Annotated in this window: 58 protein-coding genes (2 of these 58 cut by a window edge); 32 read left to right on the top strand and 26 right to left on the bottom strand. The window is 67.3% G+C overall.

Features of this window, described 5'->3' with window-relative positions:
- The 3 genes from cydB to ACWGCN_RS05580 form a co-directional block, all read right to left on the bottom strand.
- Positions 1-813, bottom strand: the 5' portion of a protein-coding gene (cydB, locus tag ACWGCN_RS05590; RefSeq protein WP_452458875.1) for a cytochrome d ubiquinol oxidase subunit II. 210 nt of this gene lie to the left of the window's left edge; only the first 813 of its 1,023 coding nucleotides appear in the window; it begins with the start codon at positions 811-813; its stop codon lies off the left edge, out of view.
- Positions 814-822: 9 nt separating this feature from the next.
- Positions 823-2,316, bottom strand: a complete 1,494-nt coding sequence (locus ACWGCN_RS05585; protein ID WP_452458888.1) for a cytochrome ubiquinol oxidase subunit I — start codon at positions 2,314-2,316, stop codon at positions 823-825.
- A gap of 171 nt (positions 2,317-2,487) precedes the next feature.
- Positions 2,488-3,231: a uracil-DNA glycosylase gene (locus ACWGCN_RS05580; protein ID WP_379313785.1), complete on the bottom strand. Its 744-nt coding sequence runs from the start codon at positions 3,229-3,231 to the stop codon at positions 2,488-2,490.
- A 95-nt stretch (positions 3,232-3,326) separates the two neighbouring features.
- Here ACWGCN_RS05580 and ACWGCN_RS05575 point away from each other — a divergent pair, with 95 nt between their 5' ends.
- Together ACWGCN_RS05575 and car are read left to right on the top strand one after the other, a co-directional pair.
- Complete coding sequence (locus ACWGCN_RS05575) at positions 3,327-4,826, top strand: carboxylesterase/lipase family protein (protein WP_378990046.1); 1,500 nt, start codon at positions 3,327-3,329, stop codon at positions 4,824-4,826.
- Positions 4,823-8,278 (top strand): carboxylic acid reductase, encoded by a 3,456-nt coding sequence (gene car, locus ACWGCN_RS05570; RefSeq protein WP_452458874.1) that lies wholly within the window; start codon positions 4,823-4,825, stop codon positions 8,276-8,278. Before ACWGCN_RS05575 ends, car begins: the two co-directional genes overlap by 4 nt.
- Here car and ACWGCN_RS05565 read toward each other — a convergent pair.
- Positions 8,216-8,890, bottom strand: coding sequence for a GDSL-type esterase/lipase family protein (locus ACWGCN_RS05565; RefSeq protein WP_387444907.1), 675 nt, complete (start codon positions 8,888-8,890; stop codon positions 8,216-8,218). The two genes, car and ACWGCN_RS05565, sit on opposite strands and share 63 nt — an antisense overlap.
- A gap of 306 nt (positions 8,891-9,196) precedes the next feature.
- Positions 9,197-9,754: a TetR family transcriptional regulator gene (locus ACWGCN_RS05560; RefSeq protein WP_378990043.1), complete on the bottom strand. Its 558-nt coding sequence runs from the start codon at positions 9,752-9,754 to the stop codon at positions 9,197-9,199.
- 92 nt (positions 9,755-9,846) lie between these two features.
- On the opposite strand from ACWGCN_RS05560, the gene ACWGCN_RS05555 reads away from it, so the two are divergent.
- Genes ACWGCN_RS05555 through ACWGCN_RS05545 form a run of 3 tightly spaced genes read left to right on the top strand, consistent with a single transcriptional unit; the run spans position 9,847 to position 12,057 of the window.
- The gene (locus ACWGCN_RS05555) at positions 9,847-10,317 is read left to right on the top strand and encodes a DUF4334 domain-containing protein (RefSeq protein ID WP_378990041.1); all 471 of its coding nucleotides are present in this window, start codon (positions 9,847-9,849) and stop codon (positions 10,315-10,317) included.
- The gene (locus ACWGCN_RS05550; protein ID WP_452458873.1) at positions 10,317-11,405 is read left to right on the top strand and encodes an NAD(P)-dependent alcohol dehydrogenase; all 1,089 of its coding nucleotides are present in this window, start codon (positions 10,317-10,319) and stop codon (positions 11,403-11,405) included. Before ACWGCN_RS05555 ends, ACWGCN_RS05550 begins: the two co-directional genes overlap by 1 nt.
- Positions 11,406-11,430: 25 nt before the next feature.
- On the top strand, positions 11,431-12,057 hold the full coding sequence (locus ACWGCN_RS05545) for a TetR/AcrR family transcriptional regulator (RefSeq protein ID WP_452458872.1): 627 nt from the start codon (positions 11,431-11,433) through the stop codon (positions 12,055-12,057).
- A gap of 40 nt (positions 12,058-12,097) precedes the next feature.
- On the opposite strand, the gene ACWGCN_RS05540 is transcribed toward ACWGCN_RS05545, so the two are convergent.
- Positions 12,098-12,757, bottom strand: a complete 660-nt coding sequence (locus ACWGCN_RS05540; protein WP_378990037.1) for a TetR/AcrR family transcriptional regulator — start codon at positions 12,755-12,757, stop codon at positions 12,098-12,100.
- 138 nt (positions 12,758-12,895) lie between these two features.
- On the opposite strand from ACWGCN_RS05540, the gene ACWGCN_RS05535 reads away from it, so the two are divergent.
- The 8 genes from ACWGCN_RS05535 to ACWGCN_RS05500 all read left to right on the top strand — a co-directional run bounded on the left by ACWGCN_RS05535 (position 12,896) and on the right by ACWGCN_RS05500 (position 19,650).
- Positions 12,896-13,690: an alpha/beta fold hydrolase gene (locus ACWGCN_RS05535; protein ID WP_452458871.1), complete on the top strand. Its 795-nt coding sequence runs from the start codon at positions 12,896-12,898 to the stop codon at positions 13,688-13,690.
- Positions 13,687-15,135, top strand: a complete 1,449-nt coding sequence (locus ACWGCN_RS05530) for a flavin-containing monooxygenase (protein ID WP_452458870.1) — start codon at positions 13,687-13,689, stop codon at positions 15,133-15,135. The genes ACWGCN_RS05535 and ACWGCN_RS05530 overlap by 4 nt, the downstream gene beginning before the upstream one ends.
- Entirely contained in the window at positions 15,132-16,796 is a 1,665-nt protein-coding gene (locus ACWGCN_RS05525; protein WP_378990034.1) for a GMC oxidoreductase, read from the top strand. The genes ACWGCN_RS05530 and ACWGCN_RS05525 overlap by 4 nt, the downstream gene beginning before the upstream one ends.
- Before the next feature lie 15 nt (positions 16,797-16,811).
- Positions 16,812-17,372, top strand: a complete 561-nt coding sequence (locus ACWGCN_RS05520; protein WP_452458869.1) for a DUF4334 domain-containing protein — start codon at positions 16,812-16,814, stop codon at positions 17,370-17,372.
- Positions 17,373-17,424: 52 nt separating this feature from the next.
- Positions 17,425-17,727, top strand: a complete 303-nt coding sequence (locus ACWGCN_RS05515) for a hypothetical protein (RefSeq protein ID WP_378990032.1) — start codon at positions 17,425-17,427, stop codon at positions 17,725-17,727.
- Between the two features lie 24 nt (positions 17,728-17,751).
- Entirely contained in the window at positions 17,752-18,039 is a 288-nt protein-coding gene (locus tag ACWGCN_RS05510) for a hypothetical protein (protein ID WP_378990031.1), read from the top strand.
- Positions 18,040-18,133: 94 nt separating this feature from the next.
- A complete protein-coding gene (locus ACWGCN_RS05505; RefSeq protein ID WP_387444920.1) occupies positions 18,134-19,372 on the top strand; it encodes an MFS transporter in 1,239 nt (412 codons plus the stop codon).
- Positions 19,373-19,428: 56 nt separating this feature from the next.
- Entirely contained in the window at positions 19,429-19,650 is a 222-nt protein-coding gene (locus ACWGCN_RS05500) for a hypothetical protein (protein WP_452459982.1), read from the top strand.
- Here ACWGCN_RS05500 and ACWGCN_RS05495 read toward each other — a convergent pair.
- Entirely contained in the window at positions 19,630-20,013 is a 384-nt protein-coding gene (locus tag ACWGCN_RS05495; RefSeq protein WP_452528972.1) for a hypothetical protein, read from the bottom strand. The two genes, ACWGCN_RS05500 and ACWGCN_RS05495, sit on opposite strands and share 21 nt — an antisense overlap.
- Positions 20,014-20,046: 33 nt before the next feature.
- Complete coding sequence (gene proC / locus ACWGCN_RS05490) at positions 20,047-20,955, bottom strand: pyrroline-5-carboxylate reductase (RefSeq protein ID WP_452459980.1); 909 nt, start codon at positions 20,953-20,955, stop codon at positions 20,047-20,049.
- An 823-nt stretch (positions 20,956-21,778) separates the two neighbouring features.
- Between proC and ACWGCN_RS05485 the strand changes: the two genes are divergently transcribed.
- The 3 genes from ACWGCN_RS05485 to ACWGCN_RS05475 are packed head-to-tail and all read left to right on the top strand — an operon-like array spanning position 21,779 to position 23,452.
- Positions 21,779-22,108, top strand: coding sequence for a hypothetical protein (locus ACWGCN_RS05485; RefSeq protein WP_449962181.1), 330 nt, complete (start codon positions 21,779-21,781; stop codon positions 22,106-22,108).
- Positions 22,089-22,619, top strand: a complete 531-nt coding sequence (locus ACWGCN_RS05480) for a DUF6879 family protein (protein ID WP_452459979.1) — start codon at positions 22,089-22,091, stop codon at positions 22,617-22,619. The genes ACWGCN_RS05485 and ACWGCN_RS05480 overlap by 20 nt, the downstream gene beginning before the upstream one ends.
- Complete coding sequence (locus ACWGCN_RS05475; protein WP_452459978.1) at positions 22,616-23,452, top strand: DUF5753 domain-containing protein; 837 nt, start codon at positions 22,616-22,618, stop codon at positions 23,450-23,452. The genes ACWGCN_RS05480 and ACWGCN_RS05475 overlap by 4 nt, the downstream gene beginning before the upstream one ends.
- Here the strand turns inward: ACWGCN_RS05475 and ACWGCN_RS05470 are convergent.
- On the bottom strand, positions 23,449-24,249 hold the full coding sequence (locus ACWGCN_RS05470; protein ID WP_452459977.1) for a class I SAM-dependent methyltransferase: 801 nt from the start codon (positions 24,247-24,249) through the stop codon (positions 23,449-23,451). The two genes, ACWGCN_RS05475 and ACWGCN_RS05470, sit on opposite strands and share 4 nt — an antisense overlap.
- Positions 24,250-24,360: 111 nt before the next feature.
- Positions 24,361-24,858 (bottom strand): MarR family winged helix-turn-helix transcriptional regulator, encoded by a 498-nt coding sequence (locus tag ACWGCN_RS05465; protein WP_452459976.1) that lies wholly within the window; start codon positions 24,856-24,858, stop codon positions 24,361-24,363.
- Between the two features lie 69 nt (positions 24,859-24,927).
- Here ACWGCN_RS05465 and ACWGCN_RS05460 point away from each other — a divergent pair, with 69 nt between their 5' ends.
- Together ACWGCN_RS05460 and ACWGCN_RS05455 are read left to right on the top strand one after the other, a co-directional pair.
- The gene (locus tag ACWGCN_RS05460; protein ID WP_452459975.1) at positions 24,928-25,869 is read left to right on the top strand and encodes an NAD(P)/FAD-dependent oxidoreductase; all 942 of its coding nucleotides are present in this window, start codon (positions 24,928-24,930) and stop codon (positions 25,867-25,869) included.
- Positions 25,870-25,993: 124 nt separating this feature from the next.
- Positions 25,994-26,692, top strand: a complete 699-nt coding sequence (locus ACWGCN_RS05455) for a GNAT family N-acetyltransferase (RefSeq protein ID WP_452459974.1) — start codon at positions 25,994-25,996, stop codon at positions 26,690-26,692.
- Between the two features lies 1 nt (position 26,693).
- Here ACWGCN_RS05455 and ACWGCN_RS05450 read toward each other — a convergent pair whose 3' ends face one another.
- From ACWGCN_RS05450 to ACWGCN_RS05440, 3 genes are all read right to left on the bottom strand, one after another.
- Positions 26,694-27,797: a glycosyltransferase gene (locus ACWGCN_RS05450; RefSeq protein ID WP_452459973.1), complete on the bottom strand. Its 1,104-nt coding sequence runs from the start codon at positions 27,795-27,797 to the stop codon at positions 26,694-26,696.
- 103 nt (positions 27,798-27,900) lie between these two features.
- Positions 27,901-28,548 carry a CPBP family intramembrane glutamic endopeptidase gene (locus ACWGCN_RS05445; RefSeq protein WP_449962202.1) on the bottom strand — a complete coding sequence of 216 codons (648 nt, stop codon included), beginning with the start codon at positions 28,546-28,548 and terminating at the stop codon, positions 27,901-27,903.
- A gap of 9 nt (positions 28,549-28,557) precedes the next feature.
- On the bottom strand, positions 28,558-28,752 hold the full coding sequence (locus tag ACWGCN_RS05440) for a hypothetical protein (RefSeq protein ID WP_452459972.1): 195 nt from the start codon (positions 28,750-28,752) through the stop codon (positions 28,558-28,560).
- 133 nt (positions 28,753-28,885) lie between these two features.
- Between ACWGCN_RS05440 and ACWGCN_RS05435 the strand changes: the two genes are divergently transcribed.
- A complete protein-coding gene (locus ACWGCN_RS05435; RefSeq protein ID WP_378991871.1) occupies positions 28,886-29,623 on the top strand; it encodes an SCO6745 family protein in 738 nt (245 codons plus the stop codon).
- Between the two features lie 5 nt (positions 29,624-29,628).
- On the opposite strand, the gene ppk2 is transcribed toward ACWGCN_RS05435, so the two are convergent.
- The gene (ppk2, locus tag ACWGCN_RS05430; protein ID WP_378629995.1) at positions 29,629-30,564 is read right to left on the bottom strand and encodes a polyphosphate kinase 2; all 936 of its coding nucleotides are present in this window, start codon (positions 30,562-30,564) and stop codon (positions 29,629-29,631) included.
- 205 nt (positions 30,565-30,769) lie between these two features.
- On the opposite strand from ppk2, the gene ACWGCN_RS05425 reads away from it, so the two are divergent.
- From ACWGCN_RS05425 to ACWGCN_RS05405, 5 genes are all read left to right on the top strand, one after another.
- Positions 30,770-32,248, top strand: coding sequence for a sugar porter family MFS transporter (locus tag ACWGCN_RS05425; protein ID WP_378991869.1), 1,479 nt, complete (start codon positions 30,770-30,772; stop codon positions 32,246-32,248).
- An 85-nt stretch (positions 32,249-32,333) separates the two neighbouring features.
- Entirely contained in the window at positions 32,334-34,736 is a 2,403-nt protein-coding gene (locus ACWGCN_RS05420) for a glycoside hydrolase family 65 protein (protein ID WP_452459983.1), read from the top strand.
- Positions 34,733-35,491: an HAD family hydrolase gene (locus ACWGCN_RS05415; protein WP_452459971.1), complete on the top strand. Its 759-nt coding sequence runs from the start codon at positions 34,733-34,735 to the stop codon at positions 35,489-35,491. Before ACWGCN_RS05420 ends, ACWGCN_RS05415 begins: the two co-directional genes overlap by 4 nt.
- A 178-nt stretch (positions 35,492-35,669) precedes the next feature.
- Positions 35,670-36,746 carry a metallophosphoesterase gene (locus ACWGCN_RS05410; RefSeq protein ID WP_378991866.1) on the top strand — a complete coding sequence of 359 codons (1,077 nt, stop codon included), beginning with the start codon at positions 35,670-35,672 and terminating at the stop codon, positions 36,744-36,746.
- A gap of 46 nt (positions 36,747-36,792) precedes the next feature.
- The gene (locus tag ACWGCN_RS05405; RefSeq protein WP_452459970.1) at positions 36,793-37,410 is read left to right on the top strand and encodes a methyltransferase domain-containing protein; all 618 of its coding nucleotides are present in this window, start codon (positions 36,793-36,795) and stop codon (positions 37,408-37,410) included.
- A gap of 10 nt (positions 37,411-37,420) precedes the next feature.
- Here ACWGCN_RS05405 and ACWGCN_RS05400 read toward each other — a convergent pair whose 3' ends face one another.
- The 3 genes from ACWGCN_RS05400 to ACWGCN_RS05390 form a co-directional block, all read right to left on the bottom strand.
- Positions 37,421-38,359, bottom strand: coding sequence for a sigma-70 family RNA polymerase sigma factor (locus ACWGCN_RS05400; RefSeq protein WP_449962218.1), 939 nt, complete (start codon positions 38,357-38,359; stop codon positions 37,421-37,423).
- A gap of 10 nt (positions 38,360-38,369) precedes the next feature.
- Positions 38,370-39,554 (bottom strand): NAD(P)/FAD-dependent oxidoreductase, encoded by a 1,185-nt coding sequence (locus tag ACWGCN_RS05395; RefSeq protein ID WP_452460344.1) that lies wholly within the window; start codon positions 39,552-39,554, stop codon positions 38,370-38,372.
- A 66-nt stretch (positions 39,555-39,620) separates the two neighbouring features.
- Complete coding sequence (locus ACWGCN_RS05390) at positions 39,621-40,481, bottom strand: alpha/beta fold hydrolase (RefSeq protein ID WP_452460343.1); 861 nt, start codon at positions 40,479-40,481, stop codon at positions 39,621-39,623.
- 65 nt (positions 40,482-40,546) lie between these two features.
- Between ACWGCN_RS05390 and ACWGCN_RS05385 the strand changes: the two genes are divergently transcribed.
- Complete coding sequence (locus tag ACWGCN_RS05385) at positions 40,547-41,158, top strand: TetR/AcrR family transcriptional regulator (RefSeq protein WP_452460342.1); 612 nt, start codon at positions 40,547-40,549, stop codon at positions 41,156-41,158.
- Positions 41,159-41,230: 72 nt separating this feature from the next.
- Here the strand turns inward: ACWGCN_RS05385 and ACWGCN_RS05380 are convergent, their stop codons facing one another.
- Positions 41,231-41,638, bottom strand: coding sequence for a hypothetical protein (locus ACWGCN_RS05380; protein WP_378991858.1), 408 nt, complete (start codon positions 41,636-41,638; stop codon positions 41,231-41,233).
- A gap of 50 nt (positions 41,639-41,688) precedes the next feature.
- Complete coding sequence (locus ACWGCN_RS05375; protein WP_378991857.1) at positions 41,689-42,501, bottom strand: alpha/beta fold hydrolase; 813 nt, start codon at positions 42,499-42,501, stop codon at positions 41,689-41,691.
- A 254-nt stretch (positions 42,502-42,755) separates the two neighbouring features.
- On the opposite strand from ACWGCN_RS05375, the gene ACWGCN_RS05370 reads away from it, so the two are divergent.
- Entirely contained in the window at positions 42,756-43,481 is a 726-nt protein-coding gene (locus ACWGCN_RS05370; protein WP_378991856.1) for a GbsR/MarR family transcriptional regulator, read from the top strand.
- A gap of 87 nt (positions 43,482-43,568) precedes the next feature.
- On the opposite strand, the gene ACWGCN_RS05365 is transcribed toward ACWGCN_RS05370, so the two are convergent.
- The gene (locus tag ACWGCN_RS05365) at positions 43,569-44,525 is read right to left on the bottom strand and encodes an endonuclease/exonuclease/phosphatase family protein (RefSeq protein WP_378991855.1); all 957 of its coding nucleotides are present in this window, start codon (positions 44,523-44,525) and stop codon (positions 43,569-43,571) included.
- 141 nt (positions 44,526-44,666) lie between these two features.
- Here ACWGCN_RS05365 and ACWGCN_RS05360 point away from each other — a divergent pair, with 141 nt between their 5' ends.
- Entirely contained in the window at positions 44,667-46,028 is a 1,362-nt protein-coding gene (locus tag ACWGCN_RS05360; RefSeq protein WP_378991853.1) for a M20/M25/M40 family metallo-hydrolase, read from the top strand.
- 21 nt (positions 46,029-46,049) lie between these two features.
- Positions 46,050-46,577 (top strand): YbhB/YbcL family Raf kinase inhibitor-like protein, encoded by a 528-nt coding sequence (locus ACWGCN_RS05355; RefSeq protein WP_378991852.1) that lies wholly within the window; start codon positions 46,050-46,052, stop codon positions 46,575-46,577.
- 54 nt (positions 46,578-46,631) lie between these two features.
- Here the strand turns inward: ACWGCN_RS05355 and ACWGCN_RS05350 are convergent, their stop codons facing one another.
- The 3 genes from ACWGCN_RS05350 to ACWGCN_RS05340 all read right to left on the bottom strand — a co-directional run bounded on the left by ACWGCN_RS05350 (position 46,632) and on the right by ACWGCN_RS05340 (position 50,832).
- Entirely contained in the window at positions 46,632-48,455 is a 1,824-nt protein-coding gene (locus ACWGCN_RS05350; protein ID WP_452460406.1) for an AMP-dependent synthetase/ligase, read from the bottom strand.
- A 131-nt stretch (positions 48,456-48,586) separates the two neighbouring features.
- Positions 48,587-49,273, bottom strand: coding sequence for a GTP cyclohydrolase II RibA (ribA, locus tag ACWGCN_RS05345; RefSeq protein WP_378991850.1), 687 nt, complete (start codon positions 49,271-49,273; stop codon positions 48,587-48,589).
- 80 nt (positions 49,274-49,353) lie between these two features.
- Entirely contained in the window at positions 49,354-50,832 is a 1,479-nt protein-coding gene (locus ACWGCN_RS05340) for a PfkB family carbohydrate kinase (RefSeq protein WP_452460407.1), read from the bottom strand.
- 227 nt (positions 50,833-51,059) lie between these two features.
- On the opposite strand from ACWGCN_RS05340, the gene ACWGCN_RS05335 reads away from it, so the two are divergent.
- A complete protein-coding gene (locus ACWGCN_RS05335) occupies positions 51,060-51,455 on the top strand; it encodes a hypothetical protein (RefSeq protein ID WP_378991848.1) in 396 nt (131 codons plus the stop codon).
- A gap of 4 nt (positions 51,456-51,459) precedes the next feature.
- On the opposite strand, the gene ACWGCN_RS05330 is transcribed toward ACWGCN_RS05335, so the two are convergent.
- Genes ACWGCN_RS05330 through ACWGCN_RS05320 form a run of 3 tightly spaced genes read right to left on the bottom strand, consistent with a single transcriptional unit; the run spans position 51,460 to position 53,805 of the window.
- Positions 51,460-52,539 (bottom strand): quinone-dependent dihydroorotate dehydrogenase, encoded by a 1,080-nt coding sequence (locus ACWGCN_RS05330; RefSeq protein WP_378991846.1) that lies wholly within the window; start codon positions 52,537-52,539, stop codon positions 51,460-51,462.
- Positions 52,540-52,546: 7 nt separating this feature from the next.
- A complete protein-coding gene (locus tag ACWGCN_RS05325) occupies positions 52,547-52,798 on the bottom strand; it encodes a DUF5703 family protein (protein WP_378652767.1) in 252 nt (83 codons plus the stop codon).
- Complete coding sequence (locus ACWGCN_RS05320) at positions 52,798-53,805, bottom strand: YncE family protein (RefSeq protein ID WP_452528970.1); 1,008 nt, start codon at positions 53,803-53,805, stop codon at positions 52,798-52,800. Before ACWGCN_RS05320 ends, ACWGCN_RS05325 begins: the two co-directional genes overlap by 1 nt.
- 168 nt (positions 53,806-53,973) lie before the next feature.
- Here ACWGCN_RS05320 and ACWGCN_RS05315 point away from each other — a divergent pair, with 168 nt between their 5' ends.
- The 3 genes in view from ACWGCN_RS05315 to ACWGCN_RS05305 are tightly spaced (at most 19 nt apart) and all read left to right on the top strand, a layout consistent with a single transcriptional unit that may run on beyond the window.
- Positions 53,974-54,330, top strand: coding sequence for a hypothetical protein (locus ACWGCN_RS05315; RefSeq protein ID WP_378629053.1), 357 nt, complete (start codon positions 53,974-53,976; stop codon positions 54,328-54,330).
- 6 nt (positions 54,331-54,336) lie between these two features.
- Positions 54,337-54,870 carry a hypothetical protein gene (locus tag ACWGCN_RS05310; protein WP_378991844.1) on the top strand — a complete coding sequence of 178 codons (534 nt, stop codon included), beginning with the start codon at positions 54,337-54,339 and terminating at the stop codon, positions 54,868-54,870.
- A gap of 19 nt (positions 54,871-54,889) precedes the next feature.
- On the top strand, positions 54,890-55,061 hold the 5' portion of the coding sequence (locus ACWGCN_RS05305; RefSeq protein WP_378991843.1) for an MMPL family transporter. Its footprint extends 1,907 nt past the window's final position; only the first 172 of its 2,079 coding nucleotides appear in the window; it begins with the start codon at positions 54,890-54,892; the stop codon falls past the right edge of the window.

Raw genomic sequence — 55,061 nt, 5'->3', positions numbered from 1 at the left:
CGGGTAGAGCGAGCCGACCAGCAGGATGGTGGCCGCGGCGATCGTGACGGTGGTGCCGATGAACGCCCAGCCGTCACGGGCCGCGCCGGTGGCCCCACCGGCGACGACCAGGCCGAGCACGGCCGCGCCGAGCGCGGCCCAGGTCCAGCCGGAGCCGTAGGCGAGCTGAGTCCACAGCCCGAACCCGCCGACGATCACCACGGTGGGCACGAACAGGATCCGCACGCATACGCGGGCATCGTCGCGGACTTCACCACCGGTCTTGAGCGCGAGGAAGATCGCGCCGTGCAGGGCGAACAGGATGGCCGTGGTCGCCGCGCCGAGCAGCGCGTAGGGGCTGAGCAGATCCCACACCGAGCCGCCGACCTGTCGCTTCTCGTTCAGCGGTACCCCGCGCACGAGGTTGGCGAACACCCAGCCCCACGCCAGTGCCGGAATCCACGAGCCGATGCCGATGCCGATGTCGCACCAGGCCCGCCACTTCGGCGAGTTGATCTTCGATCGCCACTCGATCGCACAGATTCGCAGGATCAACGCGACCAGCAACAACAGCAGGGCCAGATAGAACCCGGAGAACAAGCTCGCGTACCACTCGGGAAACGCCGCGAACATCGCACCGCCCGCGGTGATCAGCCAGACCTCGTTGCCGTCCCACACCGGGCCGATGGTGTTGAGCACGACGCGCCTGCGCACATCGGAACCCTTACCGAGGATCGGCATCAGCATGCCGACGCCGAAGTCGAAGCCCTCGAGGATGAAGTAGCCGGTGAACAGCACGGCGACCAACACGAACCAGAATTGCTGCAGACTCATCGTCGTCTCCTAGTACGCGAAGGACAGCGGCTCGACGGGTTCGGCGCGGTGCCTGCCGCCACCGCCGTCGTCATCGGGACCGAACTCGTCATCGGAAGCCGTCGGCCCTGGTTCGGGCCCGACCACGGTGTAGCGATGCATCAGGTAGTACCAGACCACCGCCAGCGCGCCGTAGAGCAGCGTGAAGACAGCGAGGGAGAAGATGACCGTTGCCGGTGCGTGATCGGAGACGCCTTGCGCCACCGTCATGCGAATGGTCTTGTCGCCGGTCAGGTTCGGCACCACCACCCACGGCTGACGTCCCATCTCGGTGAAGACCCAGCCCGCGCTGTTGGCCAGGAACGGGGTCGGGATGGCGATCAGGCACAGCCAGGAGAACCAGCGTGTGTCGGGAACTCGGCCGCCGCGGGTCATCCAGAGTCCGGCCAGCAGCAAGAGCGCCGGTCCGGCCAGCAGACCGATCATGCCGCGGAAGCCCCAGTAGGTGACGAAGAGGTTGGGCCGGTAGTTACCGGGCCCGTAGTCCTCGACGTAGGACTTCTGCAGATCCTCCACGCCCTGCAACGTGACGCCGGTGAACTTGCCCTCGGCCAGGAACGGCAGGACATAGGGAACCTCCAGCAGATGCGTAACGCTGTCGCAGTTGTTGTGCGTGCCGACGGTGAGGATCGAGAACTTCGGATCGGTCTCGGTGTGGCACAGCGATTCCGCCGACGCCATCTTCATCGGCTGCTGTTCGAACATGATCTTGCCCTGGATATCGCCGGTCAGACCCACCACGACGATCGACGCGGCGATCACCCACATGCCCGCCCGCGCCGCCGGGCGCCACATGGTCTTGGCTTCGTCGAGTTTCGTGGCATCACCACTGCGTATGTTGCGCACCATGAACCAGCCCGCGATGCCGACCACGAAGGTCGCCGCGGTCAAGAACGCGCCGGCGACCACATGGGGAAACGCCGCGAGAGTGGTGTTGTTGGTGAGCAGCGCCCAGATGCTGTCCAGCTCGGCGCGTCCGGTCTCGGGATTGTATTCCGCACCGACCGGGTGCTGCATGAACGAGTTGGCGGCGACGATGAAGTAGGCCGACGCGTTGACACCGATCGCGACGATCCAGATCGTGGCGAGGTGAACGAGTTTGGGCAGGCGAGTCCAGCCGAAGATCCACAATCCGAGGAATGTCGACTCCAGGAAGAACGCGACCAGCGCTTCGAAAGCCAGTGGCGCTCCGAAGACGTCGCCGACGAACCGGGAGTACTCACTCCAGTTCATCCCGAACTGGAACTCCTGCACGATGCCGGTGGCGACACCGATGGCGAAGTTGATCAGAAACAGTTTTCCGAAGAACTTCGTGAGTCGGTACCAGTGTTCTTTTCCGGTGATCACCCACGCCGTCTGCATTCCCGCGACGAGCGGTGCCAGTCCGATGGTGAGCGGGACGAAGATGAAATGGTAGACCGTGGTGATACCGAACTGCCATCTGGAGACATCCAGTGTGCTCATTGCCAGCGAACTCATCGTCGGATCTCCTGCCATCGCAGTGAACTGGTGCCGAACGGTGTCGAGGGGAAATGGATGAATATCAATGAATTCGTCCGCGGGTCCGCGTGGAATGGCCGATCGTGTACACAGTCAGCACTGTTCGATCCTAGGTGACCAGGTCGCGAATTCCGGTCAGGACTCGGCGATCGTCTTCGCGTGCAGCAGGACGTCCTCGATCATCGCGGGAGTCACCCGACCGGTAGCGGTATTGCGCTGACTCACGTGGTAACTGCCGAGCACGGTGACCGATCGGCCGTCGGGATGGGTGATGACGACTTGTGCGCCGTGGGTGAAACGGGGACGTGGGCGTGGCACGTTCCAGCCACCTGCCAGCAGGACGGTAAAGAGAGCCTGCCAGCCGAAGGCGCCGAGAACGACGATCACCCGCAGCGTCGGGCGCAGCAGCTCCAGTTCCCGGCTGAGGAAAGGCGCGCAGCGCTGCCGCTCTGCGGGTGTCGGTTTGTTCTCCGGCGGGGCGCAGTGCACCGGTGCGGTGAGCCGGGTATCGAGCAGTTCGATCCCGTCGTCGCGGCTGACCGGGTGCGCGCCGGTGGCCAGACCGACCGCGTGCAGTGCGCCGAACAGGACGTTGCCGCTGGGGTCGCCGGTGAACATGCGCCCGGTCCGATTGCCGCCGTGGGCGGCGGGAGCGAGGCCGACTACGAGAATTCGCGCGTCGGCGGGCCCGAAGCCCGGTACCGGTCGACCCCAATACTGTTCGTGGCGGAAGGCCGCGCGTTTGACGACGGCGACCTCCTCGCGCCAGGCGACAAGCCTGGGACAGGCGCGACAGGTGGAAACCAGGCGGTCGAGCGCGGCGATATCGGGGGTGTGGGCCGCCGCTGCCGGGGCTGCTTCCGGATCCACGCCGGTCATCGGCCCAGTCTAGTCGGCGGCCCCGATGCGGTTTCGAGACAGTTCGCCGACGGAACCATCTGCGCGGTACCGTCGGTACCAGGTACATTCGGGGGATGTTGTCCACCGAGATCGTGAGCGCCGACGGAGTCGTGCGCGGTCGTGCGGGTCGTCGAATCGCCCGCTGGCGTGCCCTGCCCTACGCGGCCCCACCCATCGGAGCGTTGCGGTTGCGTGCTCCCCAGCCCGTTCGACCGTGGACGGGGGTGCGATCGGCGACCGAGTTCGGCTTCGCCGCGGTGCAGAACCCCAACGGTGCCCGCGTGGGGCCGCGAACCTGGCAACCCACCGGGGAGGATTGCCTGACGCTCAATGTGACCGCTCCGGTGACGCCCTCGTCGACACCGCGCCCGGTCATGGTGTTCTTCCACGGTGGCGGCTACCTGATCGGCACATCGAGCATGTACTCCGGCGCACGGTTGGCCGCGCGGGGAGACGTGATCGTGGTGTCGGTGAACTACCGGCTCGGTGCGCTCGGGTATGTCGATTTCAGCGAATTCTCCACATCGGAGAGACCTTTCGAGTCGAACCTCGGATTGCGCGATCAGGTCGCGGCACTCGAATGGGTGCGCCGCAATATCGCCGCGTTCGGCGGTGACCCGGACAACGTCACCATCTTCGGTGAATCGGCGGGTGCACACGCGGTGGTCAGCCTGCTGGCGACCCCCGCCGCCCGCGGCCTGTTCCATCGGGCGATCGCGCAGAGCGCCCCGGCAGACTGGACCTCGACTCCGGACGAGGCGCGCGCCTTCGCCCGCCGTTGCCTGGACCGGCTCGGCGCCGCACCGGCCGACGCCGCGACCGTCCTGAGCACCGTGTCAGCGAAGGAACTGGGCCGGGCGGGTGACCGCGCGCTGGGCCGGGCGCTGCACGAGAATCCGGGCAGCTTTCCCTACGCCCCGGTCGCGGACGGCGACTTCCTGCCGGAAATGCCCGTGGACGCGATCGCGGCGGGCCGGGCGCATCCGGTGCCGTTGATCATCGGCACCAACCGCGACGAGGCGACGCTGTTCCAGCGCTTCGCCAAGGCGGTGCCGCACACCCCCGAGCAGCTGACGACCATCTTCGGACGCTACGAACCGGGCGCCGAACAAGCGGTGACCAGCCGATACCCCGGCTACCCGGCCGCGCGGACCGCGGTGCGCGTCGGCGGGGACCACCTGTTCCTGCGTCCGACGCTGGCCGTCCTCGAAGGCCACAGCCGCTATGCCCCCACCTACGCCTACCGGTACGACTACGCCCCGCGCGCACTGCATCTGGCGGGTTTCGGCGCCACCCACGCGCTCGAACTCGTCCCTGTTTTCGGCTGGGTCGACGGACCGGTCGGCCGCGCGATGACAGCGGCGGGCGGCAGGCGGGCGTTCCTGGCGGTCCAGGACCATATCCAGGACAACTGGCTCAGCTTCGCCCGCACCGGCCGGCCGCTGCCGCCCTGGAGCCCCTACACCGCCGAACGCCGGACGACCTCCATCATCGACCATCCACCGCGCGTGCTGGTCGACCCCGAGTCCGCGCGACGCGAAGCGTGGCAAGGCATCCGGAAGTGCGAAGCATGACCGTCGAGCTCGCCGCGGGGCAGCCGGCCGATCGCATCAAGGCGCTCTACGCCGAAGACGGGCAGATCCGTGCGGCGCGTCCCGCCGAGGACGTACACGCCATCGTGACGACCCCCGGGCTCGCGACGGCGCGCATCGTCGAGACCGTCATGACCGCCTACGCCGAGCGCCCGGCGCTCGGCTCGCGCCGGACCGAATTGGTCGAGTCGGGCGGACGGCGGACTCGAAAGCTGTTGCCGGAGTTCGATGTACTGACCTACGGGCAGGTGTGGGAGCGCACCCGCGCGCTCGCCGCCGCCTGGCACAGTGACGGTGTCGTCGCGGGGGATTTCATCGCGGTGCTCGGGTTCACCAGCGCCGACTACACCGTGCTCGATCTGGCCACGATCCATGTCGGCGGGGTCGCGGTGCCGTTGCAGGCGGGCGCGGGCCTCGAACAGTTGTATTCGATCCTCGACGAGACCGAGCCGACGGTGTTCGCGGTCGACACTGCCCACCTGGCCATCGCCGTCGACGCGATACTCGCCGGCGCAACACCACGTTCGCTGATCGTGTTCGACCATCACGCCGACGACGACGATCACCGCGATGCGCTCGACGCGGCCCGTGCCCGTCTGCGTGCGGGGGGATCGGCCCTGGTGCCGAGCACGCTCGCCGACATCGTCGCACAGGGTCGGCTCGCCGATGCGGCTGCGCTGAGCGTGCCCGCCGACGGCGAAGACCCCCTCGCCCTGCTGATCTACACCTCGGGCAGCACCGGTACGCCCAAGGGCGCGATGTACACCCAGCGCTTGGTCGCGGTCGGCTGGCAGCCCGCGCGGCCGTTGGCCGCGATCAATGTCAACTTCCTGCCGATGAGCCATATCGCGGCCCGCCTCACCCTCAACAGCGTGCTCGCCCGTGGCGGCACCGCGTTCTTCGCGGCGGCGCCGGACCTGTCCACGTTGTTCACCGACATCACGCTCGTGCGGCCTACCGAGATCTTCCTGGTGCCGCGGGTGTGCGACATGATCATGCAGCGCTTCCGCCATGAGGTCGCCGAACGCGGCGAGGCGGCGACCGAGACGGTGAGAACCGAACTGCGTGAACAGTTCCTGGGTGGCAGGTTGATGTCGGCGCTGTGCGGCAGCGCGCCGATCGCCCCCGAGCTGCGCACTTTCGTCGAATCAGTGCTGCAATTGCGCCTGCACGACGGGTACGGCTCCACCGAGACCGGCGGTGGGGTGATCTTCGATACGAAGGTGATGCGCCCGCCGGTGCTGGACTACAAACTCGTCGACGTGCCCGAACTCGGCTATTTCGCTACCGACAAGCCGTATCCGCGTGGGGAATTGCTGCTCAAGACCACCACGATGATCGCCGGGTACTACCGCCGCCCGGAGGTGACCGCCGAGGTCTTCGACGCCGACGGCTTCTGCCGCACCGGCGACGTGGTCGCGGAGCTGGCGCCGGACCGGCTGGCCTACGTCGACCGCCGCAACAATGTCCTCAAGCTGTCCCAGGGCGAGTTCGTGACGGTATCGCGGCTGGAAGCGGTGTTCGCGGGCGCCGATCTGGTGCGCCAGATCTATGTGTACGGCAGCAGCGAACGGTCCTATCTGCTGGCGGTCGTGGTGCCCACCGACGCCGCGTTCGCGGGACCTGCCGACGGGTTGCGCGCCGCGGTGAGTTCGTCGCTGCACCGCGCCGCCGTGTCGGCTGGGCTCGAGCCGTACGAGATTCCGCGCGACTTCATCATCGAGACCGAGCCGTTCTCATCGACCGACGGGACCTTGTCCGGAGTCGGGAAACTGTTGCGCCCGAAGCTGAAACAGCGGTACGGCGAGCGTCTCGAGAAGCTCTACGCGGACCTGGCACGGGGTCAGGAAGACGAACTGCAGCGGTTGCGTCGCGATGCGCCCGGCCTACCGGTGTACGAGACCGTCGTTCGCGCCGCCGGCGCGGTGCTCGGCGGCGATTCGGCAGATCTGCGACCCGATGCGCGATTCGGTGATCTCGGCGGCGATTCGCTGGCAGCACTGTCGTATTCGTCTCTGCTGCGGGAATTGCTCGCGGTGGATGTGCCGGTGAATGTGCTGCTCGGGCCGGACAGCGACCTGGCGCGCATCGCCGACTACGTGCGCCGTGAACGCGAACCAGGCACGCACAGAACCGATTCCGATGCGGTACACGGTATCGATGCGGCCGAGATTCGCGCTGCGGATCTGACACTCGAGAAGTTCTTGGATGTCACCGCGACGGCACAGGTGCCTGCCGCGGCACCCGCGCGGACGGTGCTGATCACCGGCGCCAACGGCTATCTCGGCCGGTTCCTCCTCCTGACCTGGCTGGAACGGCTCGCCCCTCGGGGCGGCAAGGTGATCTGCGTGGTCCGCGGCGGCGATGTGATCGCCGCTCGCGAGCGCCTCGACGCGGCGTTCACCAGTGACAGCGAGCTCGACACCCATTTCCAGCTCCTCGCGAAGGACACGCTGGAAGTGTTGCCCGGCGACATCGGCGAACCGAATCTCGGTCTGCCACAGCCGACATGGGACCGGTTGGCCGCCGAGGTCGATCTGATCGTGCACTCCGCGGCACTGGTGAACCATGTGCTCCCGTATGCGCAGCTGTTCGGCCCGAACGTGGTGGGCACCGCCGAGATCATCCGGCTGGCGCTGACAACGACGCGCAAGCCGGTGAGTTACCTGTCGACGGTGGCCGTCGCGGCGCAGGGGGAGTCCTTCGCTGAAGACGGTGACGTGCGAACCATGAGCCAGGTCCGCCGGCTGGACGATTCCTATGCCAACGGCTACGGCAACAGCAAGTGGGCGGGTGAGGTGCTGCTGCGGGAGGCGGCTGAGCGGTTCGGACTGCCCGTCGCGGTGTTCCGCTCGGACATGATCCTGGCGCACAGTCACTTCCGTGGCCAGCTCAATGTGCCCGACGTCTTCACCCGGCTCTTGCTGAGCGTGCTCGTGACCGGTCTCGCGCCGATGTCGTTCTACCGCACCGATTCTGCCGGGCAACGACAGCGCGCCCACTACGACGGACTACCAGCCGACTTCGTTGCCACGGCCGTCACCGCACTCGGCGCCGCTGCTACGAGCGGTTACCGCACCTACGACGTGGTGAATCCGCACGACGACGGCATCTCCCTCGACGTCTTCGTCGACTGGCTGATCGACGCGGACTGCCACATCGATCGCATCGACAGCTACGACGAGTGGTTCGCCCGGTTCGAAACAGCCTTGCGGGCCCTCCCCGAATCTCAGCGCAAACACACCCTGCTCCCGCTGCTCGACGCCTATCGCCGGCCTGGTCGTCCGCTGCCCGGCTCGGCTCTTCCCGCCGAGGGATTCCGTGCCGCCGTCCGTGCCGCGCAGCTCGGTCCCGACAACGACATTCCGCACCTACCGGCGGATCTCATCGCCAAATATGTCCGCGACCTGACCGGTCTCGGCCTGCTGGAGTAGACCGTACGGGGTGGGCCGGGCGATCCAGGACTGCCAGCGGCTGTCGAGGACGAGCTCGGCCAGGCGCTGGTAGCCGCCGCTGCCGGGGTGGGCACCGTCGCCCGCCCTGGCTTCGCGAGTCCAGACGGGGTCGTCGGCCAAGTGTTGTGTGGTGGCGACGAACGGCACCTTGCGTGATTCGCACAGCTCCGCCATGTCGTCGGCGAGCTCTGCGGTGCGCCGCAGGTGCTCCGCGCCGCCGTCGATGACAGGTGGTGGGCCGATTACCAGCGGATGGATCGCACGCTCCCTGCTTTCGGTCAGCAGGGTCGCGAGGTTGTCGAGGCATTGTGCCCTGCCCACCCGGACGTTGCCGTCCTCCACGACCGCGTCGTTGCTGCCGAACGAGATCACCAGACGATTGTCGGCCCCGGGCAGGACGCGCGGCTCGATCTCTCCCCAGCAGCGGCGCAGGACATCAGCGGAGGTATTGCGCCGGATGCCGAGGTTGAACGCGGTGATACCGGGCCCGCTCGCGGCGAGTACGCGGCCGACCCAGCCGCGGTACTCCGGGTCGCCGATTCCCTGGACGAAGGAGTCGCCGATGAAGCAGATGCGCAGATCCTCATTCATTCGGGCAACTGTACGAGGTGGGGGAGTGGGCTTCGAGGATGGCCTGATCGGCAGCGGGGGAGCGCACAAGCAAAGGGGCAGAGGGTATTTGAAACGGGTGACGATCACGGCAGCCGTAGGTGGAGCTACCGGCGACCTTCTGCGAGGGGTCTCCTGGCTAGATAATTAATCGCGATATTGCGATATGCGCATCTAAACATGTTATTTCGTCACCCATCATGGTCGACTCCATGCACCTGAATACCCTTCAAAAACACAAGGAGGGGAGGGGGCAGGGGCTGCCGTAGTGGGGGAGCGTGCCGGTTGCTACGGCGGGGCGACCATTCGCGCCACGGCCGCCACCACCGCCGCGCGCTGCGCCGCCAGGCGACCGTCGTCGGTGGATCCCGTTCTCGCATGGGTGGCTGAGGTGCGGGTCAGATCGGTGAGCATGCGAAGCATGATCGGGGCGGGGATATCGGTGGTGACGAGGCCTTCGTGCTGACCGCGGCGGAGCTCGGTGATCTTCGCGTCGATGGTGCGACGCAGAGCTTGCGGCATGTCGCCGGATGGTTCGAGTTCGGCCCAGGCTTGTAGGCGGGCGTTGTCGGGGTGGGCGACGAAGTGGTCGAACAGTCGGCCGGCGTAGGCCGGTAGGTCGTCGGCGGACATGGCCGCTTCGCTGCTGGTTTCGGTGGTCCAGCGTTCGGTGACGGCCGCGTAGAGCTCGTTTTTGCCGGGAAAGTAGGCGTAGAGCCGGTCTTTGCTGGCGTGGGCGACGTCCGCGATGCGGTTGATCCGAGCGCCGGCGATGCCGAATTCGGCGAACTCCGCTTTCGCCGCGGTGAGTATTCGCTCCCTGGTTGCCTGACCTGCCGCACGCATGCGCCGAATCCTACCTCTTGCCGAACCATCTGGTTCGGAACTATGGTCCACTGTGAACCGAATGGTTCTGAACTCTGTGAGACGAGGGCTTGATGAGCGCGGACAAACCACGGTGGCAGCAGCTCAAGGAGCAGTCGGACGGTGTGACGACCGCCGAGCTGGATCAGCTGTGGACCCGGCTACGCCCGGCGCGGGCCGAGGACATCCTCGGCGAGTGGCGCGGTGACGCCTTTCAGACCGGTCACCCCCTGTGCCGCGCACTGCCCGCGAGCCGCTGGTATGGAAAGAACTTCCACGCTCTCGACGACGCGAAGCCGCTGATCTGCCGGGCCGAGGACGGGACCCTGTTCTCCAATGTCGAACTGGGACAGGGCGAAGCGACCCTGTGGAACATCGAGTTCCGCGGTGAGGTCACCGCGACCATGGTCTACGACGGTCGCGCGGTGTTCGACCACTTCAAGTGGCTCGACGACACCACACTGATGGGCATCATGAACGGGCGACCCGAACTGGTTCTCGCGCACGGCGAATACTTCTACTTCCTGCTGGAACGGGTCTCTTGATGCGCACGACGGCGGTGCTGTCGCGCGATCCGGGCGCGGAGTTCTCGATCGAACCGATCGAGGTCGACGAGCCGCGCGCGGGCGAGATCCTGGTGCGGATCGTCGCTGCCGGTATCTGCCACACCGACCTGGTGAGCCGTCGCGCGGGCGCCGCGGATCGGCCGATCCTGCTGGGCCACGAGGGCGCGGGTGTCGTCGCGGCGGTCGGCTCCGATGTGCGCACAGTGCGGCCCGGCGATCATGTCGTGCTGACCTTTCGGCACTGCGGTGCCTGTCGCAACTGTGTGGCCGGCCGGCCTGCGTACTGCCACCGGGCGACCGCGCTCAACCAGTTCGGCCGACGCGCGCACGCCACGCCCCGGGCACTCGTCGACGGGTCCCCGATTCTCGACGGGTTCTTCGGTCAGTCGAGTTTCGCCGGTTACGCGCTGAGCACCGAGGACAACACGGTCGTGGTCGACCCCGCGATCGACCTCGCCGTGGCGGCGCCGTTCGGCTGCGGTTTCCAGACCGGTGCGGGTGCGGTGCTCAACGCTTTGCGGCCGGAGCCGGGTGCGTGGGTTGCCGTGTACGGGGCGGGCGCGGTCGGGATGGCGGGTCTACTCGCAGCCCGGACAGTTCCGGACGTGCGCGTGGTCGTCGTCGAAACATCGGCTGCGCGGCGGGAACTGGCCGTTGAACTGGGAGCTGACGCCGCACTGGATCCTGCCGACGGGCCGACGGCAGCGCGCATCCGGGAACTCACCGATGGTGGTGCGACGCATGCGCTCGACACGACCGGCATCGCCACCGTGCTCGCCGATGCCGTCGCCGCGCTCGCGGTGGGGGCGACGGTGGTGGCGGTGGGTCTTGGTCGCGGTACGCCGCCGATCGATGTCGGTGATCTCGTGCTGCACGGCAAGGTGATTCGCGGCTGCCTCGAAGGCGACAGCGTGCCCGCCACCTTCATTCCCCATCTGCTCGATCTGTACGCGGCCGGTCGTTTCCCGGCCGATCGACTCATCGCCCGGTATCCGCATGCCGAGGTCGGCGCCGCGCTGGCCGATCAGCGTGCGGGCACTGTGGTCAAGCCGGTGCTCACATGGTGAACACCCTCGAATCCCCGGACGCGCCATGACACTTCTCTTCCATGACATCCAGACCGACGAGAGCGCCGAGACGGCCCGCACCCAGCGTCGGCTCACGGTGCTCAACGCCGCGCGTGCGGTCTTCGTGGCCCACGGGTATCACGGTGCGAGCATGGACGACATCGGCGTTCGGGCCGGGATGAGCAAGCCGGTGCTGTACACGCACTACGCGAGCAAGCTCGATCTGTATCTGTCGGTGTTGCAGGGGTATCTGGACCGGATGGTCGACGGCATTCGCGATGCGCTGGCCGACGCGAACGGTCAGGAGGACAAGGTGCGTCGCGCGGTGCTGGCCTATTTCGACTTCGTCGACGAGGACGCAGGCGGGCACACGTTGGTCTTCGAGTCGCCGGTGCCGAGTGAGCCGTGTGTGCGGTGGCGGGTGCGCAATGCCATGGGCGAGTGCGCGGTGCTGGTGAGCGCTGAGCTGCGCGCGGCGGGGATGGACGATGTCCGTGCCTACGCGTGTGCGTTCGGCGTGGTCGGTGCCAGCCATCTCGCGGCGCGGCAGTGGCTGGACACGGGTCGTCCGATTCCGAAGGGCGATGCGGTCGATACCGTTGTCTCGCTGTGCTGGAACGGGTTGTCCGGGGTCGAGACGACGGCGGACTAGGGCCTGTCGCGCCCTGGTTGGGGAGCGACGTCGAGCGCGGTCAGTGCAACGCGGCCGGCAGTGGACTTCCGTCGAGCAGTTCCTCGCTGGGTAGCTGTCCGATGAGTACGGCGAGCGCGCGCTTCCATCGGCGCAGTACCGCCTCGCGTTCGCCGAGTGTGCCGGTGAGCATGGCGGTCATCGAGAGCCCGGTGAGCAGGTCGATGGTGAATTCGACGAGGACTTCGGCTCGTGGATCCGAGGCGTACGGTTCGCCGAGCACTTCCAGGTAGAGCCTGCGCATTTCGGTGAATACGCGACGTTCTTCGATGACGAGCTGGTCGCGGAGTTCGGTGTCGGTGCGTGCGGCGACCCACAGGTCGAGTGCGGTGAAGAAGGCGGGGCTGTTGAGGTCGCGCCAGGCGAGGTCGACGACCGATTGCAGGCGGTCGCGGCCGGGCGCGAGGAGTTCGGCTTCGCGCCGGAATTTCTCGAGCCGGGTGTCGACGACCTGGGTGGTGGCGGCGATGAGCAGTTCGGCTCTGGTGGGGAAGTGGTGCTGGACGGTGCCGCGGGCGAGTCCGGCGCGTTCCTGGACCGCGCTCACGGTGGTTGCCGCGTAGCCGCGTTCGAGCAGGCATTCGGCGGTGCACGCCAGGATTCTGGCGCGGGTGGATGTCCGACGTTCGGCCTGGGTGCGGCGTGGAGGTTGCACGGTCACCTGAGAAATCGTACGTGCTGCCGACAAGATTCGGTAGATTCAGTGAAAAGTGTCGGCCGTCACCTCTTGACGACGGCCGATGGAGCTGGTGCAATCAAGAAACCGTACGCAGTAACTGTTTATTGACGAAGGGCTGCGATGACGCAGATCTCTCACCTCCGCCGGGGCAGTGGTACGCCGATCGTGCTGGTGCACGGTCTCGGCAGCCGCTGGCAGGTTTTCGCACCGATCATCGATCTGCTCGCCGAGCAGCACGAGGTCATCGCGATCGATCTACCGGGCTTCGGTGACTCACCCGCGCTGGACACTGTGCGACCGGGTCCGCGTGGCTACGCCACCTGGCTCACACAGTGGTTGGCGGACAACGACATTCGGCGCCCCCATGTGGTCGGAAGTTCGATGGGCGGTGGCATCGCCCTCGAACTGGGCCGGGCCGGGGTCGCGTCCGGGGTCACCGCGTTCTCCCCGGTCGGCTTCTACGGGCCGGTGGGACGGCGGTGGACGCAGGGCCTGCTCACCAGCATGCGTGGCGCCGCTCGGATCGCCGGACCGGCACTGGACCGGCTGGTCGAGCATCCCGCCGGCCGCGTGGTCCTGCTCTCGTCCATGTTCGGCCGCCCGGTTCGCGTCGATCCCGATGCCGCTCGCACCGATTTGGCCGGGCTGGCGGGGGCCACGTCCTTCGCCGCCGCTCGCGACGACTTCGGCAACTATGTGCTCGACCCCGGCGACGACCGTGGCTCGCTGGGCGAGATCCCGGTGACGATCGCGTGGGGCACCCGCGACATCGTGCTCGTACACCGCACCCAGAGCGCCCGCGCGCGGGTGGTGTTGCCGTTCGCGCAGCACGTCGACCTTCCCGGCTGCGGGCACCTCCCGTTCAGCGACGACCCCGAAACCTGTGCTCGCCTCGTTCTCGAAGGGACCTCATGACCCCGTCCATCGCAGTGATCGGTAGCGGGTTCGGTGGCCTGGCAGCTGTCATCGCACTGAAGAAGCGCGGCTTCGACGACATCGTCGTGTTCGAGAAGGCCGACGATGTCGGCGGCGTCTGGCGGGAGAACACCTACCCCGGTGCGGCCTGCGATGTGCCGTCCCCGTTCTACTCGTACTCCTTCGAGCCGAATCCACGGTGGCCGCACCGATTCTCGCGGCAACCGGCGATCCTCGACTACATCCGGCACGTCGCCGAGAAATACGATGTGCGCCGCCATATCCGGTTCGGCACCGAAGTGCTCGGTGCGGCGTTCGACGACGCGACCGGGAAGTGGACGGTCCGGCTCGGCGGCGGAGAGACCGTGGTAGTCGATGTGCTGGTGTCGGCCGTGGGCCAGCTCTCCCGGCCTTCGGTACCTGCCATCGAGGGCCGTGACAGCTTCGGTGGCACCAGTTTCCATTCCGCCGAGTGGGATCACGACGTGGATCTGACGGGTAAGCGCGTCGCCGTGATCGGTACCGGGGCGAGTGCGATCCAGTTCGTTCCCGAGGTCCAGCGGCAGGTCGAGAAGCTGACGCTGTTCCAGCGAACCGCGCCCTACATCATCCCGCGCCCCGATCGCGAGTTCTCGACGCGCCATCATCGGGTGTTCGAGAAGTTGCCGGTGACCGAGCTCGCCGAACGTGGCACCTGGTACGGCGTCGTCGAAGGACTCAGCGTCGCCTGGGTGTACTCCAAAGCGTTGTCCGCCGCGATCAAGGCGGTGTCGAAGTGGCACATGCGCAGGCAGACCAAGGTCAAGCCGGGCCTGTTCGAGAAGGTGTGGCCGGACTATCCGGTCGGATGTAAGCGAATTCTGTTCTCCGACAACTATCTTCCGGCGCTCACCGAACCGAATGTGGAGGTGACCACCGAGCGGATCGCCGAGATCACACCCTCGGGTGTGCGCACCGCGGACGGGCGGGATCACGAGGTGGATGTGATCATCTGGGGGACCGGCTTCACCAGCACCGAGTTCCTGGCGCCGATGACGATCACGGGCGCGCAGGGCCGGGAGCTGACGCAGGAGTGGGACAGCGGCGCGCACGCCTACTACGGCATGACCGTGCCGCGGTTTCCGAACCTGTTCATCATGTACGGGCCCAACACCAATACCGGTGGCGGCTCGATCATCTACTTCCTCGAGGCGCAGGCGAAGTACCTCGGCGACTATGTCGCCCATCTCGCGGCGTCCGGTCGCGCGCTGACGGTGCGTCCGGAGGTGGAGCAGGCTTATGACGAGCGGATCCAGGCGCAGCTCGGCGGCAGCGTGTGGAGTCGCTGCTCGTCGTGGTACCGCCAGGCCGACGGCCGGATCACGACCAACTGGCCACTACTGGGAATCCAATACAAGAAACAGGCGCGGTTCGATCCCGCCGACTATGAGGTGGTGTCGCGATGAGTGACTACGACTACGACGTGATCGTCGTCGGTTCCGGCTTCGGTGGCAGCGTCACAGCGCTGCGGCTGACCGAAAAGGGTTACCGGGTGGGAGTTCTGGAATCCGGCAGGCGCTGGGATGCCGAGGACTTTCCGAAGACGAACTGGAACATTCCCAAGGCCATCTGGGCGCCGCGCCTCGGCCTGACAGGGCCGCAGCGGATCAGCGCGCTGGGCAAATGCTTGGTCTTCAGCGGTTCGGGCGTGGGCGGCGGGTCGCTGATCTACGGCAATACGCTCTACGAACCGCTGCCGGAGTTCTATCGCGATCGTGCGTGGGCGCACATCACCGACTGGAAGTCCGAGCTCGCGCCGTACTACGACCAGGCCTCGCGGATGCTGGGCGTGGTCGAGAATCCGCGGGTCGGTCCGAAGGACGACGTGCTGTTGCAGGTCGCGCGGGATCTGAAGGTCGCCGATACCTTCCATCGCACCCATGTGGGTGTGTTCTTCAACGAGGGTTCTGAAGGTGTCGAGGTCGATGACCCGTACTTCGGTGGTGCGGGTCCGCGCCGGGCGGGCTGTATCCACTGCTCGGAGTGCTTCACCGGTTGCAAGCACAATGCCAAGAACACCACCACGCTCAATTACCTGCACCTGGCCGAGAGCAACGGCGCGCAGGTGCATCCGTTGACGACGGTGACGTCGGTGGCACCCGACGGTGCGGGCGGTTATCGCGTCGAAACGGTGCAGTCCAACGGTTGGGTGCGCAAGCAGCGTCGCACGTTCACCGCCCAGCAGGTGGTGTTCGCGGCGGCGGCGCTGGGCACCCAGAAGTTGCTGCACACGTTGCGCAGCGACGGCACGTTGCCGGAGTTGTCCTCGCGGGTCGGCGAGCTGACCCGCAGTAATTCCGAGGCGATCATCGGGGTCACCAGTAAGTCCCGGCGTGATTTCGCCCAGGGCGTGGCGATCACCTCCTCCATTCACCCGGAACCGCAGACGCATGTGGAGGTGTGCACCTACGGCAAGGGACAGAACGCGCTGTTCTTGCAGACCGTGCCGATGATCGACGGTGGCGCTTTCCGGTTCCTGCGGTTGTTGCTGTCGATGGTGTTGCATCCGGTGCAGTTCCTGCGTTCGCAGAACGCTCACGGTGCTTCGGAGCGGTCGGTGATCCTGCTGGTGATGCAGTCGCTGGACAATTCGCTGACCTCCTACCTGAAGGGCAAGCGGTTGGTGACCAAGCAGGGCAGCGGAGAGCCGAACCCGGAGTGGATTCCGATGGCGCACGACATCGCCCGCCGATACGCCGCCGAGTCCGACGGCATCACCGGCAATATCGCCACCGATATCTTCAATATCCCCGCGACCGCGCACTATATCGGTGGCTGCACGATCGGTGACTCCCGTGAGACCGGCGTGATCGACCCGTATCAGCGGGTTTATGGCTATCCCGGTCTGCACATCGCCGACGGCAGCGCGATCACCGCCAATCTCGGGGTCAACCCGTCGCTGACCATCACCGCGCAGGCCGAGCGTGCGATGGCGTTCTGGCCGAACAAGGGTGAGCCGGATCCGCGTCCGGATCTCGGGGCCGCCTACCAGCGGATCAGTCCGGTAGCACCCGAACAGCCCGCTGTGCCCGCTTCCGCGCCCGGTGCGCTGCGACTGCCCGCCTGAGGCGAGAGGATCTTCATGACGATCGACCGACTTACCGCGCTCGAACCCGCCTGTTCCCGACAGGACGCGCTGGACCTGTTCGACAGTCTCGCGCCGGTGCCGGTGACCCAGCTCAGCGGCCGATGGAGTGGTCGCGAGCTGGGCACCGGGCACCCGATGGACGGCTTGCTCGTCGCGTCGGGGTGGTATGGCAAGCAGTTCGACGGTCTCGAGAGTGTGCATCCGCTGCTGTTTCGCGGTCCGGCGGGCGATATTTTCGCCGTCGATCCGCAACGGGTGCCGTTGGGCCTGGTCGGGAAGGTGCCGAGCAAGGTCGTGGACCGGGGTCGGGGGCTGCTCGGGGTGCTGAAACCTGCGTTGCGCGCCCGTGGTTATCGGGCTCGGTTGCGGGCGGTCGAGCACCGCGGGGTGGTCACCACGGCGATGGTCTACGACCATCTGCCGATCATCGATGTGTTCCGCCGGATCGACGACGACACCGTGCTGGGCCTGATGGACTACCGCAATTTCCCCGAGCCGTACTTCTTCGTGCTCGTCCGGGAAAACTCGAGTGATTCTGCCCGTTTGCCAGATTGAATCGGGGGTACGCGCCGAAAACGGAGAGCTCTCGTCGGAAGGAGGCCGTGCCATGACTGACTACATCGATCCCCATCAACACAAGTTTCCCGACACCGAGCGCACGACGCGCTCACACGCGGGTGAGTCGATTCAGGACTCGCTCAATTGGCCGGGGCTGTTCCTCGTCGGAGTCGGCATCGTGATGCTCGCGGCCACCTTGACGGCCGCCGGTTCCGGGTTCGTCGGATGGGCGGTGATCGCCGGAATCCTCAGCGGTGTGTGTCTGCTGTTCGGGGTCGGGATCGTGCTCGCCGAGCATCGCCGGATCAAGGTCAGCGAGGGGCTGCACCTCACCGATCCGTGTGGTCACTGAGGTCAGAACTCGGAAAGGACGTCGATGAACGAACGCGCTGAGCCGGGACGGATCATCGTCGACTATTCGCATCTGTTCCCCGGTGTGGTGGTGCGCGCCGATCGTATGGCCGACGAGTTCGATGTGGTGTTCTCCGATGGGGTGCGCACCGAGGCCGGCATTCTGCAGGACGATGACGGGGTCGCGGCACTCGACGTGGTCGGTTATGCCACGGCCGCGGGCACGGTGCAGCCCGGCCGGGTGTGGCCGATCACCTCGATCGAGGATGCCGGGTCCGAGGTGAATATCAAGCTGGGCCCGTACTTGCGCTAGCTTCACGCCGCTCGATGAGGCCGGTTCGTCGTCACTGGACCTTTCTGCGCCTAACGACTGGACCGGCGTCCATCTCTGCCGCGATGATGACGCCATGAGCGAGCATCCCGCGCAACGGCGCACGCTGGCCGTGTTGGTCGCGGCGCAGATTTTCAGTGGCGCGGGGCTTGCCGCCGGCATCACCGTCGGCGCGTTGCTGGCGCAGGACATGCTCGGATCGACCGGGCTGGCGGGGTTGCCCGCAGCGATGTTCACGGTCGGGTCGGCCGCGGCGGCGGTCGGAGTGGGTCGGATTTCGCAGCGGGCGGGTCGACGGGCAGGCCTCACCCTGGGCTATCTGACCGGTGCGCTGGGGAGTTTCGGGGTGGTGGCGGCCGCGGTGACCGGGAGCTTGGCGCTGCTGTTCGTGTCGCTGATCGTGTACGGGGCGGGGACCGCGACGAGTCTGCAAGCGCGATACGCCGGCGCCGATCTGGCGCAGCCCGCGCATCGGGCGCGCGCGATCAGCACGGTGCTGGTGGCGACGACGGTCGGTGCGGTTGTCGGGCCGAATCTGACGACGCCGATGTCGAATATGGCTGTGAGCTGGGGCATTCCGGCGCTGTCCGGCCCGTTCGTGCTGTCCGGGGTGGCGTATGTGCTGGCGGCTGTTGTGCTGTGGGTGATGTTGCGGCCGGACCCGCTTGTGCTTGCCCGCGCGATTGCCGAACCGCCCGGCGAGGTGGTCGTGACGCAAGCTCCGACACGGTGGTCGGCGCCGATCGTGGCCGGGACGACGGTGATGGTGGTGACGCAGTTGGTGATGGCCGCGGTCATGACGATGACGCCGGTCCATATGCAGCATCACGGGCACGGGGTGGGCGCGGCCGGATTCGTGATCGCGGTGCACGTCGCGGGGATGTATCTGCCGTCGTTGCTGTCGGGGATGCTCGTGGATCGGTTCGGGCCGGGGCTGGTCGCTGTGGCGGCCGCGGCCACCTTGGTCGCGGCTGCCACGGCGGCTGCGCTCGCACCGCCGAGTTCGGTCGCGGCGCTGGCGGTGGCGCTCGGACTGCTCGGGGTGGGCTGGAATCTGGGACTGGTCGCGGGGACGACGATGATCGCGGATGCGACGCCGGTCGCCACCCGGGCTCGGACGCAGGGCACCGTCGATGTGGGCATCGCTGTCGCGGGCGCTGGGGGCGGGCTGGGATCCGGGGTCGTCGTGGCATTCGCCGACTACCCGGGTCTGGCGTTCCTCGGTGCGGGGATCGCGCTGCTGATCGTGCCCGCATTGGCGTGGGCCACTCGTCGGCCTGCGGTTCGCGACGAGGTCGTGCGGGTCGAGACCTGAGCGATGTGGTGACAGCTCGTCCTGGCAGGAGGCTGGGGCCGTGCGATGATCTGGCGATGAAAGGTCAGACGAGTACCGCCCGGCTGTTGACACTGTTCGGTGGTGTCGCGCTCGTGATGCTGATGGTCAACTGGAGCCTGATGCGCGCGGTCGCGTTCGCGGTGATCTGGGCGGTCGCGGCAGGCGTGCTGGTGTTGCGTGACCGGCGTCGTGGTGCCGAGGACATCGCGCCCGCCGTGGTTTCCGACGCAGGCGTCTCAGACTCCGGCGAGCGCTGAGGCCAGATCCGGCACATCCAGGGCCTGCATGGCCTGCTGGCGCACATCAGCGCAGTGCTGCTGGGTGACGGCATCGATCACCTCGCGGTTGCGAGCCACCGCCACATTGATGCCGCCGCTGCGCACCGCCCAGTTCTGCACTGTGGCGTTGAACGACACGCGCGCCACAGCGACTCCCTGCGCACGCCAATTATCGAGATCCGGGGCCATCATCTCGCACAGGTGCGCGGCCGCCTCATCGGAGATTTCCGGCGCGCCCTCGGCCGACGGCGGCAGACCGGGATCAGGTGCCTCGGTGCTGGTAGCGCAGCCGGCGACAACCAGCAGCCCGATCAACACGGCCCCTCGTAGATGTGTGAACACGACGCTGTCCCTCCGGTAGAGGTTTGTCCTTGCTCAGTGCGAATGCCCGCCTTTCGACGGCTCAAACAGCGGTCGGCGGCCGGAAATCGCTGGGGGAGGCAGGGATTCGGACAGCCGGCCTGGAATAGAGCGAGGCTGGTTCGACATCGCGCCCAGTTCGGCCGAACGGCGTTCTGCCGCGATCAATGCCTCACCGAAAGCCGAACGCACACCACCCCGCTCGAGTTCTCGCATCGCCCCTGCGGTCGTTCCCTCGGGTGAGGTGACGGCAGCGCGCAACTCCACGCAAGACCGGCCCGACTCGGTCAACAACGCGGCCGAACCGAGCATGGTCTGCTGCACCAACTGGGTGGCTACCTCCCGGGACAGACCCAGCTGCACCGAGGCGTCGATCATGGCCTCGATCACCAGAAAGAAATACGCGGGCCCCGAACCCGACACCGCGGTCACCGCGTCCATCTGCGACTCGGCGACGGTCACCACCTTGCCGACCGCCTCCATCACCTCACCGACCAGCCGCAACTGCTCCTCGCTACAGTGACGGCCCGCCGCGATGGCGCTCATGCCCTGGCCGACCAGCATCGGGGTGTTCGACATGACCCGCACCACCGGGAAACCGGCGGGCAGCTCAGCTTCCATCCGTGCCGTCGACACACCCGCGGCCAGCGACACCAGCACCTGATCGCGCGCCCTGCCAACCATCGACGCGGCCAGTTCGGCGAGCACGCCGTCCACATCGCGCGGTTTCACCGCGATCACCATCAGATCCGCATTCTCGGTCGCATCCGCGAGACTGGTCATCGCCCGGATGCCGAACCGCTCGATCCGCGCCAACACCCGCCCCACAACCACCAGATCCTCGCTCGCCCACCCGGATTCGAGAAGCCCAGCGATCAACGCCTCCCCGATCCGGCCACCACCGATCACCGCAATCCTCGACACAAAACGCAAGGTTAGCGGACAAGTTCCCGGACACGATCCGCCCACCGAACACCCGCCGCACCTCCCTATCGGACCGACGCGACTGATCGCTGATGAAATCGAGTTCTCCCGAGCTGAAACCGAGAGATTGATCGTCGTGCGGTCACCGATGATCTACTCGACGCTGCCGATCGCTAGACCGTCAGAGGATGGCCGCCAAGCCGGTTCACCCGAAACCTCATGCACACGAACCAATCCCATCGCGACCAACTGTTCGAGGTACATCTCGGTACGGCGAACCGAGTGGCTCAACTTCGAGGCGAGGTCAGGAGTGGTGATCGGCGCTGTCGGGGAGAACTGGCACAAGCTGGTCAAAATCCAGTCCTGGCAGCGAGTCAGGTGATCCTCGCTCATCACAAGCCCCTGACCTGTTGTGCGCGTTCGTCGAGAACCATCCGCTTCTGCTCCACCAGGGTGGTTCGGGCACGTCGCCGACACCGGCACGTGTCGACCGCGCATTCCAGATGGACTTGCATCACCCGATGGGCCTGCGCAGCCGTCAGCGGGCCGGGGTCACGACCACACAACAGGAGCGCGTTCACCGGGTCGCCGCAATCTGGTCGGCGGGCGGGATCTCGGTTTCGAGCGTGATTTTCAAGGGTCACCTCGGGTGCGTCGGAGCGTAGTGGCACCAAGCTACGAAGCAGCGGGACGCTGACACCACAAACTTGCGCAAACTTGCGTCAGATACCCAAATGTCCAACATCTAATGACCAGTTCAGAGATGCTTGTGTAGTGGTACGCAAGTTTGCGCACACAACCCGACTCGACAGGACGGTACGTCATGCAGTTGAAGTTCCTCGGCAATGGCGGAAGCGGCGGTGGCGGGTGCCCTGCGTTGCTCGCGACCGACACGGGCACCTACATCGTGCAAGGGTGGGAGACCAGCGACTCAGCCATCATCGAGATCCCGCACCTGCTCCTCGGATTCGCCGAACCCGACACCTTCGTCGGCGCGGCGATGACCGACACAGGGCGGGGAACCTTCACCCTGACCGGCCGACCCGTGATCGACCGTGCCACGCTGGGCCAATTGGACCTCGCGCCCGGAGAGACCGCGATCGAGGTCCCGAAGTGTGAGAGGAAGTTCTACGGTGCTCCTACTGGAAGGTGAAGCGTTCGACAACCTCCTGCGGTCCGCCCGCCAGGAGGCATTTCATCTGGAGGTGCAAGACACCTACAGCACCCCCGACGAGACGCAACCGTTCCGCGACTTCCTCAACGGCGGTCCCGCTGACGACTATTCGTGGCTGCGGGGATGGTTGGACCTGGTGGAGGAGACCGCGACGCGTGGGGTGGCCGTTCGGCGGGCGCGCGTTGTCACGGTTCCGCACACCGACTACACCCGGTGGCTTCTCGAGGTCTCTTACCAGAACGCCGCCGCGGGCGAACAGATTCGGTACCTGTCTCGCCACGACGTAGACGCCGCGCAACTGACCGTCGACGACTGGTGGCTGTTCGACCGGAATTCGGTGGCGTTCACCGTGTTCGAACCAGACGGGCGATGGCGTGGCGGTGCGGTGACCACCGACCCGCGAATCGTGGCGTACTGCGTGCGGGTGCGCGACCTCGTGTGGGAAGCGGCGGTTCCGCACTCCGAATACGTCACCCTCGGTGCGCGGTGACCAACTCGGTCGATGAAGCGCGCGAAGCTCTCGGACTTCGACTCCGGGAGCTTCGTCGCGACGCAGGCATCACAGCTCGCCGACTCGCACAGCTCGCCGGTTGGCACGAATCCAAAGTTTCGCGCACCGAGTACGGCAAACAGACGCCGTCTGAGGCTGACCTGCAAGCCTGGTGCGAACACACCGGTCGTCCCGACCAACTCCCTGACCTCATCGCGACCGTGCGCAACATCGAAGCGGCCTACATGGAGTGGAAACGCCTGCTCGGTGCCGGTACGCGGCGCCGCCAGAAGATATCGGTGAAACTCGAAGGCGACACCCGGTCGATGCGCTGGTACGAGCCCACGATCGTGCCCGGCCTGTTGCAGACCGCCGAGTACGCCGAAGGGATCCTGTCGAAGATCATCAGCTTCTACGGCATCCCCGATGATCTCGCCGAGGGTGTCGCAGCACGGGTCGAACGTCAGCGAGTGCTGTACCGCGGTGACCACCGGTTCTCGTTCATCATCGCCGAGCAGGTGCTTCACACGACAATCGTTGACGATCAGGTGATGCTGGGGCAGTTGGATCGGTTGCTGACATTGATGTCCCTGCCACGTCTCGTGCTGGGTGTGGTGCCGATGAATTCACCGTACGAGGGTCCAGCGACGAACGGGTTCGCGATCTTCGATCAGCGGCTCGTTCAGGTCGAGACGGTCACCGCCGAGTTGTCGGTGACGCAGCCGCGTGAGATCGCCCTGTACGAGCGGATGTTCGCGGTGTTGAACGACCAGGCTGTGTTCGGTGACGGTGCCCGTGAGTTAATCGGTGAGGCTGTCCGGGTGCGACGTTAGCGAGCTCGGCCCCATGCGCGGACCGTGGGCGGCGCATAGAACCATTGCTGCTCGTCGGCCAGCTCGGCCTGCGCAGCGACAATGACCTCGGGTGAGACATCGAGTGCTACCAAGGTTTCGTGGGCCTGTGTCCAAGTGAGGTTCCACATGCGCGCCATCGGCGAGCCGCCGCGAAACATCGGAATCTCTGCCTCTGCTCGAACGTCGATGAGCCCCACAGCGCCCAATTGTGCGGGCAGGTCCCTGGCCCAGGCTTGGTTCGCGCCCGCGGTCTCGGTCGATCGCGCGAAGGCTCGCCAGACCTCCCCGAATGCGCCGGGCATTTCATCGAGGACGCCGAGACCGTCGCCTTCCTCGAGCAGAAGAACGCCGCCTGGCGCCAGCGCCCGGGCTAGTCGCTGCAGAACTGTGTCTCGTTGGGCAATGTGGAGCAGCACGAATCGCGTGTGGACGAAATCGAATGCGCCCTGGGGGAGTTCGTCGGTGACGAGGTTCATCCGGGCGACTTCGCCGCCATGGTGGGGCAGGTCCGTCAGGTGGCGCGGGTCAGCGTCTACGGCGAAGACTCGACCACCCGGCAATGCGACATCGCATAGCCATCGCGCGAACGACCCGCCGCCGGCCCCGGCTTCCAGACACCGCCATCCCGGACCCACACCCAGTCGCCGCGCGAGCGCGATGCTCTCAGGGTCATAGGCAGCGCCGAGCAGCGCGAGGCGTTCGTTCGCGAAGTCCCATTCATTGGGGAGGGTGTAGTGCGGCTTCCGCGGCGATGAGGTCGGCGATGGCCCGGTCATGATCAGACGTTAATTCGGGCGATCTGGTCGGAGGCAGGTTCTGAGCCGTTTCCCGAGGCCGAGTGATCGAATACACAACGGCGTCAGCCCGAGTCGTGTTCGGGCTCGCTCTCAGCGGTTGCTTCGGGCCTCGAGACCTCGGGCGAAGCGGTCCAAGCTTTGCAGGACTGCGACACGATTTCGATCCAGGTCGGTGAGTAGCTGTGCGTGGGCTTCGAGTTCGCGGGGGAAGACCTCGTCGATCAAGCCAACCCCTGCCGGGGTGAGGCGGATCAGGGTCGATCGTCGATCGGTCGGGTTCTGGGTGCGGGTGATCAGTCCTCGCCGTTCGAGTTTGGTGAGTGTTTTTCCGACGCCTGCCCTGGACATGCCGAGATGTTCGGCCAGACGGATCGCGGTGAGGGGTGGGTCGGCGTACCGGAGGGGTACAAGTAGGCCCACCTCTGCCGGGGTGATGTGGGCCTGGGCGTAGATGTCCTCCACGGCGCGGTCGAGCAGGGCGGAAATGCGTTTGATCTGGCCGACCACCACCATGGCGGAGGTGTCGAGGTCGGGGTTTCGGACACGCCAGAGATCGGATGTCCGTTCTCGGAGCGACTTTTCGGCCATCACCTCTCCTTTTGTTAACTAGTGAACAATTCGGTACGTTTCGGAGCGTACCCGGACGGTGACAAGGTCGTGCGGCGTGGTCGAGGGGGAATTGTGGTTCACGATGTCGTGGTGGTCGGTGGGGGCGCGGCCGGTCTGAGTGCCGCGCTGGTTTTGGCTCGATCGTGTCGTCAGGTAGTGCTCATCGACTCCGGTGAACCTCGAAACATGGCTGCCGAGACGACGCATGGCTTCTTGACACAGGACGGAGTCGCGCCCGAGCAGTTGCTGGCGAGAGGCGGCGCGGAGGTGCGCCGCTACGGCGCACAGGTGCTGGCGGGCCGAGTCGTGGACATCGCCGCGGTCGACGGACATTTCTCGGTGGTGACCGAAACCGGGGCCGTCGTTGCGGCGCGGGCTGTGGTTGTGGCGACAGGGCTGCGCGATGAACTGCCGGCGACCCCCGGAGTTCGAGAGCAGTGGGGAAAGGGGGTTCTCCACTGTCCGTACTGTCACGGATACGAGGTGCGGGACGCGCCGCTGGCGGTTCTGGGTGGTGCGAACAGGGCATTTTCCGTGCACCAGGCGTCGCTGGTGCGTCAGTGGTCCGACGACGTCCTCTTCTTCCCACAAGAGATCGTGTTGTCGGCGGATGAGCGCCGCCGTTTGTCCACGCGCAAGGTTCACGTTGTCGAAGGCGAGGTGAACCGAGTTGTTGCGCACGACGGTCGCCTCCACGGCGTGGAACTCGCATCGGGACAGCTCATTACGCGGACGGCGATCTTTGTCGGGCCGCGTTTCACTCCCCGTGATGAGCTGCTCACTCGGCTGCGATGCGCGGTCGGCGACGATGGCTGGGTCGCCGTCGATGCCACGGGGCGCACCAGCGTCGCTGGTATCTGGGCCGCGGGCAATGTCGCCGATTCGCCTGCGCAACTCGTCCACGCCGCGGCTGCGGGATCCAGAGCCGCTGTGGCGGTGAATCACTATCTACTGGAACTGGATATCCAGCTTTCGCTCGCCGGGCATTGACTCGGTCCGCTCGTTGCGGGATGCGCTCTAGGCCGAGGGTCGGAATCGTGGTGAGCGCAAACGGTGACCGGCGGTTGTGTGCTCGGCTAACGTTTCGGCGGTCGGGTTGCCTGGTGAGGAGAGTGTGTTGACCGTCGACGTCGATATCGCGGTGCATCCGCTCGATGATCCGGTGCGGGCTTCGTTGCGGGGCGAGCACAGTCGTTTCGCGCGGTGGACGGGGCGGATCGGGCGCTATGAGCCGGAAGTCGCGCGATTCGTCGGGCATCCGGCGGTGCTCGACGAGCAGGATTGGGCTGATCTGGGCGCTGTGCTCGGGTCGGGCGGCAGTGCTGGAATCCGCGGGATCGGTCATGTGGTGCCGGCGGAGTGGGCGGTGCTCGCCGAGTTCGACACCGTGCAGATGGACGGCGCGGGATTGCGGGTTGCCCTCGATCCTGAGCTCGAAAGACTCACTGCCGCTGATGTTCCCGAGATCTTGGAGCTGATCGCCCGAACCGAACCCGGCCCGTACGCGCCGCGGACCATCGAAATGGGCACCTATCTCGGACTGCGGGTCGAGGGTCGGTTGGTGGCGATGGCGGGGGAGCGGCTGCATCCTCCGGGGTGGACCGAGATCAGCGCGGTGTGCACCGATGTCGAATTTCGGGGCCGGGGGATCGCCTCGCGGCTGATTCGGGCGGTCGGGGCCGGAATCCGCGCGCGGGGTGAGACACCGTTTCTGCACGCGGTCGCACACAACACGACGGCGATCAGTTTGTACGAGACGCTGGGCTTCACCGTGCGCAAGAAGTCGACGCTGGCACTGGTGCAAGCGCCTTAGATCATCGGGTGGCGGCCGATCGGGTTACCTCGTCGGCGATGTCGCTGACACCGGGCATTGCGGCGATCTCGGCGGCGACCGCACGTGCGTTCGTCCTCAGGTCGGGATCAGAGATCAGGGCGTTGAGGTGGGCGGCGGTGATCGAACGAGCGGGCACCGACAGTCCGGCGCCGCGTCGCTGCACCGAGATCGCGTTCCAGGCTCGGTCGCCCGGTGCGGGTGTGGCGATCTGAGGGACGCCGGCGTGGAGGGCGGCATAGACCGAACCGGCTCCCGCGTGGTTGACCATGGCAGTGCAGTGGGGCAGAGCTTCGTGTAGGGCGATCCACCCGGTCGTGCGGATGTTCGCGGGAAGTACGGTGTTGCGCAGTGTCTTTCGATCGGGTCGCACGATGACGATGTCGGCATCGACATACGGTGCGGCGCGCACGATCGCCCGCAGCATCGTGTCCGGACCGTCGCCGAGCATGGTCGAACGGGTGACGAGAATGCGTGGGCGTGTGGACGGTTCGCGCAGGAACGCGGGTGTGTCCGCGCCCGGGGCGGAGTACGGGGTGTAGCGCAACGGCCGCCCCTCAACCCGGACGATGCTGGGTGGGGCAATGGACAGGGTGCTCGCCGGAGCGGGCAGGGCGGCGTCGGTGAGCAGACGCAGCAGTTCACGGCGGATCACCGTGCCGTTGTCGAGGGCGATGTTGTGCAGGATCGTGGGTACGCCGAGCCGGTCGGCCACCATCGCCGCGGCCGCCGCGAACGGCTCGTGCACGATCACCTCCGGCGCGAACTCGGTAGCGGCACGCAGCAGCGGCTCGACCATCGGCCGATTGGTGACCGCGAAGACGTGGGCACCGCCGCGTGCGTCCGCCATCCCCTTCCCCGACCGCACCGCCAGCACCGGATGCCGGCCCAGCCCGCGCACCGCGGCACGCAGATAGTTGATCGGCGGGGCGACATCAGCCACCGGCAATCGCGCCCGCACCACCGCGGCCGCGTCCCCGCCGGTAGCCACCATGATGTCGTGCCCACGCTCGCGCAGAGTGTCGACCAGCGGCATCATCGGGAACAGATGCCCGATCAGCGGCATCGCCACGAACAGCACTCGCATCAGGTCCCCCATCGCCCCGGGCGGCCGCAGTCTCGACCCCCACCATCCAGCACTACGACTCAACGCCGCCGATAGTTCACCTCGGCCCCGCATCGAGAGAGAGTTACGCGGCCGCTGCCCCGTGATAGAACAAGTCGCCGAGGCCGACGGTGAAGACGAGGATGCCATAGAGGGCGTGCTCCACCGAAGTGGTGAGCAGCGAGCGGGTCCGCCGATACCGGGCTGCGAAGACAACACCGGCCGCCGCGCTCAGCAGCACCGAGATCGGGTTGCCGACGATGAAGTGGGCGAAACCGAACGCGACGGCGCTGGCGGCGATCATGCGCGGACCGTCGCCGAAGATCGGCGCGTAGCGGTGAAACAGGAAGGCGCGGAACAGCAGTTCCTGCGGATAGACGCTGACCAGCGGATAGAACACGAGGACCAGCACCCAGATCAGGGGACGTTCGCGCGGTAGATCGAACAGCGAATCGGGCCGGAACACCGCCACCGCGGCGGCGAGGGTCAGGGCCGAGATCGCCCAGAGCGCGAGGATGCCGGGCAGGGCGGGGCGCAGTGCGTCGGCCCGCCAGAAGCTGCCACGGTCGAAACCGGTGCGGCGCAGGTAGATCACGATGCCGACGGTGATCGCCACAAGGAAAGGCAGCGGGCTCACACCGCGCAGCAACACCGCGAACAAACCGGTCAGGCCGAAGAAGAGGGCGACGAATTCGACTGTGAGCCAAGTCTTCCGGCTGGTGTCGACGGTCATCTGCCGAGATTAGCCGCTGTGCTCGGCCTTCGTCGCGGCCAACGTCGCCAGCAGGGCGGGCAGGGCGATGTAGTAGTCGTAGGTGACCAGTTTCTGGGCGTCGGGATCGCCCTGCCACAGGCCCGCCGGGCCGCGATAGTCCGGGATTCCGCTGTCGGTGGAGACGTGGGCGCCGGACAGGATCGCCACGAACTGGGTGGTCATGGGATCCGCCCTGGGTCCGGTAGAGCAGTGCGGTCGACGGATTTCGGTCGTTGTCCTCGCGAAGGGCTATCGCATCTGACTATGCAACGCTAAAGTCTGCCTGGAGTGGACAACAGTGGAAGGTGGCAGACGAATGACGTCGGCAACGGTCAAACGGCAGGTACTCGAACTCGGTGGGGCGTTCATGATCTCGCGCGAGGCCAGGGCGTTCGGGGAGACGACCGGGGTGGCCGGGTTCCACGGCGCCTACACGCGAGGCCGTGGCGGGGTGCTCGGTGACGTCGACGCCGACGTGGTGACCGCCGCCTTCGGCTTCTTCGAACCCGGATGCGTGCGCGCCGCATGGGAATCGGTGCCGATGCCCGCCGCAGGCGCCGCGGTGGAATACATGCTCGCGTGTCGCGATTTCGGGCAACGCAAACTGGCCGCGTTCGAGCAGGCCGACCGGCTCGCACAGCTGCTGCGCCGCGTGGTCGATGCCGCACCCTCGACCGGCTTGCCCCTGTTCGCCGGTTGGCGGGCCATGCCGGTGCCCGAGGACGGGCGGGCCGCGGTGCTGCAACTGACCCATGTGCTGCGCGAGCTCCGCGGCGGACTGCACCTGGTCGCGGTGCTGGCCAACGGACTCACCCCGCTGCAAGCGATCCTGGTTGCGGGCTCCCCGATCCTCGACGGACCCGGTCACGCGAAATTTCTCGGCTGGACCGAACCGTTCGAGACGGTCACCGACGATGTGCGGGTGCGCTGGGACGCGGCGGAGAAGCTGACCGACGAACTGATCGCACCCTGCTTCGATGTCCTCGACGACACCGAGCGCGACGAGCTCGCCACCCTGATGCTCGACGCGCACCGAGTCGCCCTGACGCGCTAGAACGTTCAGGAACCGATGACGTCGCGCCCGCGGCCCACGATCAGTGGGTCGGCGGTGCCGACGATCTCGACATCCTTGTTGCCGTAATCGAACCCGCTCAACACGTGCCGCATCGCGTTGAGCCTGGCGCGCTTCTTGTCGTTGCTCTTGACCACGATCCACGGTGCGTGATCGGTGTCGGTGTGCTCGAAGTTCTCTTCCTTGGCCGCGGTGTAGTCGTCCCATTTGTCGAGCGAGGCCAGGTCCATCGGCGAGAGCTTCCAGTGCCGCACCGGGTCGACCTGGCGGATGGCGAAACGGGTGCGCTGCTCCAGCGGCGAGACCGAGAACCAGAACTTGACCAGGTCGATACCGTCGTCGACGAGCATCCGTTCGAACAGCGGCACCTGCGACAGGAACCGTCGATGCTGTTCGGGCGTGCAGAAACCCATCACCCGTTCGACACCGGCGCGGTTGTACCAGGAGCGGTCGAACAGCACGATCTCGCCCGCGGCGGGCAGGTGCTCGACGTAGCGCTGGAAATACCACTGGGTGGATTCGCGCGCGGAGGGCTTCTCCAGTGCCACGACCCGGGCCCCGCGCGGATTCAGGTGCTCCATGAAGCGTTTGATGGTGCCGCCCTTGCCCGCGGCGTCGCGCCCTTCGAACACGATGACGACGCGGCGCCCGGTCGCCTTGACCCAGTTCTGCAGTTTCAGTAGCTCGATCTGCAGTAACCGCTTGTCGAGGTCGTATTGCAGGCGCGAGAGGCGCTCGTCGTAGGGGTAGCCCTCGCGCCAGGTGTCGACGACCAGGCCGCCGGGTTCGGTGAGCAGGATCGGATCGTCGTCGTCGCTGTCGTCGACGGTGAATCCGGTGGTGTCGGCCAGGTTCACGACGGTCGCGAGATCGGCGATCTCGCTGACATCACGGGGGATCGGACGAATCTCGACATCGGTCATCCCGTGACGCTAAATGGTGTGCGTGTCGCGAAGGTGAACGTGCGGTGCCCAGCGCAGCGAAGCCGCCGCGCCAACCCGGCAACACGGCGATGTGGGCTCGCTATCGTGAATTCGTGCAGATGGCACCCCGTTCGGGGCAGACTGTGATCTGATTCACGCCGCTACTCGCGAGGCACTGCTGCCCGCCGTGGAGAGGACGACGCCGATGCATGATGGAGGCTCCTTCACCGACCAGTCCGCTCTTCCCGACGGCGAGCCGGCCTCGGGCAGCCGCGTGATCCGGATCGCGTCCGTGGCGGCGCTGGGCGGATTGTTGTTCGGCTTCGACAGTGCCGTGATCAACGGGGCCGTCTCGGCGATCCAATCCGAATTCGATGTCGCCGACGCCGTTCTCGGCTTCGCTGTGGCCTCGGCGCTGCTCGGCGCCGCCGCGGGCGCCATGACCGCGGGCCGGATCGCCGACCGCATCGGCAGGCTCAAGGTGATGAAGATCGCCGCGGTCCTGTTCTTCATCAGCGCGGTGGTCACCGCTTTCGCGCCCGATGTGTGGATCCTGGTCGTCGGCCGGGTGATCGGTGGTCTCGGTGTCGGTGTGGCCTCGGTCATCGCCCCCGCCTACATCGCCGAGACCTCGCCCGCGCGGATCCGCGGCAGGCTCGGATCACTGCAACAGCTGGCCATCGTGCTCGGCATCTTCCTGGCACTGCTGGTGGACTACGTGCTCGCCCACCTCGCCGGTGGCGCGAGCGAGATCCTGTGGTTCGGGCTCGAAGCCTGGCGCTGGATGTTCTTGTCCATGGTGGTACCCGCCGTGGTCTATGGCGTATTGGCCTCCACGATCCCGGAGTCGCCGCGCTACCTGGTCGCCACGCACAAGATCCCCGAGGCCCGGCGCGTGCTGTCGATGCTGTTCGGTGAGAAGAACCTCGAGCTCACCATCGGCCGGATCGAGGAGAGCCTGCGCAGCGATACCAAGCCGTCCTGGAAGGACCTGCGCCGACCGGCGGGCGGGCTCTATCCCGTCGTGTGGGTGGGGCTGATGCTGTCGGTGTTCCAGCAGGCGGTCGGCATCAACGTGATCTTCTACTACTCGAATGTGCTGTGGGAGGCCGTCGGCTTCGAGGAATCCCAGTCGTTCCAGATCAGCGTGTTCACCTCGGTGGTCAACATCGCCACCACGATCGTCGCGATCATGCTCATCGACAAGGTGGGCCGCAAACCGTTGCTGCTGACCGGCTCGATCGGAATGACCGTCACCCTGGCCACGATGGCGATCTGCTTCGGCGGCGCCGACCAGCTGCCCGACGCCGAAGGCGTCATGGAGCCACACCTGACCGGTGCGCTCGGTCCGATCGCGCTGGTCGCGGCCAACCTGTTCGTCGTGTTCTTCGGCATGAGCTGGGGCCCGGTGGTGTGGGTGCTGCTCGGGGAGATGTTCCCCAACCGGATCCGTGGCGCCGCGCTGTCGCTCGCGGCGGCCGGCCAGTGGGCGGCGAACTGGGCGATCACCGTCTCGTTCCCCAGCCTGAAGACCTTCTCGCTCGGCTTCGCCTACGGGATGTACGCGGTGTTCGCGCTGCTGTCGCTGGGCTTCGTCGCCAAGTTCGTGCCCGAGACCAAGGGGATGTCGCTCGAGGACATGGACGAGGCCGCCGGCTACGAACGGCCCATCGCCAGCACCTGACCCCGCCCCAAGCGCCACCGGCTCGACCACGTCGTCACCATCGCAGTGCGGTCATCGATCACCCTTCGACGAGGAAGGCTGCGTGATGCATTCGGCCTACGGCTACCCAGCGCAGACGAACCGGGCATCGCGCGCGGTCCGCGGCGGTGAGACGGGCAACGCCCGGACCCACACGAGCGAGACCACCTCGTGGACGGTGGTCGAGGACGCCTGGAACCCGCAGCGCGCCAACTACTTCGAGACGATGTTCACCATCGGCAACGGGCGCCTGGGAACCCGTGGCTCGCTCGAGGAACGGCACACAGGGGCGTTGCCGGGCACATTCATCGCCGGTGTCTACGACGCCTACGACTCCCCGGTCATCGATCTGGTGAACGCGCCGGACTGGCTCGACAGCGAGGTCTTCGTCGACGGTCTGCGCCTGGACACCGAGTCCGCGCAGGTGGTCGAGCATCATCGTGCACTGGACCTGCGCAGCGGAGTCCTGCACCGCGACACCGTGTTCCGGCTGCCCAGCGGCGCGCGGGCCAGGCTGCGGACCGAGCGGTTCGCCAGTTCCGCCGACCGAGATCTGTGCTGTCTGCGGATCGAAGTGACGTGCCTGGATTACGCGGGGGCGGTCACGGTGCGGACCGGTATCGACGCGAACCGGCGCAATCTCGAACGGTTGCCGACCTACCACGAACAGACGGCATTCGGCTACGAACGCAAGTGGGACAAGTGGGCCAAGTCCACGCACCTGGTGTCGGTCGGTGCGGGATTCGACGGTGAGGTCGGCGTCATCGAAAGCCGCACCATCGACAGCGGGGTCGACCTGGCCTATGCCTTCACCTGCTCGGCCGACAGCGGGCAGCGTCACCAGCGGGTCCGCCACGACGGCATCGAGGTGCAGTGGCATTTCGACGTGGGCGCAGACGAAACCGTGCGGGTGGACAAGCTCGTCGGTATCGCCACCAGTCGCGACTATCGAGCGGTGCGCCCACCTCGGGCGCGCGCACTCGACACCGTCGCGCGCGCAGACTCGTTCGATACAGCCGCCGCGGCCAACCGGGCGGCGTGGGAGGGGATGTGGGCCGACGCCGATTGCGAAGTGGTCGGCGACGATCGGGTGACCCAGGCGCTGCGGTTCGCGATCTATCACCTGCTCATCGCCGCGGACCCCGACGATCCGACCGTGAGCATCGGCGCGAAAGCGCTGTCCGGCGAGGGCTATCGCGGGCATGTCTTCTGGGATACGGAGGTGATGCTGCTGCCGTTCTTCCTGTTCACCCGGCCGCGCGCCGCCCGCGCGCTGCTGGGCTACCGCCACCACACCCTGCCCGGCGCACGGGAAGTCGCCGCCGACAACGGAACCGGCGGCGCGCGCTATCCGTGGGAATCGGCCGATACCGGCCGCGAGGAGTGTCCGCAATACACCCCGGACGGGAAGGACCGTTTCTACACCCGCGAAGAAGAACTGCACATCACCGCCGATATCGCCTACGCGATCATGCGCTACGCCGCCGTCACCGGCGATGACGACTACCTGTTCGGGGAAGGCTCGGAGATCCTGTTCGACACCGCTCGATTCTGGGTGCAGCGGTGCGTCGAGGACGGCGATCGGCTCGCCATCCGGACGGTGATGGGACCGGACGAGTTCCACTCCCACGTCGACAACAACGCGTTCACGAACAGGCTGGTGCACTGGCATCTTCAGCAGGCGGCGGCGGTGTACGAACGGATGTCGCGGGAACGGCCCCAGCGGGTGCACGAGCTCATGGCCTCGATCGGGCTGGAGGCGGATGAACCAGCCCAGTGGCTCGCCACCGCGGACCGGCTGCGGGCGCCGACCGATCCCGACTGCGGTGTCATCGAACAATTCGACGGCTATTTCGATCGCACGGTGGTGCCCATCGTCGACTGGGACGACAACGGCATGCCGCGACTTCCGGTCGGCTACAGCCCTTTCGACTGCGAGACCACCTCGCTGCTCAAACAGCCCGATGTGGTGATGCTGCTGCACATGCTGCCCGACGAATACTCCCCGGCCACCCGGCGGCTGAACTACGAGTTCTATGAGCAGCGCACGATGCACAAGTCGTCGCTCAGCCCGTCGATCCATGCGATCGTGGGGTTGCAGGTGGGCGATTGCCGCACGGCGGAACGGTATTTCGAGCGGTCGGCGTTCGTCGATCTCGACGACAATCAGGGCAATACCGAAGAGGGCATCCACATCGCGTCGGCGGCGGGCACCTGGCAGGTCGCGACGCACGGCTTCGGCGGATTGCGCGCCGACGCCGACGGATTGCGTTTCGCACCCGCGCTTCCGGCGTCCTGGCAACGGTTACGGTACGCGGTGCACTGGCGGGGTCGGTCGGTGCGGGCCGATCTCGGGCACCGGGACGCGCGCTTCGAGCTGGTCGGTGCGGGGCCATCGGTGGAGATCACGGTGTGGGGTCGGCCGGTGACACTCGAGCCCGGTGTCGTGGTCGAGGTCGGGGCGCCATGACCGGCGTCTTCGACGCGCAGGCAGTGCTGTTCGATCTCGACGGCGTCCTCACCGACACCGCGGCGGTGCATCGGCGGGCGTGGTCGGCGCTGTTCACCGAGTTCTTGCCCGCCGTCGCGCCGGACGCCGCCCCTTACACCGATGCCGACTACTTCGCGCTGGTGGACGGCAAAGCGCGCGCGGCGGGCGTGCGGTCGGTGCTCGCCTCGCGCGGCGTGAGCGTGCCCGACGGCGAGCTGGACGACCCACCCGGCGCGCAGACGGTGCACGGGTTGGGCAACCACAAGAACGTCCGTTTCACCGAGATCATCCGTGGTGACGGTGTCGAGGTGTTCGACGGGTCGTTGCGCCTGGTCGACGCGCTCGCCGCCGCCGGTATCCCGATGGCGGTGGTGTCGAGCTCGCGCAATGCGGTGCTCGTGCTGGACACCGCCGGCCTGCTGGGCAGGTTCACGATGGTGATCGACGGTGTGGTCGCCCACGACGAACGCCTCGCGAGCAAACCGGCGCCCGACATGTTCCTCACGGCCGCGCGGGGTCTGGGCGTGGATCCGGTGCGCACGGTGGTGATCGAGGACGCGGTGTCAGGGGTCGAAGCGGGCCGCCGGGGCGGATTCCGGGTGATCGGGGTCGACCGGGGGACCGGCGCCTCGGCCTTGTGGGCCGCCGGTGCCGACGTCGTCGTCAGCGATTTGGCGGATCTGCTCGATGACCAAAGGGATCGGCGCAGGTCTGCCGTGTCGGGGGAGATCTGAGTTACGCGACGTGAACTGAGCGAGCGTCCGGGTCGAGCAAGTATTCACGCTCGCCGACATGCGCGTGACCGACGGACGATCCGTGGCCGCGCCCATTAGGCTGCGGCGGCGTCGCGATCATGTCAGTGTGCTTCGATCAGGTCAGTTGTCCAATAGAGCCATTACCCAGAAGGTGACCATGCACGATCAGTTCTCGTCCGGAATCGGCCGTCGTGAAGTTCTGGCAGGCGCCGCCGGTGTCGTCGCGGGCCTGTCGCTGGTGGGGCTCACGCCCGCCGCGGCGGTGCCTGCCGAAGTGCCCAAGTTCACCCCGCAGGCCGGGCGTAACGTGCGGGTGCTGGTCACCGGCGACGCGGGCACCGGCACCCGAACCCAGTGGGCGGTAGCCGACGCGGCACGCGCATTCCACGCACGCCGGCCGTTCTCGCTCGCGGTGGGTCTGGGCGACAACATCTACGACACCGGACCCAACGGGCCCGACGACGAACAGTTCGCCACCAAATTCGAGAATCCCAATGCGGGACTGGACATTCCGTGGGCGATGGTGCTCGGCAACCACGACACCAGCTCGGTGTTCCCCGGCGACGGCGGCTGGCTGGCACGCGGCAACTTCGAGGTGGCCTACCACGCGAAGTCACAGCGCTGGTGGATGCCGAGCCGCTACTACTCGGTGCGCGTGCCCGAACAGAACCCGGTCGTGGAGTTCTTCGTGCTCGACATCAACCCCCTCGCGGCCTACATCCCGCCGTTCCTCGACCCCTACTGGGCCGTCGACGGTCCGTACATGAACGAACAGCGCGCCTGGCTCGACAGCGCGCTCGCCGAGTCCACCGCGCCGTGGAAGATCGCCTGCACCCATCAGGCCTACATCAGCAACGGCCCACACGGCGACGCGGGCAACTACGAGGGCCTGCCGGTCGAACCGATCAACGGCGTGCACGCCAAGCGCTTCTTCGAAGACCACGTGCTGGGCAAGGTGTCGTTTCTGCTGTCGGGCCACGACCACACCCTGCAGGTGCTCGAACCCACACCGGCGACCAAGGGCACCCGCCAGATCGTGTCGGGCGCGGCGGGCAAGACCGCGGGCGGTCAGCCGCGGCTGACGAGCGGTGCGCACAGCGCGCTGTTCGAAACCCAGCACGAACTGGGGTTCATGGTCTTGGACCTCACCGCCGACTCGGTGAACCTGACGGTGCTCACCGTCGACCCGGCCTCGGGCGCGAGCACCGAGGTCTTCGACCGGCGACTGGGCTGAGCGCGACCGGGTGCAGAAAACGCGGTGGCGGGAGGATGATCGGTGGATGGGCTTCTACACCGACCGGATCCTCCCGCACCTCACCGACAAAGTCTGCGGCGTCGCCCAGAACGGGCCGCTGCGCAAGCGAACCTGCGCCGGGCTACACGGCGAGGTGCTCGAAGTCGGGTTCGGGTCGGGCAACAACATCGGGTTCTATCCGGCCGCGGTCGAGCGGGTCAGCGGGGTCGAGCCCGCCGATACCGCGTGGAAGATCGCCGCGAAACGTGTCGCGGGCAGCTCGACCCCGATCGAACGCGCGGGCCTGGACGGCCAGTCGCTGCCGTTTCCCGACGCCACCTTCGACACCGCCCTGTCGACGTTTACCCTGTGCACCATCCCCGACATCGCGGCGGCACTCGCCGAGATCGGCCGGGTCCTGCGCCCCGGCGGCACCTTGCACTTCGTCGAACACGGACTCGCGCCCGAGGAATCGGTGCAGCTCTGGCAGCATCGCCTCGACCCGATCCAGCAGAAGATCGCCGGCGGGTGTCACCTCTCGCGCGACATCGCGGGACTGATCACCGAAGCGGGTTTCGAGATCACCGAACTCGACCGGTTCTATCAGCCGGGCGCCCCGAAAGCGTGGGCGGCGTTGTCTCTCGGCGTCGCGCGTTCTTCCTGAAAACAGCTGATCACCACGATCGGACCAGCGGAGCGTCATGCTCGCGCCGCTGCCATTCGGCGGTGAGACGTCCCAGCCTCTGCGGTGCGGCGATGCTGCGCATGCCGGCGATCTTGTCCGCACGCATCTCCAGGATCGCGACGCCGAGGACTCGATCGCCGAGCGTGACGAGCACGGCCGGACAGCCGTTGGCCACAACCGCGTAGATCGACGGCGAGCCACCGGCGAGGCGTCGCTTGGCCGGGCTCGGTGTGAAACCGGCACGCACCGCGGTGGCCAGGCGTTGCGGGCTCGCGTAGCGGATGAGCTTCGCGGCCGAGCCGCCGACGCCGTCGGAGATGCCGGTCGCGTCGTCGGTCAGCAGTGCGACCAGCCGGTCGGTGCGACCCGAGGTGGCGGCCTCGATGAACGCCTGGACGACCCGGCGGGCGGCGCCGTGGTCGATGTCGATGGTGGTGCGCGCGGCGGTGATCCGCCCTCTCGCACGGTGCAGGTGTTGCTGACTCGCCGACACGGTGATGTCGAGGATGCCGGCGATCTCGGCATGCCGGTACGCGAAGGCCTCGTGCAGCACGTACACGGCGCGTTCGGTCGGCGACAACCGTTCCATGAGCGTCAGCACCGCCAGGGTCACCGATTCGCGCTGCTCGACGGTGTCGGCGGGCCCGAGCATCGGGTCGCCGTCGAGCAGCGGTTCGGGCATCCAGGCGCCGACCGCGCGCTCGTGGCGCGCCTTCGCCGAGCGGAGCCGGTCCAGCGCCAGATTGGTGACGATCTTGGTCAGCCACGCCTCCGGCACCTCGACATAGTCGCGGTCGGCGGCCTGCCACCGCAGGAACGCGTCCTGGACCGTGTCCTCGGCGTCGGCGGCCGAGCCGAGCAGACGGTAGGCGATCGAGGCCAGCCGGTGGCGGCTGGCCTCGAAACGCGCCACGGTGGCAGTGTCCATGAGCACGACTCTAGGTCGCGACCACGGCGTGGGGTCGATCGGTGACCGCGCGGTACCGGCGGCTGGGCATGCCGAAGGTGGGGTGGCTCAGGCTCCAGGGGTTGACCCCGAGGATCACCGCTTTGACGCGGGCGGCCGTTCGCCCGCGCAGGGCCCACGACTTCGATCGCGCGTCACCGTCGACCACCTGGAAGATCCCGTCCTTGCGGCCGAGGCTGATGTGGTTGCCCACATACGACAGTGAGGTCGTCGAGATCTTTCGCCCGGTCCGGTCTCCGACGATCGTGGCCGTGGCCTGCATGCTGGTGAATCCGGCGGACGCGCACGACATCGGCAACGGTAAACCGTTGTCGCCGATGACGAACGCGCTGTCACCGGCGACGTAGACGTCGGGGTGCGAGACCGACCGCATCTGCCGGTCGACGGTGATCTGCCCGTTGGGTTCCACCGCGAGACCGCTGGTCGCGGCGATGGGATGCACCGCGAACCCGGCTGCCCACACCGTCGCCTGCGCGGGGAAAGTGGTGCCGTCGGCGGTAACCGCGCCCGCCGCGTCGACCCGGGTGATGGTGGTGTTCTCGTGGACCGTGATCCCGAGCCGGTCGACGGCGTCGAACAGGTGGCGGCGGGCCTTGCCGCCCAGCCACCCGCCGAGTTCGCCGCGCGTGGCCAGGCCGACCTGGAGCCCTGGATGGGATTCGGCGATCTCGGTGGCGGCCTCGATCGCGGTCAGGTTGCCGCCGACCACCAGGACCTTTCCGTTCGTGCCCAGGTCGGCCAACCGGGCGCGCAGGCGCAGCGCGGCCGGGCGGGATGCCACGTGGTAGGCGTGCTCGGCGGCCCCGGCGATGCCGTGGACGGCGGCGGTACTGCCCAGCGAGTAGAGCAGGGTGTCGTATTCGAGCCTGTCGATGTTGTCGCCGTCGGCAATGGTGACCGTCCGGTGGTCGACGTCGACGCCGCTCACCCGCGCTACCCGCAGCCGGATGCCGGTGCCCGCGAACACCTGCGTCAGCGGCAGGTGGCGCAGATTCTGCCCGGCGGCGAGTTGATGATTGCGCAGCCGCTCGGCGAAATCGGGTTCAGCGTTGACGACGGTGATCTCGAAGTCGTCGGAATGGAGTCGGCGGGCCAGTACCCCGGCGGAGAAGGCCCCGGCGTATCCGGCCCCGAGGACGACGATGCGGTGCTTCATGATTGGCTCCTGTCTGGTTCGCGTGCCTTCTGAACGAGACGGCCGCCGAAACCCTGACAGGATCGATCAGTGATGTAGGTCACGCCCGGGTGGCACGGAGGTGGCGAGGAATTCGGTGATCGCGGTGGCGACGGCGGCGGGTTGGTCGAGCATCGACAAAACGTAGGCGTGGTCGATTTCGACCAGGCGGGAACGGGGAATCAGTGCCGCCAGGCGGTGGCCGTGGGAGCGGGGCATGACTTTGCCCGCGGACGACCACAGGACAAGGGTTTCGCCGGAGAAGCGGTGCAGGGCTTCGGTGTTGGTGACGAGTTCGCGCTTGTCGAAGCCGGAGCGGGTGTAGGCGAGCAGGTCGGCGCGGATGCGGGGGTCACGCAGGCCCGGTTCGGTCCAGGCGTGGACCAGGGCGTCGGGGAGGGGAGTTTTCGCCATCCAGCCGAACATCACGGGGCTGCGGCGCAGCCAGCCGATGCGCATCTGGCGCAAGGCCAGGGTGATGCCGCCGGGCAGGGCCGAGGCGAGCGTGGCGGTTTTGCCCGGGAGGCCGGGCGGGAAGTTGTCGAAGGCTTCGCTGGGGAAAATGATCAAGCGCCCGACTCGTTCGTCGAGGCCGTAGGCGGTGAGGAACAGGGCCCCGCCCCAGTCGGAGTGCACGAGGGTGACGTCGTGCAGGTCCAGCGCGGCGAGGAAGTCGGCGACGAGCTGATTGAGGCCGCGCAAGCTCAGGTCGGTGCCCGGGCGCAGGGGTTCGGGGTGGGCGCCCAGTGGTAGGTCGGGCAGGACGTAGCGGAAGCCGGTGGGCAGGTGGTCGAGGATCGAGTCCCAGACCGTGTGGTTCATCAACAGTCCGTGCAGCAGGACCACCGGGGGTCCTTCGCCGTGTTCGCGGTAGTGGATCCGGCCCGCATCGAGTTCGACGGTCGCCATGACATCCTCCCTTGCCCTCCACGGCTAGAGCGTTTGCTCTAGCGTGTTTGCTCTAGTCTGGTGGAGTGAGCGAGCAGATGTCAACGAGTACCCGCGAGCGACTGGTGACCGCGGTCGCGGAATTGATGCGTGTCCACGGCTACAGCGCGATCACCGTCAAACAGATCACCGCCGCCGCCGAGGCGCCGATGGGGTCGCTCTACCACCACTTTCCGCAGGGCAAAGTGCAGATCGCGGCCGAGGCGCTGCGCAGCACCGGCGCGGCCTACATCCAGCTGCTACCGCTGCTGATGGACCCGCACGAGGATCTGCGGGTGGCCGTGCCCGCCGCGTTCGACGACGCTGCGCGCACACTCGAGGAGTCGGGGTGGATGAACATGTGCCCCGTCGGCACCGTCGCGGGCGAGATCGCCGACAGCGAACCGGTTTTGCGGGAGGTGGCCGCGGAGGTCGTGCGGGACTGGATCGACCAGGGCACACGGTATTTCGTCGAACGCGGCGTCGGGCAAGCCGCGGCACGCGAGCTGATCTTGGCGATGTTGGCCGCGCTGGAAGGGGCATTCATTCTGGGCCGCACACTACGTTCGGCCGAACCGTTGCGTGCGGCCGGTCAGGCGATGGAGGCGCGGGTGGATATGGTGCTCGCCGCGCGCGAGGGCGCTGTCGTCGATCGGTGATCACCCGGCACACCACGGTGGCCGTGTCACGGGCCCTGTGACACGGCTGTGGTTGCGCGAGTGGGTATCTCATCACGCGGCGGCGAGTGCTCCGGTGATCTTGCGGGTCATGTCGACCATCGTCGGGTTGGGCCGAGTCTGGTAGAGCTGGGCGGTGTCGAGGGCGACGGCGATGGTGTTGCGGAAGTTCTCGGCCTCCACCGGGTCGTACCGGCCGAGCAGACTCACCGCCGCGGTGAGGGCGGGCAATACCTGATCGGCGAGTTCGGCGACCGAGGAGCCGCTCAGTGCGATGTGCCCGGACTTCTCGGCCAGCACGTGCCCGACCACACCGGTCGCCGACGACAGCGCGATGGTGCCGGTGGTGGCGATCTTGTGCGGCTTGCCGGTAGCCCCGCCCGCGGCGGCGAGCAGGGAGACCGCACCGTATGCGGCGGTGCGCACAGTGATCTTTTCCTGGGCGGTGAGGGTGACAGACATGGCGTTTCTCCTTGGGGTTCTGCTTGTGGGGGAAGGGAATCGGTACCGAGTCAGCGCGAGGCGGTGGTCTCGATCTCACGGACGGCGTCGGCGATGGCGCGGAAGTCCTTGCGCAGGATCGCGCCGTGGTTGCTGGCGACTTTGGCGCTGACGCGAATGTTGGGGTTGCTGTCGAGCACCGCGTCCAGTCCGGCGCGGATCTTCTCCTGCTCGTCGCCACGGCTGCCGAACGAGGTTCCCGAAGCGACCACATACCGCACCGGGACGGTGATGGCATTCAGCACCGGACCCAGTGCGCTGACGCTGGAGAGCTTGCCGAGTTCGATATTGCTGTCGGCCTGCTGCTGTGCGGTCAAACGGGGCGCGAGCCCGGTCGGGCGAGCCAGCGGCAGCACCCAGCTGAGCCGCTTGAACAGCTTGCGGATGCGCTGCTCCATCGCCTCGTCGAGCCAGTCGTAGGGGAACGCGCCGTCGACGAGGACCGCGCCGAGCGCGCCGGCCGGGTTGCGGCTGGTCCAGTGCGCCCCGAGGTAGGCACCGTAGGACCAGCCGACCAGGATCGGCTTCTCGGTGACACCTCTGGCCGCGAGGATCGCGTCGATATCGCGCACGCAGGTGTCGAAGGAGTAGTCGGCCGACTTCTTGGACTTGCCGCGAGCCCGCTCGTCGAAGGTGATGTGACGGTAGCCGGGGCCGAGGTCGGCGATGACCCGGCGCCAGTAGCCCTGGGTGGCGAACTGGCCGTTGAGGTAGACCACCGGGGTTCCGGTGCCGCCGGTGTCGGTGACGGCCAGTTCGGTGTCGTCGATTGTCACCATGCCGGTCCAGGGGGCGATGGTGCTGGTGGGGTTCGAGGAAGTCATTGTCGTGTCCTTGCGTTGCGGTGTTCGGCATTTACTGATGACTAAAAGGTAGATTGCGTTCACTCATCTGTCAACAGTCAACTTGAGTGAAAATGCGTGGTAGAGAACGATAAAGCGCTGATAGTGCAATGACAATGAGCGTGAATGCAACGGGCTCGTGCGTTGCGCTTTGCAATGAAATGAAGGTGAATGCATACTGGGCGTGGTGCGGGCCACCCGCTTCGTACCGGTCGACAGAGAGGTGACCAGCAGCGATGCCCGGAGGCAGACTCACCGACGCGGACCGTCAGCACATCGCCGCGGGGCTCGCGGACGGACTCGGCTACGCCGAGATCGGGCGCGCGCTCGGCCGGCCGGCCTCGACGATCATGCGCGAAGTCACTCGCAACGGCGGACCCGACGACTACCGGGCCGAACGCGCGCAGGCAGCCACCCAGCAGCGCGCACGCCGCCACAAGCAGGCCCAACCGCTCGCGCCACCGATCCCCGACGGTGGTTACGGGCGCGACCCCCGCGCGGTCGCCGACTTTACCGAGTCGTTCACCGCGCTGCTCATCGAACAGGGTCTGCCCCGGATGGAAGCCAGAGTGCTTGCCTGCCTGCAGATCACCGACTCCGGAGCGCTCACCGCCGCCGAGTTGGTCGCGCGACTACGCGTGAGCCCGGCCTCGATCTCCAACGCGGTCGCTTTTCTCGAACAGCAGGGCATGCTGCGCCGAGAACTGGTTCCCGGTGAACGGCGCGAGCGCTACCTCGTCGACGACGACATCTGGCTGCGCAACCTCGTCGCCTCGGTGCAGATGCAGAACTCGTTGTCGGCCATGACCCGGCGCGGCGTCGAGATCCTGGGCCCCGATACCCCGGCCGGCGCCCGCTTCGAACAATCCGCCGAGTTCGTCGCCATCGTCGGCGCGGCACTGCGTCAGGCCATGGAGCAGTGGCGAGTGCGCCTGGCCGAACGCAGCGCCGAACGCGAGTAGCGATCGCGCGACCCCGTGCATCGCCTGCCAGCCGCCGGGTCGTCTCCGGCCCGCCGAAATACGTTCTGCAACAGCCGAATACCGGGTCTAACCCTTGGCTGTGAGGACTATCCGCGCCACCAGCGCTCGGTGATCGGCGCCGGGTACGGCGACAGTTTCGACGCTGGTGGCGCGGGCATTCGCGAGCAGGAAATGGTCGATGCCCACCAGCGGCGGGATGGCCTTGTCGGTCGGGTAGGTGACCAGGTGACCCGCGCCGGCTTGGACCGCCGCGTCGGCGAAACGCCCCGACGCCAGGGCGCGGAAGCGGGCATGGTCGTAGGTGGCGTTGAAATCGCCGCCGGCGATCACGGGGCGATCGGTGGGGGACAGGCGCAGGATCTCGTGCAAGCGGGCGAGCTCGTCGGCCCAGACACCGGTGTCGTAGACGGGCGGGACGGGATGGAAGGCGTAGATCGCGACCGGGCCGAGCTCGGGGACGGTGGCGGTGGCCGAGATCTGATTGAGGACGTAGCCGTCGTATTCGACGGTGTCCGACAATGGGAATCGGCTCCAGATACCGGTACCGCTGGCAGTCTGGCCCGGTGCGAGGTAGCGGTGGGGCAGCAACTCGTCGAGGCCGGCCTGCGACAAGCTCGCCACGGCCGCGCGGGTGAGCTCGTTGACGGTCAGAATGGCGATGTCGCGCGCACGCACCTGGTCGACGAGCGCCCGCGGATCGGCACCGTCGAAGAGCAGATTGGCCTGCATCGCCACGATCGGCTGTCCCCGACCACCGTTCTGTGCGACATACAGCGGCACCTGTGTCGCGATCCCCGCGCCCGCCACCACCACGGCCACACCGGTCGCGATCCACTGCCTGGTCACCGTGAAACCGGCGACGCCGAGCACCGCACCGCCCATCAGATAGGGCGCCCCCGAAGCCGCGAGGACGAGCGGCTCCAGCGGCCAGCGGATGAAATGCAAGGCGACCCCGGCAGCGCCGATCGCCGTCGCGGCACCGGCCAGCACGCGGACACCGACTCGGACAACCTGCGCTCGCATCACAACAGCCAAGCACGCCACCGGGACGCAGGCGAATTCCTAGTTCTGCTCACGCCGAGTTCGGCGCGCGAGCAGCGGCGCAAGGGTCCTGAGGGCGGCAGGTGGCGCGACGGGTGCGCGAATGGTGGTAGGAAAGGGGACGTGTCGGCATCTGGCGAGAATTCTGGTTCGAACGGGCGGTCCCGCGCGGAAGACGAGGTGGTGGAGCTGGTCAGCAAGCTGATCCAGTTCGACACCTCCAACACCGGGGAGCTGTCCACCACCAAAGGTGAGCGTGCGTGCGCCGAGTGGGTGGCACAGCAGTTGCACGAGGTCGGTTACGAGACCGAATACGTCGAATCCGGTGCGCCCGGGCGCGGGAACGTGTTCGCGCGGTTGAAGGGCGCCGATTCCAGCCGCGGGGCGCTGATGATCCACGGGCACCTCGATGTGGTGCCCGCCGAGGCCGCCGACTGGAGCGTGCACCCGTTCTCGGGCGCGGTGCGCGACGGCTACGTGTGGGGGCGCGGCGCGATCGACATGAAGGACATGGTCGGGATGACGCTGGCGCTGGCCCGCCAGTTCAAGGCCGAGGGCACGGTTCCGCCGCGCGATCTGGTGTTCGCGTTCCTGGCCGACGAGGAGAACGGCGGCAAATGGGGCTCGCAGTGGCTGGTCGAGCACCGGCCCGACCTGTTCGACGGTGTCACCGAGGCCGTTGGTGAGGTCGGCGGGTTCTCGCTGACCGTGCCCCGCCCCGACGGCACCGAACGCAGGCTCTACCTGGTGGAGACCGCGGAGAAGGGCCTGGGCTGGATGCGGTTGCGTGCCAAGGCCCGCGCCGGGCACGGGTCGTTCCTGCACGAGGACAACGCCGTCACCATCCTCGCCGAAGCTGTCGCGCGCCTGGGCCGCCACACCTTCCCGGTGGTGCTGTCGGACTCGGTGGCCGAGTTCCTCGCCGCGGTCAGCGAGGAGAGCGGGCTGGCGTTCGACCCGCACGGACCCGATATCGAAGGTCAGCTGGCCAAGCTGGGCACCATCTCGCGCATCATCGGCGCCACCCTGCGCGATACCGCGAATCCGACGATGCTGCAGGCCGGGTACAAAGCCAACGTCATCCCCCAGACCGCGGAGGCCGTGGTCGACTGCCGGGTGGTGCCGGGACGGCAGGCGGCGTTCGAACGTGAGGTCGACGAGCTGATCGGACCCGACGTGGAGCGGGAATGGATCACCAAACTCGACTCCTACGAGACCACCTTCGACGGCCACCTCGTCGACGCCATGAACGACGCGGTCCTGGCCCACGACGCCGACGGCCGCACCGTGCCCTACATGCTGTCGGGTGGCACCGACGCGAAAGCGTTCGCCCGCTTGGGGATTCGCTGCTTCGGTTTCGCACCGTTGCAGCTGCCTCCCGAGCTGGACTTCACCGCCCTGTTCCACGGGGTGGACGAGCGGGTGCCGGTGGCATCACTGGAATTCGGCACCCGGGTGCTGGAACACTTCCTTCTGCACAGCTGACCTCGACCCGAAAGGTCCTCGATGACTTACAACCCGTATGACGCGTTGCCGCAGGTGCCCTCGTTCACCGTTACCTCCGCCGACATCACCGATGGTCAGCCCTTGGCCAACGATCAGGTGTCGGGAGTGTTCGGTGCCGGCGGCAAGGACATCTCGCCGCAGCTGAGCTGGTCCGGATTCCCCGAGGGCACGCAGAGTTTCGCGGTGACGGTGTACGACCCGGACGCACCGACCGCGTCGGGGTTCTGGCACTGGGCCGTGGCCAATATTCCGGCATCGGTCACCACCCTCGATACCGGTGCGGGCAGCGAAGGCGGCAGCCTGCCCGCCGGTGCGGTGAACTTGCGCAACGACGGTGGTTTTCCCGGCTTCGTCGGTGCGGGACCGCCGAAAGGCCATGGTCCACACCGGTATTTCGTGGTCGTGCACGCCGTCGACGTGCCCGAACTCGAGGTCGGACCCGACGCCACGCCCGCCTACCTGGGGTTCAACCTGTTCTTCCACACCCTGGCCAGGGCCACCCTGATCGGGACCTACGAACAGAACTGAGAACGCGCAACGGCGGTGGCCCTGAGACTTCCAGGGCCACCGCCGTTTTCGCAACTACTTCACGTTGACGACATGCTCGGGCGGGGTCGCGGCGTAGAGCTCGGCGATGGTCTCGGCGTACTTGTTCGAGATCGGGGTCCGCTTGAGCGACATCTTCGGGGTCAGCTCGTCACCGCCGGGCTCCCACAGGTTCTCGACGATCACGAAACGCTTGATCTGCTCCACCCGCGAGAGCTTGCGGTTGCCCGCGAGCACCGCTTCCCTGACCTCGTCGACGATCTCCTTGCGCCGGGCCAGTTCCGCGTGGGTGGCGTCGGTGGCGCCGAAGTCCTTGGCGCGCAAGGCCGCGACGTCGGGGTCGAGCATGATCAGGGCGGTGATGTAGGCGCGGGCCTCGCCGATCGCGACGGCCTGGCCGATCATCGACGAGGCCGCCTTCATGGCGTTCTCGATATTGGAGGGGGCGATGTTCTTGCCCGCTTCGCTGATGATCAGTTCCTTCTTGCGATCCACGATGCGCAGGTAGCCGTCGGCGTCGAGGGTGCCGATGTCGCCGGTGTGCAGCCAGCCGTCGTCGTCGATCGCCTCGGCGGTCTTGTCGGGCATGTTGCGGTAGCCGGGGGTGATGATCGGGCCGCGCAGCAGCACTTCACCGTCGGCGTCGAGACGCAGTTCGCACCCGTCCATCACCCGGCCGACCGAGCCCGGGCGCGGTTTGTCGAGTTCGGTGTAGGTGCCGACGCCCGCGGTTTCCGACATCCCCCACACCTCGGTGACGGCGAAGCCGAGGCCGAGGAAGTACTCGAGGGTCTCCGGCGGTACCGGCGCGGCACCGGAGGCCGCACACTTCAGCTCCGCGAACCCGAGCGCGTCACGCAGTTTCGCCAGCACGAGCGTGTCGGCGATCTTGTGCTGCACGCCGAGTACCAGCGAACTCTCACCGGCCAGCTTCGCCTTGGCCTGCGCGACGCCGACACCGATCGCCCAGTTGGCCAGTGCCTTCTTGACCGGGCTCGGCTCGACCGCGAGCTTGTTCTCGATCCCCGCCTTGATCTTCTGCCACACCCGCGGCACACCGAAGAACACCGTCGGACGGGCGTCCGGCAGAGCGGCGGCGATCTCCCGCGGATCGGTGACGGTGGTGATCTGGATGCCGGTGAGCAGGCTCATCGCATGCGCGGAGATGCGGTCGGCGACGTGCGCGGCGGGCAGATACGACACCGCGCGGTCGTCGAAACCGACCGGCAGCGGACCCGAGACCAGGCCGACGACCTGGGCGATCACATTGCTCTGGGTGAGCTCGACGCCCTTGGACGGGCCGGTGGTGCCGGAGGTGTAGATCAGGGTGGCCAGGTCGCCGGGTTGGACCGCCTGCCAGGCCGCGTCGAAATCGAAGTCCGGTGCGGGATCGGATTCGAGCTCGGCCAACGTGACGGTGCCCTCGGCGGTGCCGTCGACGATGACGGTGTGCTCGATCTCGGCGCCCGAGGCGCGGATGGTGTCGAGGAACGCCTGCTCGGTGATGACCACCGTGTTGCCCGCGTTGGCGAACACGTGCGCGATCTGTTCGGTGGAGCTGGTGTTGTACACCGAGAACGGGATGGCGCCCAGGTGCAGGGCGGCTGTGTCGATCAGGTTGAACTCGGGTCGGTTGGTGAGCATGATGCCGACCGCGTCACCGTGACGCACACCGAGTTTCGCCAACCCGGCGGCCAGTGCGCGCACCCTCGTCGCATATTCGGCCCAGGTGATCTCCTGGGTGCCACCGACCGTGCGCAAGGCGATCTGGTCGGGCCGCAACGCGGCGGTCTGCTGGAAGGCGGCGGGCACGGTGTGCACCGTGACCCCGGATGCGTGCGCGAAACCGATGTCTGTCATATCCCTGTTCCCATAGGCCGAGCTGGACGCCGAGCCAATGCGAGCGAAACTGCCTCGTTGTCTCGAGACAGGGGCGGCAACAGTGGCGTGGCTCACTTATCGTAACCGGACATACGGGATTACGAGGGGGGTTACCGGCGACCTCGTGGTCGCCACCACGACCGCGCCCGCTCCGATCGCTGCTCGTCGGCGAGCGGATCGGCGGGGATGGTGTGCTGGCGGTGGCGCCGTTTGGCCTGCAGATATTGCCTGCCGCGCGGGGAGTGCAAGGCGATGGTGAGGGCGACGGGCTCGACGGTGATCCCGGCCTCGGTCAGCGCCCGGCACTTGTCGGGGTTGTTGGTGAGCAGCCGGACCCGGGTGAGTTCGAGGTCGCGCAGAGCGTGCGCGGCGGGCTCGTAGCGGCGGGTGTCGGCGTCGAGGCCGAGGCGCCGATAGCTGTCGAAGGTGTCGGTGCCGGACTGTTCGCTCTCCCGGTAGCCGCGGGCCTTCCAGATCAGGCCCGCCCCGCGACCTTCCTGTTCGAGGTAGACGAGCACACCGGCGCCCTCGGCCTGGATGCGGTCCATCGACTCGGTGAGCTCCCCGCCGCAGTCGCAGTCGTCGGAGCCGAGACCCTCGCCGTAGAGGCATCGCGAGTGCACCCGCACGAGGCAGCCGTCGCGGGGCTCGCCGAAGAGGAAAAGGTGCCCGCCGTCGTCGCGGTCCGGGATCTCGATCACCCGAATCGGTAGCTGCTTGCCTTGGCGACCCAGTCGGTGTGCGGTATCGGCACCGGTTTCCCCGGTCCTGGCACCGCCGAACGACAGAATGGTCAACGATCCTCCGTGCGTGGACAGGGCGACAAGGCGCCGATGCCGGACAGGCGTGAGCTGAATGTCGCGACCTTACCCCCGGATCAGGCCGGGGGCGCGTACAGGCGCACGATGCGGTCGATCTCCTCGGCACTCGGCATCGACACCGCCACCGCGCCCAGATTCTGGGTCGGAATCATCGCCGCGGTCGCCCACACGAAATCAGTTGCGGTGAGCGGGGTTCCGGAATTGACGAGACGATAGGCCAGCGCGCCGGTGAAGGCGGCGGCGGCACCGACCGAGGCCTTGAGTACCTGCGGGAAATGGTCGATGACTGTCTCGATCGTGTCGGAGGCGACCACACACCGGAAGTTCTCGACTGTGCACACGGTACCGACTCCGAGGCCACGCAACAGCCGGGCGATATCGGCGGCGGATTCGGCGGATACATCGGGCAGCAGCGCGTCGAGGTCCGCGGCCGCGCCGACGAGGTAGTCGACCGCACCCAGATGTCGATACAGGCTCTGCGGCACCGGCATGGCCGGTGTCGGACACACGATAACGGGTGGTTTGGGTCGCATCTGCGACACCATCGACAGCACCTGCTCGATCACCGAAGGTGGCGGTTCGAAACTCAGGATCACCGCATCCGAGGCTTCCAGGGCGGCGCGGAGTTCGGGACGGTGGAGGTCTTCGTCTTGGAGCTGGACGCGATTGTCACGGCAGCCGATGATCCGGCTTTCGCCGTTGGGGGTGATCACCACGGCGGTGACCAGCGACGTCGCGAACGGAACAACTTTGACCAGGTCGAGGTGGACGCGTTCGGATTCGATGAATTCGAGGATGCGACGGCCGTATTCGTCGCCGCCGACGGCACAGACCAGATGCACGCCGATGCCGAGACGGGCTGCCGCGACCGCCCGGTTCAGCCCTTTGCCGCCGGGGTGCCCGGTAAAGCTGCCGCTGGCCGCGTTGTCGGCGGCCGGGAAGGAGTCGACCCGGTAGAGGTGATCGATGACGGCGTCACCGAAGACCGTGACGACACCGCGTTGCGCGGGCACGGCGGTGGGTTGGGCGACGGAGGGTCCGGCCATCGGATAGCCGGAATCGGTGGCGAGCAGCCCGGCGAGCGCGGTGAAGGCGTTGTGTTCGGAGACCGTACGCAACCGTTTGACAGTGGGAGCCTCCGGAACGGGGTCGACATCGAGCAGGGTGTGCAGCGCGATCCACTGCTCGGTCAAGGCCTCTCGACGTTCCCCGAGGTTGTCTGCGTACAGGCGTTCGACATCGACACCCACGCCGGAGCGGTCGCGGAACAGCCCGAGCGAGAGTGCCGCGTCCACGATCAGCCGGTCCGTCGGCGCCAGCCACTGCGTGACCTCGCGCACCACGGGCAGGATCGAGGCCTCGACACTGGCGCCGGTACGCCGTGCGTGCCGGCGCACCGACAGCAGCTCTAGCAGCGGCGCAGCGTCGATCTCGGTGTGGCGCAGGCGTTCTGCGTTCAAGCCCGCGTACTTGCCCAGCCTGGCCAGGATGGAGCGGATCGCGGCGACGCGGGCGTCCTGGGGAACCATCGGCATGCTGCCTCCCGTCCACTTGTCGAGGCTGGCGCGCACCCGATCGGGGCGGACGCCGCACTGCGATCGCCACAATGCCGGGTTTGCCACGCCCGAAATCTGGCAATTACCTACTAACAATGGCAATTGACCAAGACAATTGGCAAATGCCACACTGGATTACGGGGAGTGGATGCCCCGCCAGACGCTCGGGGAGGGCGCAGCGCCCCGCCGGGGAAGGCAGGTCCGCGATGGTTATTCATGGCACCGACGACACGTTACGCAGCGACCGCACGCCGGAATTCGCCCAGCGAACCGACACCGGCGGCTGGCGATTGAGCTGGTTGCCCGAGTACACCCTCACCCGTGAGCAGGCCTGGGCGGGCATGGAGCTCGACGAACTCGTCAGCGATCTCGCCGCTGTGCACGACCGGCTCGCGCACGCCGAGATCAGTGCCCGCGCCGATCTGCTCGGCATCATCTGGCAGCAGGCTCTGATCAAGCTCGCCAAGCGCATCGACGCTCGCCGGGACGGCGACGACGCGCCAGCAGGGGAGTCGTTGCACGATCCACCGGCGCAACTGTCCCGGCTACGCCCGGCCCGATCGATGCACGACGACCGGGCGCCCCAGGCGAACTACGGCTGAGAACTCAGGCCGAGTGGGCGCGGTGCTCGGCGCCGACGGCGTCGGACAGGCGGGCGTAGCCACCCGCGCGCAGGTTGGCGGCGATGCCGCGGTGGACACGGGTGGTCCAGAAGGGGCCACCGTAGATGAACCCGGTGTAGCCCTGCAGCAGGGTGGCCCCGGCAAGGATGCGGGCCCAGGCCTGCTCGGGGGTTTCGATGCCGCCCACCGAGATCAGGACCACCCGATCGCCGACGCGGGTGTAGAGGCGGCGCAGGACCTCCAGCGCACGTTCCGCCACGGGGGCGCCCGACAGCCCGCCCGCGCCCATGGCTTCGACCTCGGCGGCCGGGGTGGCCAGGCCGTCACGGCGGATGGTGGTGTTGGTGGCGACGATGCCCGCCAGACCCAGCTCGACCGCGAGGTCGGCGACGGCGTCGATGTCGTCGTCGGACAGGTCGGGGGCGATCTTCACCAGGACCGGCACCGACACGCTGTCGAGCACAGCCTGCAGGATCGGGCGCAGCGACTCCACGGCCTGCAGGTCACGCAGGCCGGGGGTGTTGGGGGAGGAGACGTTGACGACGACGAAGTCCGCGAGCGGACCGAGTAATCGGGCGCTGGTCGCGTAATCGCCCGCGGCGGCGTCGGGTTCGGTGACCTTGGTCTTGCCGATGTTCGCGCCGATCGGGACGGTGGGGCGCGCGCCGTGCAGGCGAGCGGCCGCGGCGGCGGCACCGTGGTTGTTGAAACCCATCCGGTTGATCAGGGCGTGGTCGGCGGGCAGCCGGAACAGTCGCGGCGCGGGGTTGCCGGGCTGGGCATGCGCGGTGACCGTGCCGATCTCGGCGAATCCGAAACCCAGTGTGCCCCAGGCATTCGCGCCGTCGGCGTTCTTGTCGAAACCGGCGGCCAGACCCAGCGGCGCGGGGAAGTCGACACCGAACGCGGTGGTGGCCAGGATCGGGTCCCCCACCACGGTGAGCTTGCGGGCCAGCCAGCGCGTCGGCGGGAACCAGGTGGCGAAACGCAGCGCGGCGAACACCAGGTGATGCACCCGCTCCGGCGGGATCAGGAACATCAGGCGTAACAGGAGGGCGTACATGGTCGGCTCACAATCCGGGTTCGGGCACAGGCAGGACGGCATTCTTGCGGCGGCGCAACAGCACCCGGCGACTGCCGTCGGTGTAGGCGCGCACCCGGGACAACTCCCAGCCACCGAATTCGGCCTGGATGGCCAGTCGCATCGAGGCGGTGACACGGTTGACCTCGGGTGGCAGCCGCAGGGGCACGTATTCGTAGTCGTCGTTGCTGGTTTCCCAGCTCGGCGGTAACGCCGAGCGCGCATTGCGAGGTGTGGCCATCACTGCCCTCTCTTTTGCTCTTGCACGCCGATCCGCTGCAGGCCATCGCCCGCGGCCGAGGCGACGAACAGGTCGCCGGTGCGTTCGTCGACGGTGATCGCGTCGGGTTGGCGCAGTGTCGCCAGCCTGGCCACCTCGACACCGATGCCGGTCGACAGGTCGTAGCCGACGACCTCGTTGCTCAGCGTGGCGCTCACCCACACCAGCTCCGACCGCGAGTCGTAAGCGAGCGCGTAAGGCGATGATGATACCGGGAAACGCTGGCGCAGCACGAGCGGACCGGCCGAGTAGACCAGCAGTTCACCGCCCGCGGTGTCGGCCACGATGATGCGGCCGTGCGGGTCGGTGATGGCGTTGGTGGCGCCGTCGCCCGCGCGCAGCATCAGGCCGAGCGCGTCCTCGCGCACCGCGACGACGGCGGTTTGCTTGCGGTCGAGCACAGTGATGTTCTCGCCGGTCACCGCGATCGCGTCGGCCGAGACGAGACCGGTGATCGTGCGGGTGACGGTGCCGTCGGCGTTCAGTTCGCGCACGGTGCCGTCGGCGGTGCCGACGACGAGTGTGCCGTCGGTGCGAGTGTGCACGCTGTGCACGTCACCGTCGACAGCGGTCTCGGTGAGCGCGCCGGTGCCCGCATCCACCCGCAGAACCCGGTTGGGGGCGGCGACGAGGACCTCTCCCGGCCTGCCCTGAGCCAGCGCCGCGCCGGCGGCGGGGAGGGCGACCGCGCGTGAGGTTGCCGGTGCGGCGGGGTCGATCAGCGACAGCGTGGTGCCCGCGGTATCGAGGGCGGCGAGCAGACCGGTCGAGTGTTCGGCGAGCAGTGCTTTGGTCGCGGCCGCGGCGAAGACCCGCCCCGCGGGATCGACCGCGGCGGGCGAGACCGCCGCGGTCGCGGGCGCCCTGGTCGGCACATCGGGACCGCCGTCTTCACCGCTGCACCCGGTCAGTACCACCAAAACCGCCGCGCCGACCAACGCAGAGGCGACCGAGCCACGAGGGCGCATGCACCGAACTCCTTCAATCCGCACGAGGTGACTGCCTTGATCACCATCTGACCATGATGACTCACCAGTAGCTCCGACCGGGTATCTGGCGTCGGAGCTGTCGGTGACGCGCGTTACTGTTGACGTGTCGAGCAATTGATCGCCATGCAACGGCAGGAGATCCCCACGATGACCGACCGGACACCGGCGGGTTTCGGCATCGATGACATCTCTGTGGGACCGTTCGCCCACGGCTTCGGCACCACCGACGACGGTCACCCCTTCGCCTTCCGCACTCACCGCGCCACCCTCACGGTGCAGATCTATCGCGCCGACCTGGGCGACGCGGTGCCCAGATCCGACGACGTGGTGGCCCAAGCCCAGGCGCAGGTGACCGACATCGACCTCGGCGACGAACGCAGCGTCAGCGCCTTCGTGCGCGATCTACTCCTCGACGCCGACCCTGTCGAGGCGCCCGCAACCAGTGACATCTCCACAGTTCGCGCCATCCTGGGACGGATCAGTGCCGTCATTGATGGTATGTAGATGGTGATGTCTTCCACACTTTCCGCCAGGGCCGCTGCGGCCACCGCCTGCCTCACGGCCCTCGTCGCCCTCGCCGCGTGCGCGGGAACCACCGACGAGGCCTCGGTCGACGCCGCACGGTCTTCGGCCAACGCCTCCCTCGCTTCCTCCGTCGCGACCTCGGCCAGCAAGGCCAATGTGCCGCTGCCGACCGCCCAACAGCTCGACGCGCAGATCAAACGCGCGCTCGACCCCAACCTGCCCGATGTCGAACGCACCGAACTGATCGAAGACGGCGCCGCGTTCTCCGACGCCATCCCCGACATGTACAAGGCGCTGCGCGACAACCCCCACGCGGTGTACGGCGTCGTCGACCCGGTCTTCGACAACCGTGACGGCACACTCACCGCCACCATGCGCCTGGACAAGGACGGTTCGGGCACCAACGTGCGCACCACCATCGTGCATTTCGTGTTGCTCGACGGTAAGTGGAAGATCTCGCGCACCGACCTGTGTGGCATCCTGCGCTCGGCCGACTACCGCACCGCCGCCTGCGGCTGAGATGCGCGAATCTCGATCCATGCGGTGGGGCAGGTTCGTCTACCGCCACCGATTCCTCGTGCTCGGCTTCTTCGTGCTGACCGTGCTGATCTCGGGGTGGTTCGGTCGCGACCTCGCCGACCGCTACACCCAGGAGGGCTGGTTCGACGAGTCGAGTCAGTCGGTGGCGGCGTCCAAACTGGCCGATGACA

The sequence above is a fragment of the Nocardia sp. NPDC055050 genome, from assembly GCF_053608345.1.
The sequence above is the reverse complement of the archived record's forward strand: the minus strand, read 5'-3'. Positions and strand labels throughout refer to the sequence as shown.

Bases quoted from the DNA above. Each gene is read 5' to 3' on its own strand.
- ACWGCN_RS05585 (WP_452458888.1), bottom strand. From the start codon at position 2,316: ATGAGCACACTGGATGTCTCCAGATGGCAGTTCGGTATCACCACGGTC.
- ACWGCN_RS05580 (WP_379313785.1), bottom strand. From the start codon at position 3,231: ATGACCGGCGTGGATCCGGAAGCAGCCCCGGCAGCGGCGGCCCACACC.
- ACWGCN_RS05575 (WP_378990046.1), top strand. From the start codon at position 3,327: ATGTTGTCCACCGAGATCGTGAGCGCCGACGGAGTCGTGCGCGGTCGT.
- car (WP_452458874.1), top strand. From the start codon at position 4,823: ATGACCGTCGAGCTCGCCGCGGGGCAGCCGGCCGATCGCATCAAGGCG.
- ACWGCN_RS05565 (WP_387444907.1), bottom strand. From the start codon at position 8,890: ATGAATGAGGATCTGCGCATCTGCTTCATCGGCGACTCCTTCGTCCAG.
- ACWGCN_RS05560 (WP_378990043.1), bottom strand. From the start codon at position 9,754: ATGCGTGCGGCAGGTCAGGCAACCAGGGAGCGAATACTCACCGCGGCG.
- ACWGCN_RS05555 (WP_378990041.1), top strand. From the start codon at position 9,847: ATGAGCGCGGACAAACCACGGTGGCAGCAGCTCAAGGAGCAGTCGGAC.
- ACWGCN_RS05550 (WP_452458873.1), top strand. From the start codon at position 10,317: ATGCGCACGACGGCGGTGCTGTCGCGCGATCCGGGCGCGGAGTTCTCG.
- ACWGCN_RS05545 (WP_452458872.1), top strand. From the start codon at position 11,431: ATGACACTTCTCTTCCATGACATCCAGACCGACGAGAGCGCCGAGACG.
- ACWGCN_RS05535 (WP_452458871.1), top strand. From the start codon at position 12,896: ATGACGCAGATCTCTCACCTCCGCCGGGGCAGTGGTACGCCGATCGTG.
- ACWGCN_RS05530 (WP_452458870.1), top strand. From the start codon at position 13,687: ATGACCCCGTCCATCGCAGTGATCGGTAGCGGGTTCGGTGGCCTGGCA.
- ACWGCN_RS05525 (WP_378990034.1), top strand. From the start codon at position 15,132: ATGAGTGACTACGACTACGACGTGATCGTCGTCGGTTCCGGCTTCGGT.
- ACWGCN_RS05520 (WP_452458869.1), top strand. From the start codon at position 16,812: ATGACGATCGACCGACTTACCGCGCTCGAACCCGCCTGTTCCCGACAG.
- ACWGCN_RS05515 (WP_378990032.1), top strand. From the start codon at position 17,425: ATGACTGACTACATCGATCCCCATCAACACAAGTTTCCCGACACCGAG.
- ACWGCN_RS05510 (WP_378990031.1), top strand. From the start codon at position 17,752: ATGAACGAACGCGCTGAGCCGGGACGGATCATCGTCGACTATTCGCAT.
- ACWGCN_RS05505 (WP_387444920.1), top strand. From the start codon at position 18,134: ATGAGCGAGCATCCCGCGCAACGGCGCACGCTGGCCGTGTTGGTCGCG.
- ACWGCN_RS05500 (WP_452459982.1), top strand. From the start codon at position 19,429: ATGAAAGGTCAGACGAGTACCGCCCGGCTGTTGACACTGTTCGGTGGT.
- ACWGCN_RS05485 (WP_449962181.1), top strand. From the start codon at position 21,779: ATGCAGTTGAAGTTCCTCGGCAATGGCGGAAGCGGCGGTGGCGGGTGC.
- ACWGCN_RS05470 (WP_452459977.1), bottom strand. From the start codon at position 24,249: ATGACCGGGCCATCGCCGACCTCATCGCCGCGGAAGCCGCACTACACC.
- ACWGCN_RS05465 (WP_452459976.1), bottom strand. From the start codon at position 24,858: ATGGCCGAAAAGTCGCTCCGAGAACGGACATCCGATCTCTGGCGTGTC.
- ACWGCN_RS05450 (WP_452459973.1), bottom strand. From the start codon at position 27,797: ATGCGAGTGCTGTTCGTGGCGATGCCGCTGATCGGGCATCTGTTCCCG.
- ACWGCN_RS05445 (WP_449962202.1), bottom strand. From the start codon at position 28,548: ATGACCGTCGACACCAGCCGGAAGACTTGGCTCACAGTCGAATTCGTC.
- ACWGCN_RS05440 (WP_452459972.1), bottom strand. From the start codon at position 28,752: ATGACCACCCAGTTCGTGGCGATCCTGTCCGGCGCCCACGTCTCCACC.
- ACWGCN_RS05435 (WP_378991871.1), top strand. From the start codon at position 28,886: ATGACGTCGGCAACGGTCAAACGGCAGGTACTCGAACTCGGTGGGGCG.
- ppk2 (WP_378629995.1), bottom strand. From the start codon at position 30,564: ATGACCGATGTCGAGATTCGTCCGATCCCCCGTGATGTCAGCGAGATC.
- ACWGCN_RS05425 (WP_378991869.1), top strand. From the start codon at position 30,770: ATGCATGATGGAGGCTCCTTCACCGACCAGTCCGCTCTTCCCGACGGC.
- ACWGCN_RS05420 (WP_452459983.1), top strand. From the start codon at position 32,334: ATGCATTCGGCCTACGGCTACCCAGCGCAGACGAACCGGGCATCGCGC.
- ACWGCN_RS05415 (WP_452459971.1), top strand. From the start codon at position 34,733: ATGACCGGCGTCTTCGACGCGCAGGCAGTGCTGTTCGATCTCGACGGC.
- ACWGCN_RS05410 (WP_378991866.1), top strand. From the start codon at position 35,670: ATGCACGATCAGTTCTCGTCCGGAATCGGCCGTCGTGAAGTTCTGGCA.
- ACWGCN_RS05405 (WP_452459970.1), top strand. From the start codon at position 36,793: ATGGGCTTCTACACCGACCGGATCCTCCCGCACCTCACCGACAAAGTC.
- ACWGCN_RS05400 (WP_449962218.1), bottom strand. From the start codon at position 38,359: ATGGACACTGCCACCGTGGCGCGTTTCGAGGCCAGCCGCCACCGGCTG.
- ACWGCN_RS05395 (WP_452460344.1), bottom strand. From the start codon at position 39,554: ATGAAGCACCGCATCGTCGTCCTCGGGGCCGGATACGCCGGGGCCTTC.
- ACWGCN_RS05390 (WP_452460343.1), bottom strand. From the start codon at position 40,481: ATGGCGACCGTCGAACTCGATGCGGGCCGGATCCACTACCGCGAACAC.
- ACWGCN_RS05380 (WP_378991858.1), bottom strand. From the start codon at position 41,638: ATGTCTGTCACCCTCACCGCCCAGGAAAAGATCACTGTGCGCACCGCC.
- ACWGCN_RS05375 (WP_378991857.1), bottom strand. From the start codon at position 42,501: ATGACTTCCTCGAACCCCACCAGCACCATCGCCCCCTGGACCGGCATG.
- ACWGCN_RS05370 (WP_378991856.1), top strand. From the start codon at position 42,756: ATGCCCGGAGGCAGACTCACCGACGCGGACCGTCAGCACATCGCCGCG.
- ACWGCN_RS05365 (WP_378991855.1), bottom strand. From the start codon at position 44,525: ATGCGAGCGCAGGTTGTCCGAGTCGGTGTCCGCGTGCTGGCCGGTGCC.
- ACWGCN_RS05355 (WP_378991852.1), top strand. From the start codon at position 46,050: ATGACTTACAACCCGTATGACGCGTTGCCGCAGGTGCCCTCGTTCACC.
- ACWGCN_RS05350 (WP_452460406.1), bottom strand. From the start codon at position 48,455: ATGACAGACATCGGTTTCGCGCACGCATCCGGGGTCACGGTGCACACC.
- ACWGCN_RS05340 (WP_452460407.1), bottom strand. From the start codon at position 50,832: ATGCCGATGGTTCCCCAGGACGCCCGCGTCGCCGCGATCCGCTCCATC.
- ACWGCN_RS05335 (WP_378991848.1), top strand. From the start codon at position 51,060: ATGGTTATTCATGGCACCGACGACACGTTACGCAGCGACCGCACGCCG.
- ACWGCN_RS05330 (WP_378991846.1), bottom strand. From the start codon at position 52,539: ATGTACGCCCTCCTGTTACGCCTGATGTTCCTGATCCCGCCGGAGCGG.
- ACWGCN_RS05325 (WP_378652767.1), bottom strand. From the start codon at position 52,798: ATGGCCACACCTCGCAATGCGCGCTCGGCGTTACCGCCGAGCTGGGAA.
- ACWGCN_RS05320 (WP_452528970.1), bottom strand. From the start codon at position 53,805: ATGCGCCCTCGTGGCTCGGTCGCCTCTGCGTTGGTCGGCGCGGCGGTT.
- ACWGCN_RS05315 (WP_378629053.1), top strand. From the start codon at position 53,974: ATGACCGACCGGACACCGGCGGGTTTCGGCATCGATGACATCTCTGTG.
- ACWGCN_RS05310 (WP_378991844.1), top strand. From the start codon at position 54,337: ATGTCTTCCACACTTTCCGCCAGGGCCGCTGCGGCCACCGCCTGCCTC.